Annotated in this window: 50 protein-coding genes (2 of these 50 cut by a window edge); 33 read left to right on the top strand and 17 right to left on the bottom strand. The window is 64.5% G+C overall.

The genetic code is table 11. The features are described from left to right. The 7 genes from ACWGS9_RS17510 to ACWGS9_RS17480 form a co-directional block, all read left to right on the top strand. Positions 1-130, top strand: the 3' portion of a protein-coding gene (locus ACWGS9_RS17510) for an ABC transporter permease (RefSeq protein WP_320212959.1). The gene continues 692 nt to the left of window position 1, outside the view; 130 of the gene's 822 nt are visible here — the last part of the coding sequence; the start codon falls outside the window, past its left edge; its stop codon occupies positions 128-130. Further along, entirely contained in the window at positions 130-1,815 is a 1,686-nt protein-coding gene (locus ACWGS9_RS17505; RefSeq protein WP_454506429.1) for an ABC transporter ATP-binding protein, read from the top strand. The genes ACWGS9_RS17510 and ACWGS9_RS17505 overlap by 1 nt, the downstream gene beginning before the upstream one ends. Before the next feature lie 207 nt (positions 1,816-2,022). Further along, entirely contained in the window at positions 2,023-3,612 is a 1,590-nt protein-coding gene (locus tag ACWGS9_RS17500) for an ABC transporter substrate-binding protein (protein ID WP_454506428.1), read from the top strand. Positions 3,613-3,820: 208 nt separating this feature from the next. Continuing rightward, positions 3,821-4,660 (top strand): alkaline phosphatase family protein, encoded by an 840-nt coding sequence (locus ACWGS9_RS17495; RefSeq protein WP_454506427.1) that lies wholly within the window; start codon positions 3,821-3,823, stop codon positions 4,658-4,660. A gap of 270 nt (positions 4,661-4,930) precedes the next feature. Then, a complete protein-coding gene (locus tag ACWGS9_RS17490) occupies positions 4,931-5,497 on the top strand; it encodes a sigma-70 family RNA polymerase sigma factor (protein WP_454506426.1) in 567 nt (188 codons plus the stop codon). Then, positions 5,494-6,162 carry an anti-sigma factor gene (locus ACWGS9_RS17485; protein WP_454506425.1) on the top strand — a complete coding sequence of 223 codons (669 nt, stop codon included), beginning with the start codon at positions 5,494-5,496 and terminating at the stop codon, positions 6,160-6,162. Before ACWGS9_RS17490 ends, ACWGS9_RS17485 begins: the two co-directional genes overlap by 4 nt. Then, entirely contained in the window at positions 6,152-7,651 is a 1,500-nt protein-coding gene (locus ACWGS9_RS17480; RefSeq protein WP_454506424.1) for a S8 family serine peptidase, read from the top strand. Before ACWGS9_RS17485 ends, ACWGS9_RS17480 begins: the two co-directional genes overlap by 11 nt. A gap of 333 nt (positions 7,652-7,984) precedes the next feature. On the opposite strand, the gene ACWGS9_RS17475 is transcribed toward ACWGS9_RS17480, so the two are convergent. Continuing rightward, a complete protein-coding gene (locus ACWGS9_RS17475; protein ID WP_454506423.1) occupies positions 7,985-9,007 on the bottom strand; it encodes a substrate-binding domain-containing protein in 1,023 nt (340 codons plus the stop codon). A 359-nt stretch (positions 9,008-9,366) separates the two neighbouring features. Here ACWGS9_RS17475 and ACWGS9_RS17470 point away from each other — a divergent pair, with 359 nt between their 5' ends. The 5 genes from ACWGS9_RS17470 (at position 9,367) to ACWGS9_RS17450 (ending at position 15,956) form a co-directional block, all read left to right on the top strand. Next, complete coding sequence (locus tag ACWGS9_RS17470; protein WP_454506422.1) at positions 9,367-10,722, top strand: ABC transporter substrate-binding protein; 1,356 nt, start codon at positions 9,367-9,369, stop codon at positions 10,720-10,722. Between the two features lie 248 nt (positions 10,723-10,970). After that, positions 10,971-11,984, top strand: a complete 1,014-nt coding sequence (locus ACWGS9_RS17465) for a carbohydrate ABC transporter permease (protein ID WP_320212949.1) — start codon at positions 10,971-10,973, stop codon at positions 11,982-11,984. A gap of 1 nt (position 11,985) precedes the next feature. Beyond that, positions 11,986-13,140, top strand: coding sequence for a carbohydrate ABC transporter permease (locus ACWGS9_RS17460; protein WP_454506421.1), 1,155 nt, complete (start codon positions 11,986-11,988; stop codon positions 13,138-13,140). A gap of 4 nt (positions 13,141-13,144) precedes the next feature. Then, entirely contained in the window at positions 13,145-14,809 is a 1,665-nt protein-coding gene (bglA, locus tag ACWGS9_RS17455; protein WP_454506420.1) for a beta-galactosidase BglA, read from the top strand. Between the two features lie 34 nt (positions 14,810-14,843). Continuing rightward, complete coding sequence (locus ACWGS9_RS17450; protein ID WP_454506419.1) at positions 14,844-15,956, top strand: ABC transporter ATP-binding protein; 1,113 nt, start codon at positions 14,844-14,846, stop codon at positions 15,954-15,956. Positions 15,957-16,152: 196 nt separating this feature from the next. On the opposite strand, the gene ACWGS9_RS17445 is transcribed toward ACWGS9_RS17450, so the two are convergent. The 10 genes from ACWGS9_RS17445 to ACWGS9_RS17400 all read right to left on the bottom strand — a co-directional run bounded on the left by ACWGS9_RS17445 (position 16,153) and on the right by ACWGS9_RS17400 (position 24,057). Further along, positions 16,153-16,383: a DUF680 domain-containing protein gene (locus ACWGS9_RS17445; RefSeq protein WP_454506418.1), complete on the bottom strand. Its 231-nt coding sequence runs from the start codon at positions 16,381-16,383 to the stop codon at positions 16,153-16,155. A gap of 69 nt (positions 16,384-16,452) precedes the next feature. After that, positions 16,453-16,659: a DUF680 domain-containing protein gene (locus ACWGS9_RS17440; RefSeq protein ID WP_454506417.1), complete on the bottom strand. Its 207-nt coding sequence runs from the start codon at positions 16,657-16,659 to the stop codon at positions 16,453-16,455. Between the two features lie 721 nt (positions 16,660-17,380). Beyond that, on the bottom strand, positions 17,381-17,785 hold the full coding sequence (locus ACWGS9_RS17435; RefSeq protein ID WP_454506416.1) for a type II toxin-antitoxin system VapC family toxin: 405 nt from the start codon (positions 17,783-17,785) through the stop codon (positions 17,381-17,383). Continuing rightward, on the bottom strand, positions 17,782-18,015 hold the full coding sequence (locus ACWGS9_RS17430; RefSeq protein ID WP_320212942.1) for an AbrB/MazE/SpoVT family DNA-binding domain-containing protein: 234 nt from the start codon (positions 18,013-18,015) through the stop codon (positions 17,782-17,784). The genes ACWGS9_RS17435 and ACWGS9_RS17430 overlap by 4 nt, the downstream gene beginning before the upstream one ends. A gap of 81 nt (positions 18,016-18,096) precedes the next feature. Further along, the gene (locus ACWGS9_RS17425) at positions 18,097-18,843 is read right to left on the bottom strand and encodes a ferredoxin reductase (RefSeq protein ID WP_454506415.1); all 747 of its coding nucleotides are present in this window, start codon (positions 18,841-18,843) and stop codon (positions 18,097-18,099) included. A 10-nt stretch (positions 18,844-18,853) separates the two neighbouring features. Further along, entirely contained in the window at positions 18,854-19,465 is a 612-nt protein-coding gene (locus tag ACWGS9_RS17420; RefSeq protein ID WP_454506414.1) for a sulfite oxidase-like oxidoreductase, read from the bottom strand. A gap of 125 nt (positions 19,466-19,590) precedes the next feature. Beyond that, positions 19,591-21,135, bottom strand: coding sequence for a DegQ family serine endoprotease (locus ACWGS9_RS17415; protein WP_454506413.1), 1,545 nt, complete (start codon positions 21,133-21,135; stop codon positions 19,591-19,593). A gap of 187 nt (positions 21,136-21,322) precedes the next feature. After that, a complete protein-coding gene (locus tag ACWGS9_RS17410; protein WP_454506412.1) occupies positions 21,323-22,069 on the bottom strand; it encodes an MBL fold metallo-hydrolase in 747 nt (248 codons plus the stop codon). Continuing rightward, complete coding sequence (locus ACWGS9_RS17405) at positions 22,069-23,235, bottom strand: diphosphate--fructose-6-phosphate 1-phosphotransferase (protein ID WP_454506411.1); 1,167 nt, start codon at positions 23,233-23,235, stop codon at positions 22,069-22,071. The genes ACWGS9_RS17410 and ACWGS9_RS17405 overlap by 1 nt, the downstream gene beginning before the upstream one ends. Positions 23,236-23,388: 153 nt before the next feature. Next, positions 23,389-24,057 (bottom strand): L,D-transpeptidase, encoded by a 669-nt coding sequence (locus ACWGS9_RS17400; protein ID WP_454506445.1) that lies wholly within the window; start codon positions 24,055-24,057, stop codon positions 23,389-23,391. A gap of 333 nt (positions 24,058-24,390) precedes the next feature. Here ACWGS9_RS17400 and ACWGS9_RS17395 point away from each other — a divergent pair, with 333 nt between their 5' ends. The 3 genes from ACWGS9_RS17395 (at position 24,391) to xylB (ending at position 27,993) form a co-directional block, all read left to right on the top strand. Next, complete coding sequence (locus tag ACWGS9_RS17395) at positions 24,391-25,014, top strand: LysE family translocator (RefSeq protein WP_127878573.1); 624 nt, start codon at positions 24,391-24,393, stop codon at positions 25,012-25,014. A gap of 116 nt (positions 25,015-25,130) precedes the next feature. After that, positions 25,131-26,456, top strand: a complete 1,326-nt coding sequence (locus tag ACWGS9_RS17390) for a tetratricopeptide repeat protein (protein WP_454506410.1) — start codon at positions 25,131-25,133, stop codon at positions 26,454-26,456. Positions 26,457-26,538: 82 nt separating this feature from the next. After that, on the top strand, positions 26,539-27,993 hold the full coding sequence (gene xylB / locus ACWGS9_RS17385; protein ID WP_454506409.1) for a xylulokinase: 1,455 nt from the start codon (positions 26,539-26,541) through the stop codon (positions 27,991-27,993). A 260-nt stretch (positions 27,994-28,253) separates the two neighbouring features. Here xylB and ACWGS9_RS17380 read toward each other — a convergent pair whose 3' ends face one another. After that, on the bottom strand, positions 28,254-28,616 hold the full coding sequence (locus ACWGS9_RS17380) for a nuclear transport factor 2 family protein (protein ID WP_454506408.1): 363 nt from the start codon (positions 28,614-28,616) through the stop codon (positions 28,254-28,256). Between the two features lie 113 nt (positions 28,617-28,729). Between ACWGS9_RS17380 and xylA the strand changes: the two genes are divergently transcribed. The 3 genes from xylA to ACWGS9_RS17365 all read left to right on the top strand — a co-directional run bounded on the left by xylA (position 28,730) and on the right by ACWGS9_RS17365 (position 31,296). Further along, positions 28,730-30,055 (top strand): xylose isomerase, encoded by a 1,326-nt coding sequence (xylA, locus tag ACWGS9_RS17375; RefSeq protein WP_454506407.1) that lies wholly within the window; start codon positions 28,730-28,732, stop codon positions 30,053-30,055. Positions 30,056-30,207: 152 nt separating this feature from the next. Next, the gene (locus ACWGS9_RS17370) at positions 30,208-30,450 is read left to right on the top strand and encodes a hypothetical protein (RefSeq protein ID WP_454506406.1); all 243 of its coding nucleotides are present in this window, start codon (positions 30,208-30,210) and stop codon (positions 30,448-30,450) included. Positions 30,451-30,510: 60 nt separating this feature from the next. Next, on the top strand, positions 30,511-31,296 hold the full coding sequence (locus ACWGS9_RS17365; RefSeq protein WP_454506405.1) for a TIGR01458 family HAD-type hydrolase: 786 nt from the start codon (positions 30,511-30,513) through the stop codon (positions 31,294-31,296). Positions 31,297-31,355: 59 nt separating this feature from the next. Here the strand turns inward: ACWGS9_RS17365 and ACWGS9_RS17360 are convergent, their stop codons facing one another. Then, a complete protein-coding gene (locus ACWGS9_RS17360; RefSeq protein ID WP_454506404.1) occupies positions 31,356-32,336 on the bottom strand; it encodes a GlxA family transcriptional regulator in 981 nt (326 codons plus the stop codon). Positions 32,337-32,472: 136 nt separating this feature from the next. On the opposite strand from ACWGS9_RS17360, the gene ACWGS9_RS17355 reads away from it, so the two are divergent. The 12 genes from ACWGS9_RS17355 to ACWGS9_RS17300 all read left to right on the top strand — a co-directional run bounded on the left by ACWGS9_RS17355 (position 32,473) and on the right by ACWGS9_RS17300 (position 50,223). Continuing rightward, entirely contained in the window at positions 32,473-33,390 is a 918-nt protein-coding gene (locus ACWGS9_RS17355; RefSeq protein WP_454506403.1) for a beta-keto acid cleavage family enzyme, read from the top strand. Between the two features lie 15 nt (positions 33,391-33,405). Further along, a complete protein-coding gene (locus tag ACWGS9_RS17350; RefSeq protein ID WP_454506402.1) occupies positions 33,406-34,029 on the top strand; it encodes an HD domain-containing protein in 624 nt (207 codons plus the stop codon). 2 nt (positions 34,030-34,031) lie between these two features. Then, the gene (locus tag ACWGS9_RS17345) at positions 34,032-35,159 is read left to right on the top strand and encodes a carnitine 3-dehydrogenase (protein ID WP_454506401.1); all 1,128 of its coding nucleotides are present in this window, start codon (positions 34,032-34,034) and stop codon (positions 35,157-35,159) included. A 4-nt stretch (positions 35,160-35,163) separates the two neighbouring features. Beyond that, positions 35,164-36,327, top strand: coding sequence for an acyl-CoA dehydrogenase family protein (locus ACWGS9_RS17340; RefSeq protein ID WP_454506400.1), 1,164 nt, complete (start codon positions 35,164-35,166; stop codon positions 36,325-36,327). 64 nt (positions 36,328-36,391) lie between these two features. Beyond that, positions 36,392-38,470 carry an acetate--CoA ligase family protein gene (locus ACWGS9_RS17335; RefSeq protein ID WP_454506399.1) on the top strand — a complete coding sequence of 693 codons (2,079 nt, stop codon included), beginning with the start codon at positions 36,392-36,394 and terminating at the stop codon, positions 38,468-38,470. After that, positions 38,463-39,245 carry a carnitinyl-CoA dehydratase gene (locus tag ACWGS9_RS17330; protein ID WP_454506398.1) on the top strand — a complete coding sequence of 261 codons (783 nt, stop codon included), beginning with the start codon at positions 38,463-38,465 and terminating at the stop codon, positions 39,243-39,245. Before ACWGS9_RS17335 ends, ACWGS9_RS17330 begins: the two co-directional genes overlap by 8 nt. 216 nt (positions 39,246-39,461) lie before the next feature. Beyond that, positions 39,462-40,397: an alpha/beta hydrolase gene (locus ACWGS9_RS17325; RefSeq protein ID WP_454506397.1), complete on the top strand. Its 936-nt coding sequence runs from the start codon at positions 39,462-39,464 to the stop codon at positions 40,395-40,397. Between the two features lie 365 nt (positions 40,398-40,762). Continuing rightward, a complete protein-coding gene (locus tag ACWGS9_RS17320; protein WP_454506396.1) occupies positions 40,763-42,724 on the top strand; it encodes an NHL repeat-containing protein in 1,962 nt (653 codons plus the stop codon). An 11-nt stretch (positions 42,725-42,735) separates the two neighbouring features. Next, complete coding sequence (locus ACWGS9_RS17315; protein ID WP_454506395.1) at positions 42,736-46,611, top strand: DUF7929 domain-containing protein; 3,876 nt, start codon at positions 42,736-42,738, stop codon at positions 46,609-46,611. 189 nt (positions 46,612-46,800) lie between these two features. Next, positions 46,801-47,478, top strand: a complete 678-nt coding sequence (gene rpe / locus ACWGS9_RS17310; RefSeq protein ID WP_320216762.1) for a ribulose-phosphate 3-epimerase — start codon at positions 46,801-46,803, stop codon at positions 47,476-47,478. A 261-nt stretch (positions 47,479-47,739) separates the two neighbouring features. Then, positions 47,740-48,477, top strand: a complete 738-nt coding sequence (locus ACWGS9_RS17305; protein WP_454506394.1) for a GntR family transcriptional regulator — start codon at positions 47,740-47,742, stop codon at positions 48,475-48,477. 228 nt (positions 48,478-48,705) lie between these two features. Further along, positions 48,706-50,223 (top strand): malonate--CoA ligase, encoded by a 1,518-nt coding sequence (locus ACWGS9_RS17300; RefSeq protein ID WP_454506393.1) that lies wholly within the window; start codon positions 48,706-48,708, stop codon positions 50,221-50,223. Positions 50,224-50,509: 286 nt separating this feature from the next. Here the strand turns inward: ACWGS9_RS17300 and nagA are convergent, their stop codons facing one another. The 4 genes from nagA to ACWGS9_RS17280 are packed head-to-tail and all read right to left on the bottom strand — an operon-like array spanning position 50,510 to position 54,352. Beyond that, positions 50,510-51,670 (bottom strand): N-acetylglucosamine-6-phosphate deacetylase, encoded by a 1,161-nt coding sequence (nagA, locus tag ACWGS9_RS17295; protein ID WP_454506392.1) that lies wholly within the window; start codon positions 51,668-51,670, stop codon positions 50,510-50,512. After that, positions 51,667-52,698, bottom strand: a complete 1,032-nt coding sequence (locus ACWGS9_RS17290; RefSeq protein WP_454506391.1) for an SIS domain-containing protein — start codon at positions 52,696-52,698, stop codon at positions 51,667-51,669. Before ACWGS9_RS17290 ends, nagA begins: the two co-directional genes overlap by 4 nt. After that, on the bottom strand, positions 52,695-53,474 hold the full coding sequence (locus tag ACWGS9_RS17285; RefSeq protein WP_454506390.1) for a GntR family transcriptional regulator: 780 nt from the start codon (positions 53,472-53,474) through the stop codon (positions 52,695-52,697). The genes ACWGS9_RS17290 and ACWGS9_RS17285 overlap by 4 nt, the downstream gene beginning before the upstream one ends. Further along, positions 53,471-54,352 (bottom strand): glucosamine kinase nucleotide-binding domain-containing protein, encoded by an 882-nt coding sequence (locus tag ACWGS9_RS17280; RefSeq protein WP_454506389.1) that lies wholly within the window; start codon positions 54,350-54,352, stop codon positions 53,471-53,473. The genes ACWGS9_RS17285 and ACWGS9_RS17280 overlap by 4 nt, the downstream gene beginning before the upstream one ends. Before the next feature lie 201 nt (positions 54,353-54,553). Between ACWGS9_RS17280 and ACWGS9_RS17275 the strand changes: the two genes are divergently transcribed. The 3 genes from ACWGS9_RS17275 to ACWGS9_RS17265 all read left to right on the top strand — a co-directional run. Further along, positions 54,554-55,462, top strand: coding sequence for an N-acetylmuramic acid 6-phosphate etherase (locus ACWGS9_RS17275; RefSeq protein WP_454506388.1), 909 nt, complete (start codon positions 54,554-54,556; stop codon positions 55,460-55,462). 53 nt (positions 55,463-55,515) lie between these two features. Continuing rightward, on the top strand, positions 55,516-56,775 hold the full coding sequence (locus tag ACWGS9_RS17270; RefSeq protein WP_454506387.1) for an ABC transporter substrate-binding protein: 1,260 nt from the start codon (positions 55,516-55,518) through the stop codon (positions 56,773-56,775). Between the two features lie 240 nt (positions 56,776-57,015). Continuing rightward, positions 57,016-57,507, top strand: partial view of a carbohydrate ABC transporter permease gene (locus ACWGS9_RS17265; protein ID WP_454506444.1) — the 5' portion only. The gene runs 438 nt beyond the window's last position; only the first 492 of its 930 coding nucleotides appear in the window; its start codon is at positions 57,016-57,018; its stop codon lies off the right edge, out of view.

The raw sequence follows: 57,507 nt of genomic DNA, 5'->3' as shown, positions 1-57,507 counted from the left end.
CGGCATCGTGTTCGGCATTCCGGCGGCGCTGATCCCGGCCGCGGCGATCGCGGTGCTGGCGATCTCGGTCAACCTCGTCGCCGACTGGGTGCTCAACCGCACGACGAGCCTGAAGGGAGGACGCGGCTGATGGCTGGCAATCAGGCAAGGTCGGGGCAGGCAAAGTCCGGGCAGACGAAATCGGGCCGGCTCCTCGACATCCGCAATCTGCGCATCGAGGCGACCGTCTATCCTCCGGGCGAGGCGCCGAAGACCATCACGCTCGTCCACGATGTCTCGCTGACGCTCGAAAAGGGCAAGGTGCTCGGCCTGATCGGCGAATCCGGCGCCGGCAAGTCGACCATCGGACTCTCGTCAATGGCCTATGGCCGCGGCGGCGTGCGCATCACCGGCGGCGAGGTGATCCTCAACGGCCGCGACATCATGAAGGTCGGCCCGAAAGGCGTGCGGGCGCTGCGCGGACGCGAGGTCTGCTATGTGGCGCAGTCGGCGGCTGCCGCCTTCAATCCGGCGCACAAGCTCATCGACCAGGTGGTCGAGGCGACCCTGCTGCACGGCACCGGAACGCGCGCCGAGGCGGAGAAGCGGGCCATTGCGCTGTTCAAGAAGCTCAGCCTTCCCAATCCGGAAGCGATCGGCGAGCGCTACCCGCACCAGGTCTCCGGCGGCCAGCTGCAGCGCGTGATGACGGCGATGGCGCTCTGCTCGGAGCCCGACCTCATCGTCTTCGACGAGCCGACCACGGCGCTCGACGTGACGACGCAGATCGACGTGCTTGCGGCGATCAAGGACGCCATCCGCGACACCCATGTGGCGGCTTTGTACATCACCCACGACCTTGCCGTCGTCGCCCAGGTCTCGGACGAGATCATGGTGCTGCGCCACGGCCGGCTGGTGGAGTGGGGCGGCACGCGGCAGATCATCAAGGAGCCGCGCCAGGAATACACCAACGCGCTGGTCTCGGTGCATGAGATCGAACACCATGAACAGCAGCCCGGCGCAACGCCATTCCTGTCGGTGAAGAATGTCACCGCCGCCTATGGCGGCGGCCATGTCAAAGTGCTGAAGAACGTCTCGGTCGACATCTATCCGGGCCAGACGCTTGCCGTCGTCGGCGAGAGCGGCTCAGGCAAGTCGACGCTGGCGCGCGCCATCACCGGGCTTTTGCCGCCGGAGGAAGGCACCGTCACCTTCGACGGCAGGCCGCTCGCCAACAGGCTTGCCGACCGGCCGAAAGAGGATCTGCGCCAGTTGCAGATGATCTACCAGATGGCCGACGTGGCGATGAACCCGCGCCAGACGGTCGGCACCATCATCGGCCGGCCGCTGGAGTTCTATTTCGGCATCAAGGGACGCGAGCGCGACAAGCGCGTCGCCGAACTGCTCGACGAGATCGAGATGGGCAAGGGTTTCGTCGACCGCTATCCGGCCGAGCTTTCCGGCGGCCAGAAGCAGCGCGTCTGCATCGCCCGCTCGCTCGCCGCCAAGCCGAAGCTGATCATCTGCGACGAGGTGACATCGGCGCTCGACCCGCTGGTTGCCAACGGCATCCTGAAGCTGCTGCTCAACCTGCAGCAGCACGAAAAGGTCGCCTACCTGTTCATTACCCATGATCTGGCGACGGTTAAGTCGATCGCCGATTCGATCGCGGTGATGTATCGCGGCGAGGTGGTGCGTTACGGTGCCAAGAGCAAGGTGCTGACGCCTCCGTTCGACGCCTACACGGACCTGCTCCTGTCCTCCGTGCCGGAGATGGAAATCGGCTGGCTGGAAAAGGCGATCAAGGGCCGGCGCATGGCGAGCGCCGGAAATTAGAGCAATTCCAGGAAGAGTGTGAAACGGTTGGGCTCGGCGCCTTCGCCGTAACCTTCCGTCTGGAATAGCGTCAAAACAAAGAGATAGCCCACGAAAAGTCTGCCGCCGAGGCGGCCGCTGTCATGCGGCTGCAATAGGGAACGGGAAAGATTGGTGGCGGGCGGGTAGGGCTCGCACCGAAATCAATTTCCGAAAAGGGGGCAGCACATGCAGACGGAACTCGAGCATCTCGCCGAACTCGCCGGCAAGGACAGGATCTCGCGCCGCGATTTCCTCTGCCGCGCGGCAGCGCTCGGCGCCTCGGCGGCGCTGGCGACGACGCTGGCCGGCAAGGCTTTTGCCGCGACCCCGGTAAAGGGCGGCATCATCAAGGCCGGCCTGCAGGGCGGTGAATCCACCAACAGCCTCGACCCGGCGCTGAACCTCAGCCAGGTGACCTACAGCTTCTGCAAGCAGTGGGGTGAATTCCTCGTGCGGCTGACGCCCGACGGCGGCGTCGAGAACCTGATCGCCGAAGAGATCGGCCCCTCGGCCGACGCCAAGACCTGGACCATGAAGATCCGCGACGGCATCGAATTTCATAACGGCAAGACGGTGACCGCGCAGGACGTCGTCGCCACGCTGGAGCGCCATGCCGACGAGAAGTCGAAATCCGGCGCGCTCGGCGTTCTGAAGAACATCAAGACCATCAAGGCCAGCGGCAAGGAAGTGGTGGTCACGCTCGGCGACGCCGATGCCGACTTCCCCTATCTGATGGCCGACTACCATTTGGTCATCCAGCCGAATGGCGGCAAGGACAACCCGAATGCCGGTATCAGCGCCGGCCCGTACAAGGTCACCGTCAACCAGCCCGGCGTGAAGCATGGCGGCGAGCGCTTCGCCAACTACTGGCGCGGCGACAAGGCCGGCCATGCCGACCAGATCGAGATCGTCGTCATCAACGATCCGACGGCACGCCTTGCCGCGTTGCAGGGCGGCCAGGTGCACCTCATCAACCGCGTCGAGCCCAAGGTGGTCGATCTGGTGAAGCGCATGCCGGGCGTCAGCATCGAGAACGTCGCCGGACGCGGCTACTACCCGTTCAACATGTTCTGCGACACCGCGCCTTTCGACAACAACGACCTCAGGATGGCGCTGAAGCTCGCGATGGACCGCGAGGAGATGCTGGACAAGATCCTGCGCGGCTATGGCTCGGTGGGCAACGACTTCCCGATCAACGAGGCCTATCCGCTGTTTTCCTCCGACATCGAGCAGCGCAAGTTCGATCCCGAAAAGGCGGCCGCGGCCTACAAGAAGTCCGGCCATAGCGGCTCGATCCTGCTGCGCACCTCGGACGTCGCCTTCCCCGGCGCGGTCGACGCCGCCCAGCTCTACCAGCAGAGCTGCGCCAAGGCCGGCATCAAGATAGATATCAAGCGCGAGCCCGGCGACGGTTACTGGTCGGAAGTGTGGAACAAGCAGCCCTTCTCGCTCTCCTATTGGGGCGGCCGGCCGACGCAGGGCCAGATGTATTCCACCGGCTATCTGTCGACCGCCGACTGGAACGACACGCGCTTCAAGCGGCCCGAATTCGACAAGTTGCTCTACACGGCGCGCGCTGAGCTGGACCAGGCCAAGCGCAAGGCGATCTATCGCGACATGGCAATGCTGATGCGCGACGAAGGCGGCCTCATCGTGCCGTTCTTCAACCAGTTCGTCGACGCCGCGAACACCAAGAAGCTCAGCGGCTGGGTGAAGAACCCGAATGGCGAGATGATGGACGGCTATGCGCTCAACGAGTGCTGGCTGAACGCCTGATATCAGGCTGGAGCGGTTCACCGTTTCTGTGAAACGGCGAACCGCTCCATCTCTTTGTTTTGACGCAATTCCGCACGGAAGGCTACGGCGAAGTCGCCGAACCTAACCGCTTACGCTTTACCTGGAATTGCTCTAGTTCTAGGCAAGCGCCGCGTGTCGCCTGGCACGCGGCACTTCTGTTTTCGACGCACGATCATGGGAACCGCCGTTGGCGCTCAAATCCAAACTGCTGCTCATCGTCCTCGACGGCGTGCCCTACCGGAACTGGCGCCGGCTGATGGGCAATCTCGAGGGCTGGGCGCAGTCCGGCGAGGCTCAGGTTTGGAAGATGCGCTCCGTGCTGCCGTCGACCTCGGCCTGCTGCTATGCCTCGATCCACACCGGTGTCACGCCGCAGGTGCATGGCATCCTGTCCAACGAGAACCGCTTTCGCGTCTCGCAGCCGGATATCTTCTCTGAAGTGAGCAGAGCTGGCGGCAAGACGGGTGCCGTGACCCATTCCTACTGGTCGGAATTCTTCCGCAGCTTTCCGTTCGACCTTGTCGAGGACATGGAGTTCGACGAGCCCGATGGGCCGATCACGCATGGCCGCTTCCACACCATGACCGGCTACAATCTCAAGAACCAGATGACGCCGAGCGACGTCGACCTGTTCGCGACGCTGACCATGCTGGCGAAGCGCCACGGCATCGACTACGGCATACTGCACACCTGCACGCTGGATTCGATGGGCCATCGCTTCGGCCATGACTGCCACGAGATGGACCATGCCTGCTACGCGATGGACGCCATGCTCGCCGCCTTCCTGCCTTTGTGGCGCCAGGCGGGTTACGAAGTGATCGTGACGGCCGACCATGGCCAGACCGACCGCGGCCACCATGGCGGCCATGACGACGAGATGCAGGATTTCGCGCTCTATTATTTCGGACCTGCCAAGGGCCCCGAGGCCGACACGCTGCTCGACCAGCTTCAGCTCGCGCCGACGGTGCTGAGCCGACTTGGGGTGGAGATACCCGAGACGATGAAGGCGAAGGTGTTTTTGGGGTAGCTCCCCCTTCCCCCTTGTGGGGAAGGTGTCGCCGAAGGCGACGGATGAGGGGTGCTCCAGGGAACGCCAGCGTCTCACTCCGCTGGAACACCCCTCATCCGTCTCGGCGCTTCGCGCCGATCCACCTTCTCCCACAAGGGGAGAAGGCAAGACCCTCCTCTTTCAACCTCCCCGCTCTTCGGCTAGCCTCCAAGAAATCCTTGGCGGAGGGTGAACCTTTTTGGACCGATCAGCGACAGAGCTACGAGGAGCCAGGCGGCTCGACCGGCCATGAATGCGGCGACGGAAACCGATCGCGCGCTTGTAGACCGGGTCGCGAAGGGCGACCGGGCCGCCGTTCGGCTCCTGTTCATGCGTCACCACGCGCGGATTTACCGCTTCGTGGTGCGCCAGACGGGATCGGAAATGATGGCCGACGATATCGCAAACGAGGTTTTTCTGGAGCTGTGGAAACAGGCGCCCAGTTTCGAGGGGCGCTCTGAAGTTTCCACGTGGCTGCTCGGCATCGCCCGCTTCAAGGCGCTGTCGTCGCTCCGCAAGAAGAAGGAAGACTGGATCGACGACGACGACGCGGCGCAAATTCCCGACGGCGCCGACACGCCGGAAGTCGTCACAATGAAAGAGGACAAGGCCGCCGCCTTGCGCCGCTTCGTCGACGCGTTGCCGGAAGAACACCGCACGGTGATCGACCTTGCCTATTATCACGGACAGTCGGTGACCGAGATCGGCGAGGTGCTCGAGATTCCGGTCGCGACGGTCAAGACCAGGATGTTCTACGCCCGCAAGAAACTCGGCGAAGCCCTCAAGGCCGCCGGTTACGACAGGGGGTGGCCATGAGCGCCGCTGAAAAAATGTCGCGTCGCGACGAGATGGAGACGCTGCTGCCATTCTACCTGAACGGTTCGCTGGAAGGCGCCGAGCTGGAGGCCGTCGAGGAATGGCTGGCCACCGATCCGGCGGCGATGACAGCGCTTGGCGAAGCGGAGGCCGAGTTCTCCGGCACCGCCGCGGCCAACGAGGCGATCCGGCCGCCCGCCGATGCGCTGTCGCGCTTCGCCAAGGCGCTCGACGCCGAAGCGGGTCCGGCGCGCGCGCCTGCCGGCCAATCCTGGCTTGCCAGCCTGTTCGGCCGGCTGACAGCGATGCCGGCCGGCGTCGCCTGGGCGGCCGCCGCGGCGCTGCTTGCGCTGGTGGTGGTGCAGTCCTTCGAAAAGCCGGGCGGCAAGGGCAACGACTTCGAGGTGGCCGGCGCCCAGGACGATCTGGCGAAGCTGCCTTTCGCGGTGGTCAAGTTCAAGCCGGATGCCAAGATGGCCGATATCGCCGCCTTCCTCGGCCAGAACGGGCTGAAGATCGCCGGCGGTCCGACCGCGGACGGCGTGTTCCACCTGACGATCCCTGCCAACACGGCGGCCGATTACGACAGGCTTGTCGGCCTTATTGCCGCCCAGCCTTTCGCGGATGCTGTGATGCAAGGAAGGAAACCGGCCGATGGCGGCTAAAGCAATTCCAGGAAAAGTGTGCCGCGGTTTTCCGTCCGGAATTGCGACGAGGCCGAGAGTCATTCTTCACGCGGCAATCCTCGCGGCGGCATTTGTCGCCGCGCCTGCGTTTGCGCAGACCAACGACCCGAGCCTGACGCAAAAGCAGGTCGATTGCCTGGACCGCACGACAGCGGCGGGCGCCGGCTGCGACAAGGACGGCGGCGCCAAGAGCAACGGCGGGACGCAGGGCACCGCCACAGGCGGCGCGGTGTTCCTGCCGGCGCTGATCGTCGACCTGTTCCCGAACCCGCCGGCCGGCGCGACACCGCAAGCGCCGGCGAACGGAACATCATCAGCGAACGGTCCCGCCAACACGCCGCCGCCCCCTCCGGCGCCGAGCGGGCCGGTGACGGTGCCTCAAGGTCTCAACCTGGCCGAGCCGCCGCGCGCGATCACCGGCGAGTTCGTGCCCGACGAGGCGCTGGTGACGGTCGACGGCGATGCCGGCGTCGTGCAGCAGATCGCCAATTCATTCGGCCTGCAGGTGCGCTCGCAGCGCCAGTCGCGGCTGCTCGGCACCACGCTTGTGCGCTTCGGCATCACCGACGGGCGGCCTGTCGGCGTGGTGCTGGCGCAGCTTGCCGCCGACGGCCGCACGCAACGGCGCGAGCCGAACCACATCTACACGCTGCAGCAGGCGGCCGGCATCGTGAACTACGCCTTCGACCGCATCACGCTCGATGCGAAGCAGGCGAGCGGCGAGAATGTGCGTGTCGCCGTCATCGACACCGGCATCGACGACACCAACCCGGCGCTCGCCGGCGTGATCGCCGAGCAATATGACGCGATGCCCAACGTGCCGATCGAGAAGCGCGACCATGGCACCTCGGTCGATGGGCTGATCGCCGGTGTCGGTCCGCTGGAAGGCATGGCGCCGGGCGCCAGGATCTACCACGCCCGCGCCTTCGAAGGCGGCAAGTCGACGATGGACGTCATCCTGTCGGCGCTCGACTGGGCGGCAAGCCAAGATGTGCGCATCATCAATATGAGCTTCGTCGGGCCGAAGAACGACCTGCTCGGCACCGCCTGCCGCAATGCCCGCGCGCTTGGCATGGTGTTGGTGGCGGCCGCCGGCAACAACGGTCCCAAGGCGCCTTATGGCTACCCGGCAGCGTTCGATGGCGTCATTGCCGTCACCGCCACCGACGCCAAGGACAGACTGATGCCGCAGGCCAATCGCGGCGCCTATGTCTTCATCTCCGCGCCCGGCGTGGAGATGGTGGCGCCGAGCGGCGCCGGCTCCGACGTGGTGACCGGCACTTCGTTCGCCGCCGCCATCGTCAGCGGCGCCATCGCCAATTTGATCCATGCCGCACCCGACCGCTCGGCCGACGACATCGAGAAGGCGCTCGCGGCAACGGCGAAGGATCTCGGCCCCAAGGGACGGGACAATGATTTCGGCTATGGGTTGTTGGATACGAAGGCGGCGGAAGCGGCGAAGGAATAGCGGAATCTCCAGTGGGTGGATAGTGAATTGAAACTCGTACGAGGTCGATAGATGAGCAGCTCTCAAATGGAGAGGTACGTCTGGTCCTCGATTTTATATTACATCGTGATCGGAGGTCTCGGACTTATTATTTACGCCTTGATGGGAACACTACTTGACGGCCTATGGAGTGCTATCGCGCTTATTGGATATATTACATTGGGTATATTCCTCAACGCGTGGCGACGGAGAAGGCATCCGAGAAGCATCTATCAAATTAAGCTGGCGCAACGGCGATCGGACGACTAGTCGCAGCCGTCCGCAGTAGAATCAGACGCAATTGCTCTGGGCCTTCTACCCCGGCGCCCCAGCCACCGACCCCCGCACCACCAGGTCGACCGGCCAGACCTCGCCGCGGGCCCCCTCTTCCAGTCCCGATATCCGCGCCGCCAGCCGCTCGGCGACGCGTGCGCCGGCAAGGCGGATGGAGGAGCGCGTGGTCGACAGCGGCACCGGGAAGTTCTCCGGCCGCAGCCAGGGGAAGACGTCGTCATGGGCGATTAGCGACAAGTCACCCGGGATGGTGAGGCCGAGATCGCGCACGGCGCGCACGACGCCCAGCGCCATGATCAGGCTGGAGCAGACGATCGCCGTCGGCGGCTCGCTTTCCTCGAGCAGGCGGCGGGCGGCGCGATAGCCGTTTTCCTCGGTCATGGTCACCGAGCGGATGTGGCGCTCGCCGAGCGCCAACCCGGTCGCGGCGAGCGCCCGGCGCATGCCGCGCTCGCGGTGGATGGCGAAAGTCTCGCGATCGTTGCCGTTGATCAGCGCCAGGCGCTTGTGGCCGAGTTGGATCAGCAGCCGCGCCGCTTCGTGGAAGGCGCCCTCATTATCGATGTCGAGATAGGGATAGTCGAAGTCAAAGCCCTCGCTGCGGCCATGGACGATGAACGGAATGCCCAGCGTGTTGACCAGCGCCAGCCGCCTGTCGACCGGACGCGGCGAGGAAAGGTAGACGGCGTCGACCTGCCGGTTGGCAACGATGCGCCGGTAGGTCGTCTCTTCGTCGTCGGCATCGGCGGGCGAAAGCACAAGGTCGAGCTCATGCCCACGGGCATAGTCGCCAAGGCCCGAGAGGAATTCGACGAAATGCGGATCGATATCGACGGCAGCACCCGTCGGCAGCACATAGCCGATCATTCCCGACTTGCCGGTGGCGAGCCGGCGTGCGCTGGGGTTCGGCCGGTAGCCATGGCGCTTGGCGGCATCCATCACCCGGCGCCGGGTTTCCTCGCTGACCTCGGGGTAACCGTTCAGCGCCCGGCTGACCGTAGTCTGCGATAGCGACAGCATATGCGACAGTTGCTTGAGGTTCATCGGAGGCCCTCCAGCCTCAAAGCGCTTTCAATTCGAATCGATCCGATGACAACTGTCGCAATCGCCAGACAAAGCGACTTTAGAGCCGCATCCGCCTGGCTTGAAGCGGAAATTGCTGCTGCAGCGCCAAAAAAGTATGCTGCACTGCACTTCCTCAGATGCTTCCGCAGTTTTAAATCGATTAACTAAGTGAGCCTCTTGACTTCGTGACAATTCAATGGCGAGATCAAACCAGCCAAAGCGCTTTGGAATACTCTTCGAAAGGTTGCAGTTACCTTCTCGCTGAGTCACAGTTCCGTGGGCGCTGGCGGACGGGATGGAGGTCTCGTCCGAACTGTTTCACCACTGGGAGGATTGCGATGAAGAAAATGCTTCTCTTGGGTGCCGCGTTCGCTGCGCTCACCCTTGGCCTGCCGGCACATGCCGAACTGAAGTTCAAGCCGGGCGAGGATTCGAAGTTTCACTGGGCGAATTACGACGACCTCAAGAAGGTCGACCTCAAGGGCGAGACGCTGACGATCTTCGGGCCGTGGCGAGGCGAGGACGAGGCGCTTGTCCATTCGGTGCTCGACTATTTCGCCGAGGCCACCGGCGCGGAGGTGAAATATTCCTCGTCCGAGAACTACGAGCAGCAGATCGTCATCGACACCCAGGCCGGCAGCCCGCCCAACATCGCCGTCCTGCCGCAGCCCGGCCTCATCCAGGATCTTGCTTCCAAGGGCGTGCTCACCCCGCTGGGCGACGACGTTGCCGCCTGGATCAAGGAAAACTACGCCGCCGGCGACTCCTGGGCCAAGCTCGGCACCTATAATGGCAAGGACGGCAAGCCCGGCTTCTACGCATTCCCCTACAAGATCGACGTGAAGGGACTGGTCTGGTACTCGCCCGACAATTTCAACGAGGCCGGCTACAAGGTGCCGAAGACCCAGGAAGAACTCGCCGATCTCGAAAAGAAGATCATGGCCGACGGCGGCAAGCCCTGGTGCATCGGGCTCGGTTCCGGCGGCGCCACCGGCTGGCCGGCGACCGACTGGGTCGAGGACATCATGCTGCGCACGCAGCCGCCGGAAGTCTACGACAAGTGGGTGAAGAACGAGATCCCGTTCACCGACCCGGCCGTGGTCAATGCCATCGACATCTTCGGCAAGATCGCCACCGACGACAAGATGGTGGACGGCGGCGCCAAGGCGGTCGCGGCGACCGACTTCCGCGACAGCCCGAAGGGCCTCTTCACCGTGCCGCCCAAGTGCTACATGCACCATCAGGCGTCGTTCATCCCCTCCTTCTTCCCCGAGAACGTGAAGCTCGGCCAGGATGCGGACTTCTTCCCCTACCCGCCTTACGCCTCCAAGCCGGAACTGGGAACGCCGCTGGAAGTGGCCGGCACGCTGGTGATGATCACCAAGGATTCCAAGGCCTCGCGTGAGTTCATCAAGTTCCTCCAGATGCCGCTCGCGCATGAACTGTGGATGGCGCAGAAGAGCTTCGTCACCCCGTTCAAGGCGGCCAACAAGGATGCCTATGGCTCCGATGCGCTGAAGAAACAGGGCGAGATCCTCGTCGGAGCCACCACGGTGCGGTTCGACGGCTCCGACCTGATGCCCGGCAAGGTTGGCGCGGGCTCGTTCTGGACCGGCATGATCGACCTGGTCGGCGGCAAGTCCGCGCAGGACGTCGCCGCCGGCATCCAGAAAAGCTGGGATGCGATCAAGTAAGCATCCGGCAGACAGGCCGCCGCGCGCGACCTGGGTTTGTACGCAATTCCGGGCGGAAAACCGTTGCACACTTTTCCTGGAACTGCTCTGAAATCTTCCTGATCCTCCTACTGGATCCGGGCTCCGGCCCGGGTCCGACCGGCGGTCCACGCCGGAAGCCTTCGCGTTTCGATTGTTCCGAATAACTTGAAGTCGGTGCATCCGACCGCCAGCCCTGGCTGGCCGGTCATGCGCAGGGAGAGGGACCCATGGCGACTCAGATTTTCTCGGCCATATTCGTCATCATCATCGGCGTCGGCGGCTGTGTCGCCTATTTCTGGGGCGCCAACAAACTGCTCGATCTTGTCTTCCCGTCGCGCGGCGTCTCCGGCACGGCCGCCGTAGACAACCTGCGCCGGCAGGGACTGGTGCGGCCCTGGCTGTTCGTCGGCCCGGCGATGATCATCCTCACCATCTATCTGATCTACCCGGTCATCGAGACGCTGAGGCTCTCCTTCCTCGATCGCGGCGGCGAAAACTTCGTCGGCCTCGCCAATTATGAATGGGCGCTCGGCGATCACGATTTCCGCAATTCGATCCTGAACAACATACTGTGGCTGGCGGTGGTGCCGGCGGCCTGCACCTTCCTTGGGCTGATCATCGCCGTGCTCACCGACAAGATCTGGTGGGGCACGATCGCCAAGAGCCTGATCTTCCTGCCCCTGGCCATCTCCTTCGTCGGCGCCAGCGTGATCTGGAAGTTCATCTACGAGTATCGCGGCGAGGGCCAGGTGCAGATCGGCCTGCTCAACGCAGTCATCCAGTATTTCGGCGGCCAGCCGCAGGTGTGGATATCGCTGCCGTTCTGGAACAATTTCTTCCTGATGATCATCCTGATCTGGATCCAGACCGGCTTCGCGATGGTCATCCTGTCGTCGGCGCTGCGCGGCATTCCGGAAGAGACGCTGGAGGCCGCGGTCATCGACGGCGCCAACCCGTTCCAGATCTTCTGGAAGATCATGGTGCCGCAAATCTGGGGTACGATCGCCGTTGTCTGGACCACCATCACCATCCTGGTGCTGAAAGTGTTCGACATCGTGCTGACCATGACCAACGGCCAATGGAACAGCCAGGTGCTCGCCAATCTGATGTTCGACTGGATGTTCCGCGGCGGCGGCGATTTCGGCCGCGGCGCGACCATCGCGATCATCATCATGATCGCGGTCATCCCTATCATGGTCTGGAACATCCGCCAGGCCAACAAAGAGACGGGAGGGCACTGAGATGGCCGCCAAGACCGGAAAATCCTTCGCCGGCCGCTTCGGCGTCCACATCGCCGTGCTCGTCTTTGTGGTGATCTGGACCATCCCCACGCTCGGCATTCTCGTCTCGTCGCTACGCGACAAGGACCAGATCGTCGCGGCGGGCTGGTGGAATTCCTTCGCCAGTTCCAGCCAGAGCGAGGCCGGGCGGCTTCCCGCGGCGTCGGTGCAAACCCAGAAGGACGGCAAATACGTCATCGAGGGCAACATTTTCGGGGACGGGCCCAAGCGCGACATCAGCGCATTCGGCGTGAAGTCCTCCGCGCCGACGCAGTACAAGGCGGGGACGGTTGCCGAACTCAATGATGGCGCCACCCTGCAGATGAATGCCGACGGCACGTTTATCGTGTCGTCTGCGAAAGCCTTCGAGGGCGACCGCGGCCAACGCGTCTATTTCGCCTCCTCCGCGCCGCCGAAATTCACCACGGACAACTACGACGCCGTGCTGTTTTCCGAAGGCATCGGCCGCTCGTTCATGAACTCGCTGACGGTGACCATCCCGGCAACGATCATCCCGATCCTGATCGCAGCCTTCGCGGCCTATGCATTGGCCTGGATGCGCTTCCCGGGTCGGGCGCTGTTGATTGCCGTCATCATCGGCCTGCTGGTCGTGCCGCTGCAGATGTCGCTGATCCCGCTGCTCAAGCTCTATAACGGCGTCGGCACCTTCTTCGGCGTTCCGTCCAAGACCTATCTCGGCATCTGGCTGGCGCATACCGGCTTCGGCCTGCCTTTCGCCATCTATCTGCTCAGGAGCTATATTGCCGGCCTGCCGCGCGAGATCATGGAATCGGCGCGCATCGACGGCGCCAGCGATTTCGAGATCTTCGTCAAGATCGTGCTGCCGCTGTCGTTCCCCGTGCTTGCCTCCTTCGCCATCTTCCAGTTCCTGTGGGTGTGGAACGATCTCCTGGTGGCGATGGTTTTCCTCGGTACGGCGCCCGACCAGATCGTGCTGACGGCCAAGCTCAACGCGCTGCTCGGCTCGCGCGGCGGCAATTGGGAGATCCTGACGACATCGGCATTCATCACAATCATCGTGCCGCTGATCGTGTTCTTCTCGCTGCAGCGCTATTTCGTCCGCGGGCTGCTTGCCGGCTCGGTGAAAGGAGGTTGAAGACATGCAATCGGCTTTGAAGGCGACTTCGAGACCAGACCCCGCCGTCGACCGCGACTGGTGGCGGGGCGCGGTGATCTACCAGATCTATCCGCGCTCCTACCAGGACTCGAATGACGACGGCATCGGCGACCTGAAAGGCATTGTGCGGCGCCTGCCCTATATCGCCTCGCTCGGCGTCGATGCCATCTGGATCTCGCCCTTCTTCAAATCGCCGATGAAGGATTTCGGCTACGACGTGTCGGACTATTGCGACGTCGACCCGATGTTCGGCACGCTTGCCGATTTCGACGCACTGGTGGCGGAAGCCCATCGGCTGGGCCTGAAGGTGATGATCGACGAGGTGCTGTCGCACACCGCCGACATCCACCCGTGGTTCAAGGAAAGCCGCTCGAGCCGCGGCAATGCGAAAGCCGACTGGTATGTGTGGGCCGACGCCAAGCCCGACGGCACGCCGCCCAACAACTGGCTGTCGATCTTCGGCGGCTCGGCCTGGCAATGGGACACCAGCCGCCAGCAGTATTACATGCACAACTTCCTGGCCGAGCAGCCGGACCTCAATTTCCACAACAAGGAAGTCCAGGACGCGCTGCTCGACATCACCCGCTTCTGGCTGGAGCGCGGCGTCGACGGTTTCCGCCTCGACACCATCAATTTCTACTTCCACAGCCAGGGGCTGGAAGACAATCCGCCGCTGCCGCCGGAACAGCGCAATGACCAGACGGCGCCGGCGGTCAATCCCTACAACTACCAGGACCATATCTACGACAAGAGCCGGCCGGAAAACCTCGGCTTCCTCGAGCGTTTCCGCGCCCTGCTCGACGAATATCCGGCGCAGGCCGCGGTCGGCGAGGTCGGCGATTCACAGCGCGGCTTGGAAGTGGTCGCCGCCTACACCGCCGACGGCAAGCGCGTTCACATGTGCTACTCCTTCGATTTCCTGGCGCCGGAAAAGATCAGCGCGGCGAAGGTGCGCGCGGTGCTGGAGGCCTTCGGCACCGTCGCCAGCGACGGCTGGTCGTGCTGGGCCTTCTCCAACCATGATGTGATGCGGGTCGCCTCGCGCTGGGCCGCCAACGAGGCTGATCCGACAGCCTATCTCAAGGTGATTTCGGCGCTGTTGATGTCGCTGCGCGGCTCGGTCTGCATCTATCAAGGCGAAGAACTCGGCCTTGGCGAGGCGGAGCTCGAGTTCGAGGACCTGCAAGACCCCTACGGCATCCGATTCTGGCCGGAATTCAAGGGCCGCGACGGCTGCCGCACGCCGATGGTGTGGGATGCCGCCGCCAGGAATGGCGGTTTCTCGACCGCCAAGCCCTGGCTGCCGGTGCCGGGCAAGCACCTGTCGCAAGCCGTCAATGTGCAACAGGGCGATGCAAGCTCGCTGCTCGAACATTACCGCCGTTTCCTCGCGTTCCGGCGCCAGCATCCGGCGCTGGCCAAGGGCGACATCGACTTTGTCGAAAGCGATGGCGACACCGTCGCCTTCACGCGCCGCGAGGGCAATGAGCGGATCGTCTGCGCCTTCAACCTCAGCATGAAGCCCGCCGTGGTCGATCTCGGCCAAGGCACGCTGCAACCCTTGCCCGGGCATGGTCTTTCGGGACAGACTGGCCCCGGGCCGGTCCGCCTCGGCGGATACGGCGCCTGGTTCGGGCGCATCGACTGAACTTGCAAACAGAGATTAACGGGAGGAGAAAGTCATGGCCGATGTCAGACTCAACCAGGTGAAGAAATCATACGGCAACCTCAACATTCTCCACGGCATCGACCTCGACATCAAATCGGGCGAGTTCATCGTCTTTGTCGGGCCGTCGGGTTGCGGCAAGTCGACCTTGCTCAGGTCGATCGCCGGTCTTGAGGAGATTACCTCGGGCGAGCTGAAGATCGACGGCGAGGTGGTGAACGACGTGCCTCCGTCGAAGCGGGGCATCGCCATGGTGTTCCAGTCCTATGCGCTCTATCCGCATATGACGGTCTACGACAACATGGCCTTCTCGATGAAGATCGGCAAGGAAAGCAAGGCCGAGATCGACAAGCGGGTGCGGCAGGCGGCGGAGATCCTGCAACTGACCAAATATCTCGACCGGCTGCCCAAGGCGATGTCGGGCGGCCAGCGCCAGCGCGTCGCGATCGGCCGCGCCATCGTGCGCAACCCGAAGGTATTCCTGTTCGACGAGCCGCTGTCGAACCTCGACGCCGCACTTCGCGTCGCCACCCGCATCGAGATCGCCAAGCTGAAGGAATCGATGCCGAACACGACGATGATCTACGTCACCCACGACCAGGTCGAGGCGATGACGCTGGCGGACCGCATCGTGGTGTTGAAGGACGGCGTTGTCGAGCAGGTCGGCACGCCGATGGAACTCTACAAGCGTCCCGGTAACCTGTTCGTGGCCCAGTTCATCGGCTCGCCGGCGATGAACATTTTGCCGGCAAAGATCGAGAAGGCCGGCAATCCGACCGTGGTCAGCCATGTCGGTGGCCGCAAGGCGACGGTGCCGATCGCGACGCCCGGATCGGCGAATGGCGCGGCGGTCAGCTTCGGAGTGCGGCCGGAGGATCTCGCGATCGCCACCGGCACGGACTATCTGTTCGAAGGCAAGGTCGACTATATCGAGCAGCTCGGCGAGGTTCAGCTCGTCTATGTCGATATCGGCCGCACCGACCTGCCGCTGGTCGCCAAGCTGCCAGGCAATGTCGAGGTCAAGCGCGGCGAGACCCTGCAGCTCAACGCCGGCGGTGGCGATCTGCACATATTCGACGCGGACGGCCACTCCTTCACGCTGCATCGCGAGGAAGCAAAGGCGGCCTGACGCCTAAAGCGCGTCGCGCTGAGGCGGATTCAGGCGACGCGCTTTAAGTCTTTGTTTTGATGCATGTCGTTGTCCCAGAACCGCTGCCACACTTCTGGGGCGACCTAAACTAAGCCGGCCAAGGCCGAAGCCGTTGCGGAAAAGAAAAGCGGCGGGCCAAGGCCCGCCGCTTTCTTGTTCATGTCGTCTAAGGCTATTAGCGGCCGAACAGGTTACGGTCGCTGCCCTGAGGCGCCGACTTGTGAACGTCGTTCGACGAGTTCAACAGCTTGTAGGCCGTCGAGTCGGTGTTGGTCGACGACGTAGGCGTGGCGTCTACGGCGGGAGCCGGCTGGTTGACGCCGCTGTTGCGGTAATTGTCGCTGCCCGCGAACGCGGCGCCGGAAACGGCCACGAGGGCCACGGCGGCAAGAATGATCTTCTTCATTTTGGTACTCCTGAATTTTCGCCCGACCAAGGCGGCCGGCAGAACCCGCCGCCGGTTCAAAGTCGGCTGTTAGTTGTTGCCGAAAAGGTTGTGGTCAGCGCCTGCGGCGGCAGGCTTCTGAGCGGCCGGTTCGGACTTATGGACCGAGGCCGTGTAGGAAGAGTCGACCGTGACGGCCGTCGAATTGGTTGCCTGCGAACCATAATTGTCGCTGCCAGCGAAGGCGCTGCCGGAAATCGCCAGAAGGGCTGCGGCGGTGAGAATAATCTTTTTCATTTTTGCTACTCCAGTATCTTTATTCAGTCCGTCTAGCGGCGTGTCTTGGGAATGAAATCGCGTCGTTCGGACAGCGCTGATTTGGGTGAGCCGAGTGCCGGATTCCAATCACGAAGTTTTTCCGGCTGGACCATGATCCCACACCTTGAAATTGTACCCGGCTCACCTACATCTTTATTTTTCTTCAATCGAATCAATATCTTATAGGAATATCCAGGTTGGCTCACCAAATGTGTCTGACCACCAACGTTCACACCATCCTGCACGCACCGTCAACAGAAACGAACCGTTCGGTTCGATTTTAGAATCTTCTAATAGTCACTTTTCGATACTGTTAAGTATTCTACCCCCATTCCAACGGTCGATTCGGCTCACTCCAGAATTGGTCAGACTGACGGCTTCCTGCGACTGCGCTCTATGGTCTTGCGCCGCGCCGGCGGCGAGAGGACGCTGCGCTTTCGCGGCAAGGTAAGACTAGGCAAAGCGGAGCAGGCCCTGGTGCTGGAGGCGCGGCCGTCTCGGCAATTCCGGGTCTGGGACAATGGGCGGACCGTCGCTACCTATGGCGCGCTGCCCTTCCAGCTCGTTTCGGCCACTTTTTCTCCGGCCGACCAAAATAGCACTCGATCAAACCCCGTAGCGTTCGGTGCGGATGATTTCCGGCGGGATATCGGCGTCGATCACGGATTCGGCGGTCGAACGAGGACAACCCGGCAGCCGTTCAGGTGTCCGGAGTGATCAGCTTCAAGGTGGGGAAATAGGTTCGGTATCGGCCGACATCGCGTGTCAGAAGTGAAAGGCGGCCGACCGCAGCATGGGCGCCAATGAAGAAGTCCGGCAAAACGCCGGTCTTGTGTCCTCCCGACCGGCGGTACAGCGTAAATGCCTTTCCGGCAAGGAAAAGAGCTGTCCTTGGCATTGGCGCCATTTCAAGACCGGCCGCATCGAGAAACGCATCAAGATCCTCGATGCGAGCGTAGCGAACGGCGAGCTCGGCGTAGACCACGTCATTGATCAACAATGGTCCATTGAGACTTGCTGCCTCAAGCTGGGCGACCGACCAATCTGCCCAGTTTGGGTCGTCCGTAACAAGGTCGAGCAGAACGTTGGTGTCAACGAGCGTCACGCTTCGCCACGCGTCATCGCCATGATCTGGTCGGTCGTGAGGCCCTCGCCGGCATGGCCGCGCAACTTGGCGAAGCGGCTCACCGGCTGCTTTCTGTCAACACGAGCCAGCACCACACTTCCATCGGCGGCACGCCGGAAGTCGACCCTGCTTCCCGGGACGATCCCCAGTAGATCGCGGACCGGTTTCGGAATGGTCACTTGTCCCTTTGCCGTAACGGTGGTGGCCATCTTCGCTCCTTAGTAATACCAGATATAAGTAAGGTATTACCTTCCGGATCGAATTTCAACGGCCCGAGGGGCAGCGTCTATTCAAACCCCGTAGCGCTCGGTGCGGATAATCCCCGCTGGGACATCGGCGTCGATCAGAGCCTGTGCAGCCGCCGACACGAACGCGTTCGAGCCGCAGACATAGGCCAGCCTGGGCGCCTTCGGCAGGCGCTCGATGGCCTGCACCATCATGCGGGCATCGACGCGCCGGGAATAGTCGGAAGGTCGCCGGGCCGGTTCGCGTGTCAGAGTCAGCACGAGGTTGAACCCGTCAAGCCGGTCGTGGAGGCCGATCAGCTCGTCGCGGAAGATCACCTCGTCCCAGACCCGGGCCGAGAACACCAGCGCGACGGGCACCGCCGCATTGCGCAGCGTGCGATGGCGTAGCATCGCCATCAGCGGCACGACGCCGGAGCCGCCGCCGACCAGAAGGATCGGCCCGCCGCCGCTGTCCTCCCAGATGAAGTGGCCGCCCAGCGGCCCGCGCAGCTCGATCTCGTCACCGACCGCCGCCACGTCGTGGAAAAAGGGCGAGACCTCGCCGTCGTCCAGCCGCTCGATCGCCAGCTCGACGGCAGCGCCGGCTTCCGGCGCCGAGGCGATGGAATAGGAGCGGCGCGCCTGATAACCGTCCGGCGCCGTCAGCCTGATGTCGACATGCTGCCCCGCCAGATGGGTGAACGGCCGCGACGGCTTGAACCAGAAGCTGGTGACGCGCGGCGTGCGTTTTTCGATACGGGTGATCGTGGCTGCCTGCCACGGCGATTGCGGCGACGGCTCGGCGCTCATGGATCGCCCTTCAAGGATCGCTCGAATAGCGCTGCTCGCGCCAGGGGTCGCCATACATGTGATAGCCGCGCAGCTCCCAGAAGCCCGGCTCGTCGCGCTCGGTGAACTGCAGCCCGTTCACCCATTTGGCCGATTTCCAGAAATAGAGATGCGGCACCAGGAGCCGCGCCGGCCCGCCATGATCGGGCGTGATCGGCTTGCCCTCATAGAGAAGCGCCACCATTGCCTTGCCGGTGACGAGGTCCTTGGTCGGCACATTGGTGGAATAGCCGTCAAAGGACAGCGCCAGCGTATAGGCAGTCGGCGGCTCGATGCCTGCGTCGGCGAGGATGTCGTCGATCATCACGCCTTGCCAGGGCGTGTTGAATTTGGTCCAGGCGGTCACGCAATGGATGTCGCGCGTCATCTTGCTTTGCGGCAAGGCGTTGAATTCGGCCCAGTTCCATTTCTTGAGCGGCTTTGGTCCCTGCTTGAGCGTGAAGGACCAATCCTCTGTGCGCAACCGCGGCGTCGGCCCGGCTGAAAGCACAGGAAAACCCTGCTCCAGATATTGGCCGGGCGGGATGCGCGCGTCGGTGTCGGAAGGAGGACGCCGTCCGGAAAAGAAGCCACGCGTCACCATCGATTACATCCCTTGCGCCGGGTTCGGTCGAGCGCAGGGAGTGTTCTCGAAGACGCCTCGCGGGGCAACAGAAATCTCGCCGGCAGAGCCCGCCGGCGACGCCGGCTGTCTCTGTCGAAGCCTTCTCAACCGGCGGCGAAGGGTACGGCGACGAAGATCTGCGCGTCGCCGCGATCGATCAGCAACAGCACCGACTTCTTGCCGGACTTGCCGGCCTGGGCGATCGCCTGGTTGGCCTGCCTGGCCGTCTTTACCGGCGTCTGGTCGACCCCGACAATGACATCGCCGGGCTGGATGCCGGCGGTCGAAGCCGCCTTGTCCGGATTGACACGCTCGACCACCGCGCCGTGCTGGTTGCCGGCAAGGTCGAGCTGATCGCGGATGTCGGGCGTGAGGTCGGTCAGGCCGAGGCCGAGCGAGGGAACGCGCTGGCCCTGTTCGGCCGACGGGCTGCCGCCTTCATTGCCGCTCGAGGCGGTCTTTTGATCGTCGCTGTTGCGGCCGACATCGGCGGAAATCTGCATCACCTTGCCCTTGCGCCAGACATCGAGCGTTTCCTTGACGCCCGGCGAAACATCGGCGACGGCGCGCGACAAATCCTTCGGATCCTTGACCTCCTGGCCGGCAAAGCCGGTGATGACGTCGCCGGTCTCGATGCCGGCCTTGGCGGCCGGTGAGCCCTGCGAGACCGCCGAGACCAGCGCGCCGCCCGGGTGATCGAGACCGATGGCGCCGGCGACATCCTGCGTGACCGGCTGGATCTGAACGCCGAGATAGCCATATTCGATGTCGCCGCCCTTCATCAGCTTGGCGACGACCTTCTGCGCCTGATCCGACGGGATGGCGAAGCCGACACCGACGCTGCCGCCATTGGGCGAATAGATCGCCGTGTTGATGCCGATGACATCGCCGTTGACGTCGACCAGCGGACCGCCGGAATTGCCGTGGTTGATCGGCGCGTCGATCTGGATGAAGTCGTCGAACGGCCCGCTGTGCAGGTCGCGGCCGCGTGCCGAGACGATGCCGGCGGTGACCGTGGTGCCGATGCCGAACGGGTTGCCGATAGCCAGCACCTGGTCGCCGGTCATCAGCTTGTCGGAATCACCCCATTTGACGGTCGGCAGCGGCTTGTCGGCCTTGATCTTGAGCACCGCCAGGTCGTTCTTGGCGTCGTGGCCGACGAGCTTGGCGGGAAGCTCGGTGCCGTCGTCGAGCGTCACCTTGATCGAGCTTGCGCCGTCGACGACGTGGTTGTTGGTGACGATGGTGCCGTCCGCGCCGACGATGAAGCCGGAGCCGAGCGCCTCGGCGCGCTGACCCTGCTGCTGCGGCGGCGTCTTCGGCATCGGCATGCCCTGGTCGCCGAAGAACTGCTGGAAAAACTGGTCGAAAGGCGCATTGCCGCCGAGTCCCGAGCCGTCGTCACCCGCTTCGGGCTGCGCCTTCATCACCGAGGTGATGGTGACGACGGCCGGCTTGGTGACGGCGATGACCGGCGCGAAGGAGCCGTTCGGGGCGGTGATGCCGGCGACGGGGGTCTGGGTCGTCGCTGCCACGGTGCTGAGGCCCGCATTGCTTTGGGCAAAGGAGACGATGACGGGCGAAATGATCAGCGCGGCGCCCAGCAGGGCGGCGACGCGATGTCTGCGAAGAATGCTTGAAGGTGACATGGTCGTTCTGTCCGGGCGAGCGTTGATCCGGCGTCGCGGGCGCTCCCACGGGATCGTCCGTCAAACGTGCCGATGACCGGATTTGCCTGTCTCGCCGTGCATGGCAGCCGGCCGTCTCGACGGACAGTCATCTAGGACGTGGAATTGCCGGAATTAGGGTTTTGGCGCGACCTTACGAAGATTTAATTCAGCCGGCGCTTACGAACCGCTCCCGCCGACGCAGATAAGAGGAGGCAATGTCGCGCATCCTGGCGCGGTCGAAACTCGGGCCGTGGCCGCCACGGCCGATGCGGACCGGCAAATCGAGCAGGCGCTGCATGGTGCGGCAATAGGCCGTGCGGTCCGAATCCGGCAGGTCATCGATCAGCATGCCGTCGTAGATGGCGTCGCCGGCGAAGAAGAGTCCGTCGGCCTCATCGAAAAGCGCGATCGAATCCGGCGAATGGCCGGGCAGGTGCAGCACGCGGAATTTCCTGTCGCCGAGATCGACGACATCGCCTTCGTCGAGCGCGCGGGTCAGCGGCGCGGAAGGAATGCGGTAGTCAGCCGCCTTCCAGTCCGACGCCGGCAGTTTCGAGACGGCGCCCTCGAGATTGTGGAACATGTAGGCGTAGGTGACGGCATCATCCATGCCGTCGAATTGCGCCGCGCTCATCTTCGGCCCCATGCGCAGCGGGAATTCATGCAGCGAGCCGACATGGTCGAGATGGATGTGGGTGGCAACGACAATAAGCGGCTTGCCGGCCGGCGTGTCGATCTCGGGCGCCAGCGGGCGGATGCCCATGCCGGTATCGACGAGGAGGTCGGCATCGCGGCCCTTGAGATGCCAGATGTTGGCGCGCACGAAATCATGCACGAACGGCTCGGTCAGCATCGTTGTCCTGGCATCGACAACAGCCTTGCCGAACCAGTCGCCCACTGCGAGCCCGCCCATCAGACGAACGGCTTTCCGACCTTGTATTTTTCGGGCACCAGCCGCTTCAGATAAGCCATGCCGGCGTCTGAAAGCTGGTTGACGTCCGGCTTCATGAAATCGTCGGGCATGTGGCGCGTCTTGCCGGCCACCGCCTTCAGCGGCACTTTCTTCAGCACGGTCTTCGACCCGTCATACTGGATCGCGACCGAGCCGCCGCCTTCCCCGGCGACGGCAACCGCGAAGGCGCCGGCATCGAAAGCTTCCTTGGCGTCGACGGCGTTGATCGCGCCGACATAGCCGCGCGGCATGTAACCCAATGCGTCGACCCGCGCGCGCTTGCCAGGCAGGCCTTCGGCCAAGGCCCGTTCCAGCGCCGCCGGCAGGTCGCTGCCCGACAATTTGACGTTGCCGTGCTGGTCGCGCTCGAGCTTTTCCGGCGGCACCAGGCTTTCGACCAGCGCCTTGCCGTCGGCGGTGCTGACGCCTTCGGAGACGGCGACGATGCAGCGCTTGTGGCGGTCGAGCTTTTCGCGCACTTCATCGATGAAGCGCTTCGCCGAGAAGGCACGCTCCGGCACGTAGATCAGATGCGGGCCGCTGTCGGGATCGAGCTGCCAGGCGGCCGCGGCGGCGGTGAGAAAGCCAGCATGGCGGCCCATGACGATGCCGACATAGATGCCGGGCAGCGCGCGGAAATCGAGATCGACCGAAAGGAAGGCGCCGGCGACGAATTCGGCGGCCGAGATGAAGCCCGGCGTATGGTCGTTCTCCTCGAGGTCGTTGTCGATGGTCTTTGGCGCATGGACGAAGGCGATCGAGCCGCCGGCGGCGTCGGTCAGGATCTGCTGGGTGCCCGACGTGTCGTTGCCGCCGATATAGATGAAGGCGTCGGCGCCCGCCTTCTTCAGGCCGTTGAGGATGACCTCGCAATAGGCGGCGTCCGGCTTGTCGCGGGTCGAGCCAAGGGCGGCGCTCGGCGTGCCGGCGATCAGCCGCAGCCGGTCTTCGGGGATGGCGGAGAGATCGACATAGTTGCCGTCGCGGATGCCGCGCACGCCATGGATCGAACCCAGCACCTTGGCGCCGGGATGACGCTTGCGGATTTCCAGCGTGGCGCCGACGACCGTCTGGTTGATGACGGCGGTGGGGCCGCCGCCCTGCGCGATGACGAAGGTTCCTGCCATGCTTTTTCTCTCCCTCTATTTCTTTGATTTGGAGACGGATTCAGATTTCAGGTCGAACAGACCCGAAATCATCCGGCTCTAGACGAAGGTTTTCAGGGCACCTTCGCCTGTCTTGCGGCATCGCGCAACGGGGGAGTGAGATGGAGGAAAAGATCAGACCACGACGACCGGGTTCTTCTTGGAGACGCGGCTGTAGAGGTCGATGATGTCCTGGTTGATCAGGCGCACGCAGCCCGACGACATCGCCTGGCCGATGCTCCACCACTCGGGCGAGCCGTGGATGCGGTAGCCGGTGTCCTTGCCGTCCTGGTAGATGTAGAGCGCGCGGGCGCCAAGCGGATTGGTGAGGCCGCCGGGCTGACCCCCCCGCCATTTCACCAGTTCCGGCTTGCGCTGGATCATTTCCGGCGGTGGCGTCCAGACCGGCCATTCGCGGCCATACTGGATGTTGGCGCGGCCCGACCAGCGGAAGCCGTCCTTGCCGATGCCGACGCCGTAGCGGATGGCGTCGCCACCCGGCTGGACCAGATAGAGCATGCGCTCCTGCAGATGGACGACGATCGTGCCGGGCGCCTCGCCGGTCTTGTCGACGACGATCTGGCGGCGGAACTGCGGCTTGACCTTCTGCCACGGCACCTCCGGCACCTGGAAGCCGCCATCGGTGACCGAGGCGTACATGACGTCGGGGCCGGTGATATTCTTGTCGACGCTGATCGCCGGGCGCATGGGAGGAACGGAGCCGGTGACGGTGTTGTCGAGCTGCATTTGCGGCAGGTCGAGCGTATCGGTGGTGCTGCAGCCGGCTAAGCCGAGCAGCGCCATGGCGCCGGCGCCGGAAAGCACGGCCCGGCGGGAAAGCTGAATTTCGGTATCGATTGCGGCGCCGTTGGAAGGCGGCGTCAGACTTTGCGGCAACTCGCGCATACACCAAACCCTACGCTGTCGGCGGGAAGCACGGTCCGGCCGGATCGCAGGCATTTTCGCCAGTCATGGTTGAAAAAGCGTGAAGGACCGCAGGCCCGGCTTAACCCTAACCGATCGTCATGCCGGCCGATGAGCCTGCCGGCCAAGGTGTTGAAGATTTTTCCAACGGCCTCTTTACATTCGCGGCGACCCCGGGATTTATCCTGTTCTTTGCGCTCAAGGAGCAGGGAAATGTCCTTCGAAAACTGGGCTGCCTTTGCCGCCGCCTCTTCCATCCTTCTCGTCATTCCGGGCCCGACGATCCTATTGGTCGTCTCCTATGCGCTGGGACAAGGCTGGCGCACCGCGCTGCCGATGGCGGTGGGCGTCGCGCTGGGCGACTTCACCGCGATGACGCTGTCGATGCTCGGCATCGGCGCGCTGCTGGCGGCTTCGGCCACGGTGTTCACCGTGCTCAAGGTGATCGGCGCCGGCTACCTGATCTATCTCGGCATAAAACTGTTCCGTGCCGGCGGTGCGCTGAAAGCCGAACCGCGCACCGACGCGGTGTCGGCGGCAAGGATGATGGCGCATGCCTGGCTGGTGACGGCGCTGAACCCGAAGAGCATCACCTTCTTCGTCGCCTTCCTGCCGCAGTTCCTCGACCGGCACGCCGACTTCTGGACGCAGATGCTGATCTTCGAGACAACCTTCCTGACTTTGGCCTTCGCCAACGCCTTCGGCTACGCGCTGGTCGCATCCAGGGCCCGCGCGATCGTGCGCAACCCGAAGGCGATCCGCATCTTCAACCGCACGGGCGGCACGCTGCTGGTCGGCGCGGGCATCGCCACGGTGGCAATGCGGTCGGGCAATTGAGACGAACACCGGCCGCGGCAATACCGGAACTCCGACCACGTCGATTGGCTGGCATGCGTTCGATGGTCTAGGATCGCTTCCCTCAGGGTGGAAGCGACAGGCTCGAAGGACATCCAATGGCGCTGAAGGACGCGTTCGGCCTCACCTATTCCGGCGCGACCGAGCCGGGATACTCGTCCTACGCCCGCGCCGTGCATGAGCTGCAATGCTTCATCGGCGATCCGGCCGGATCGATCGGTCGTGCCATTGCCGACGACCCGGCCTTTGTCATGGCGCATGTCTTCAAAGGCTATCTGTTCGGCCTCGCCACCGAGCGCGAGGCAATGGCGGTCGCAAGGTCGAGCTACCAGGCGGCGCTGCCCCTTGCCGCCACCCCGCGCGAGGCGGCGCATGTGGCGGGGCTCGGCCATCTCGCCGAGGGGCGATGGCATGAAGCCGCCCGCATCCTCGAGGATATCGCGATCGACAATCCGCTCGATGCGCTGGCGCTGCTGGTCGGGCATCAGGTCGATTTCTTCACCGGCAACGCGCGCATGCTGCGCGACCGCATCGGTCGGGCGCTGCCGGCCTGGCACAAGGACATGCCGGGCTACCACGCCATTCTTGGCATGCAGGCTTTCGGGCTGGAGGAAATGGGGGACTATGCCCGCGCCGAATCCTTCGGCCGGCAAGCCATAGAAATCGAGCCGCGTGACGGCTGGGCGCAGCATGCCGTCGCGCATGTCATGGAAATGCAAAGCCGGCAAAGAGACGGCATTGCCTGGATGCGCGCCAACCCGGGTGCATGGACGAAGGAAAGTTTCCTCCAGATCCACAATTGGTGGCACCTGGCGCTGTTCCATTACGATCTCGGCGAGATCGGCGAGGTGCTCAAGCTCTATGACGGGCCGATCTACGGAACGCGCTCGACACTGGCCCTCAACATGGTCGATGCCTCGGCGATCCTGTGGCGTCTCACCCTCGGCGGTGTCGATGTCGGCGACCGCTGGGCGGCGCTCGCCGCCAACTGGATCCCGAAAGCCTCCGCCGGCAATTATGCCTTCAATGACGCCCATGCGATGATGGCCTTTGTCGGCGCCGGACTGGAGGCGCCGGCGCGGATCTTGCTCGAGGCGCAGCGCGAGGCGATGCGTGGGCATGACGACAATGCCACGTTCACGCGCGATGTCGGCTACCCGCTGACGCTTGCGATCAAAGCCTTTGGCGAAGGCGATTACGATGCGACCGTGCGCCTGATCCGGCCGATCCGCTCGATCGCGCATCGCTTCGGCGGCAGTCATGCGCAGCGCGACGTGATCGACCTGACGCTGATCGAGGCCGCGTTGCGCGCCGGCGATACGGCGCTCGCGCGGGCATTGACCGCGCAACGACAGCTGGCCCGGCCCGACAGTCCGCTGTCGGCGCTGTTTTCGCGGCGTGCATCCGATTTGTCTGAGAATTGACCCGAAGCGGATCTTGCCCTAAAAACTGGTCGAGCCATATTTTTTCGAGATCCGAAAAAATTACTGGCAATGGGAGGAAATCATGTATCTCGGCCTCGACCTGGGCACTTCGGGCGTCAAGGCGCTGCTGATCGACGATGGCCAGAAGGTCATTGGCTCCGGCCACGGTTCGCTCGACGTCTCGCGGCCGCATTCCGGCTGGTCGGAGCAGGATCCGGCGCATTGGGTCGAGGCCTGCGAGACGGCGATTTCCGAACTCAAGGCTTCCCACCCGAGGGAGCTTGCCGCGGTCAAGGGCATCGGCCTTTCCGGCCAGATGCATGGTGCCACCCTGCTCGATGCCTCGGACAAGGTGCTGCGCCCCTGCATCTTGTGGAACGACACACGCAGCCATGTCGAGGCGGCGGCGCTCGATGCCGATCCCCGCTTCCGCAAGCTCACAGGCAACATCGTCTTTCCGGGCTTCACCGCGCCGAAGCTCGCCTGGGTGAAGGAACACGAAGCCAAGATCTTTGCCGCTGTCGCCAAGGTGCTCCTGCCCAAGGATTATCTGCGGCTCTGGCTGACCGGCGAGCATATTTCGGAAATGTCGGATTCGGCCGGCACCTCCTGGCTCGATGTCGGCAAGCGTCGCTGGGCGCCCGAATTGCTGGCGGCGACATCGCTCGACGAGAAGCACATGCCGTCGCTGGTCGAAGGTACTGCGAAAGCCGGCGCGTTGCGAGGCGAGCTGACAACGAAATGGGGTATTGCGGCGGGCATTCCGGTCGCTGGCGGTGCCGGCGACAATGCGGCCTCCGCCTGCGGCATGGGCACCGTCGGCGCCGGCCACGCTTTCGTGTCGCTCGGCACGTCCGGCGTGCTCTTCGCCGCCAACGCATCCTATCTGCCCAACCCGGAAAGCGCGGTGCATACGTTCTGCCATTCGCTGCCCAACACCTGGCACCAGATGGGCGTCATCCTGTCGGCCACCGATTCGCTCAACTGGCTGTCGGAAATCACCGGAAAAAGCGCCGGCGACCTGACCGGCGAGCTCGGCGATACGCTCAAGGCGCCAACGGGGGTCACCTTCCTGCCCTATCTTTCGGGCGAGCGGACACCGCACAATGATTCCGCCATCCGTGGCTCCTTCACCGGGCTGGCGCATGAATCGAGCCGTGCCGTGCTGACGCAGGCCGTCATCGAGGGCGTTGCCTTCGCCTTCCGCGACAGTCTGGAAGCGCTGAAGAAGGCCGGCACGACATTGACCCGGGTGACCGCGATCGGCGGCGGCTCGCGCTCTCGCTACTGGCTGAAGGCGATCGCCACGGCACTGCAGGTGCCGGTCGATATTCCCGCCGACGGCGATTTCGGCGCTGCCTTCGGCGCTGCGCGGCTCGGCCTGATTGCCGCGACCGGCGCCGATCCGCTTGGCGTCTGCACCGCGCCGGCCACCGATGCCACGATCGAGCCGGATGCGGACCTCGGTGGGGCTTATGCTGATGCTTACCAGCGCTATCGGGCGCTTTACCCGGCGATCCGGGCTGTAACCGCGTGAGCCCGGGGTTACCCCATCCGAGCACCGGCGCTGCCCCTCACCTGCCTGCCGGCATCCTCTCCCCGTATAGGGACGGGGAGAGGGGCACTGTCATCGCCGATTTCGCCAATCATCAACGTTGCCGAAAGAGTGCCGGCGCTGCGACCAGGCCCCTTCTCCCCGTCACTATACGGGGAGAAGTGCCCGGCAGGGCGATGAGGGGCGGCGGCGACTTCGACAATTGGTGGTCTCCACAAGTTGGAGAAGAGACCGTCGAAGCCTCATTGCGCCGGCACCTTGTCGAGGAAGCCGGTGACGCTCTTGAGACGGCCGTTCTCGATGACGCCGATATCGGTGCCCTCGATGACGGATTCCGCGCCTTCGGGTCCGAGATTCCACGAGAAGCGGATGCGGTCGGCGAAACCGTCAGGCTCGCCCCTCAACGAGAAGCGGAAGCCGGCAAAGCGCTGCTGCACGCCGTCGATCAGTTTGGCGATGCCGTCATGGCCGTCGCCCTGCATGACCGGGTCGCGATAGCTGACGTCGCTGGTGAAGGCCACTTCGAGCAAGGCCTTGCGGCGCGTCGCATCGCTCTCGTTCCAGGCGGTGATGTAGTTGCGGGCGATCGTGTTGAGGTCGGTCATGGTCTTCATCCTTCGTTGGATCGTTTCGACATGACCCTTTTCGCCCCGCAAACGAGTGAAACCAATTACGCCTGAGGTAATCGGGCGAAACCATCTCGGAGAGGAAGGAAACCATGAACAGCGGATTTTTCGGCGACATCAAGACAATCAAATATGAAGGGCCGGATTCGACCAATCCGCTGGCCTACCGGTTTTACAATCCGGACGAGGTCGTCGCCGGCAAGCGGATGGAAGACCACCTGCGCTTCGCCGTCGCCTATTGGCATTCTTTCGCCTGGCCCGGCGGCGACCCGTTCGGCGGACAGACCTTCGACCGCCCCTGGTTTGCCAAGCCCGGCGGCATCGACACGATGGAACTGGCCAAGCTCAAGGCCGACGTCGCCTTCGAGATGTTCTCGCTGCTCGGCGCACCCTATTTCTGCTTCCACGACGCCGACGTTCGCCCGGAAGGCAAGGATTTCTCGGAAAGCGCCGCGCGGCTCGACGAGATCGCCGACTATTTTGCCGGCAAGATGAAGCAGACCGGCGTCAAGCTGCTCTGGGGCACGGCGAACCTTTTCTCGCACCGCCGCTTCATGTCCGGTGCGGCCACCAATCCCGATCCGGATGTGTTCGCCTATGCGGCGGCCACGGTAAAGAGCTGCATCGACGTCACCAAGCGGCTGAAGGGCGAAAACTATGTGCTGTGGGGCGGGCGCGAGGGCTATGAGACGCTGCTCAATACCGACCTTGGGCGCGAGCAGGAACAGGCCGGCCGCTTCCTCAACCTCGTCGTCGACTACAAGCACAAGATCGGTTTCAAGGGCACGATCCTGATCGAGCCGAAGCCGCAGGAACCGACCAAGCACCAGTACGACTATGACGTCGCCACGGTGTATGGCTTCCTCAAGCGCTTCGGACTGGAGAAGGAAGTCAAGCTCAACATCGAGCAGGGCCACGCGATCCTGGCCGGCCATTCCTTCGAGCATGAGCTGGCTTTGGCCAACGCGCTGGGCGTCTTCGGCTCGATCGACATGAACCGCAACGACTACCAGTCGGGCTGGGACACCGACCAATTCCCCAACAACGTGCCGGAAATGGCGCTCGCCTACTACCAGGTCCTGCAGGCCGGCGGCTTCAAGACCGGCGGCACCAATTTCGACGCTAAGCTGCGGCGCCAGTCGCTCGACCCGCAAGACCTTTTGATCGGTCATATCGGCGGCATGGATGCCTGCGCGCGCGGCCTCAAAGCGGCGGCGAAGATGGTCGAGGACAAGGCGCTGTCCGGCCCGCTCGCCGAACGCTATGCCGGCTGGAACACGGCCGAAGGCAAGGCCATGCTTTCCGGCAAGCGCACGCTGGAGGAGATCGCCGAGCGCGTGGTGAAGAAGAAGATCGAGCCGCAGCCGCGCTCCGGCCGGCAGGAATTGCTGGAGAACATCGTCAACCGTTATGTCTGAGGAGCGGCCATCCTGCGGCGCCCATCGGGGGCGCCGCCACGGCTGAAATCGCTTTCCGCGCGGGGCAAGTCTACACGACAAGGTTTTGCCTCGCACTGCCCTTCAATCGCCCCGCTCTTGCCTTCAAACAGCCGTCACGGATCTCCTATATTGTGAACACGTGGCGGGAAGGAAAGAAGGAGGCGAAACGTATGCAGCACGAACGCGAAATCGACGCCCTGCTTTCTCCCGGCGAGGCTGGATCGATCATCGATCGGCTGATGGCGCTGCCGCATTCCAAAGACGGCGCCGGCAAGACGAATGAATGGGATCGCGCGGTGGCCGCGCGGCTCGAAACAGCGCTGGCCAAGAGCATGCGCTCGCGCATTGTGGGCGAAAACCGCGACGCCGCCTGACAATTCCGCTGATTTGACGAACAGAGGCAGTTTCTCCATCCTTCAGGGATGATACGCGCGGTGCTGCTCGATCTTGTAGGTGTCGTCTATGATGGCGACATCCCGATCGCAGGCGCTGTGGCGGCGGTCGATCGTCTGCGCAAGGCTGGCCTGCCGCTCCGCTTCGTCAGCAATACGACACGCTCGCCGCGCCACAGAATCATCGCGCAGCTTGCCGCGCTGGACGTCGAGGTGGCGGATGAAGAATTGCTGACGCCGGCGCGCGCTGCGATCGAATGGCTGCGCAGGCATGGCCGCCAGCCGCATCTGCTCGTTCATCCCGACCTCGAAACCGAGTTTACCGGCCTGGGAGGCGGCAAAGGCCGCGCTGTCGTCGTCGGCGATGCCGGCGAGGCCTTCGACCATGCCAGCCTCAACCGCGCTTTCCGCGAGCTGGTTGCCGGCGCCGATTTTCTGGCTTTGGCCACCAACCGCACCTTCCGGGATGCCGATGGTCAGCTCAGCCTCGACGCCGGCGCCTTCGTCGCGGCGCTGGAATTCGCCAGCGGCCGAAGCCCTGTCGTGCTCGGCAAACCGTCGCCGGATTTCTTTCATTCGGCGCTCGCCGATCTGAACTGTCCGGCAGCCGACGCGGTCATGGTCGGCGACGATGCCGAAAGCGACGTCGCCGGCTCCTTGCGCGCCGGGCTTGGCGCGGCGCTGCTCGTACGGACGGGCAAGTACCGCCCTGGTGATGAAACACGCTTCGATCCGGCTCCGACGGCGGTGGTCGACGATCTTGCCGCGGCGACCGACTGGATACTTAGAGCGCGCCGCGCTGAAACGGATTCAGGCAACGCGCATTAAGTCTTTGTTTGATGCATGTCGTGGTCCCAAAACCGCTGCACACTTTTGGGCGATATGCATCAGCCGCGCCGCAGCCTGACCGGCGCTTCGCCGAAAGCTCTTGAAAATGCCCTGGAAAATGCCGCGGCGGACGAAAAGCCTGTACGCCCGGCAATATCCGCCATGGCAATGCGCGTGTCGACCACCAGGCGCCGGGCGGCGCTGAGGCGCAGCCTCAGATAATAGGCCCCGGGCGTCTCGCCGATCGATTTGCGAAAAATGCTTTCCAGCGTTCTTGCCGTCACGCCGGCGCGCTTTGCCACGGCGTCGATGGTGAGCGGCTGGTCGACATGCGCCTCCATCAGCCGGATCGCCTGGGCGAGTCGCGGGTCGTAGCCGTCGAGACGGCCGAGCGAAACCAGCGGCTGCGCATCGGTCGCGGCGCGCGCCTGGTCGTAGATGAAGACGCTCGCCACATCGAGCGCGGCGGCCATGCCGAGCCGGCTGCGGACCAGATGCAGCATCAGGTCGAAGGTCGGCGAGGCGCCGCCGGAGGTGAAGACCGGCCCGTCGATGACATAGCGGTCCGGCCGCACGTCGACGCCCGGGAAGGCGGTCGAGAAATCCTCCATGTCTTCCCAATGCGTGGTGGCGCTGCGGCCTTCGAGCAGGCCGGCGCGCGCCACCAGCCAGGTGCCGGCCTCGACGCCGCCGCAGGCGCGGGCGGCACGCGCCGCCCTCCGCAAGCCTGCTAGCAGCGCCGACGTGGCGTAATTCTGGGTACCGAAGCCGGCGACGACCACCAGCATGTCGGTCGGCTCGGCGGCGTCGAAGCGGCCGCTGACCGCCACCGGCAGGCCGCAAGTGGTGACCGGCGCCTCGCCGGTGACCGAGACCAGCTTGAAATCGAACAAGGTCTCGCCGGAGATGCGGTTGGCGGCACGCAAAGGGTCGACAGCCGAGGCGACACACATGATCGACGAGCCCGAAAACACAAGGAACGTCACCTTGAGCGTCTCGCGCTCGGACCGAAAGATGGTCGGCTTTTCGCTTTTGATCATGAGACCTTCGTAAAACGCAAAACAGTTTCCGGCAAGTCGGGCATTGTTGGTGAATTCCTGTGCATGCCGTGCCGCTGTCGGCTCCCGCTCGCTCTTGGGCGGCATGCATGGCCGATCGAATCTGGGAGGATCAAAGATGCCGCTCGCGATGAACCGTGAGGTCTTCATTACCTGTGCAGTGACCGGCTCCGGCGGCACGCAGGACCGCAGCCCGCATGTGCCGCGTTCGCCCAAGCAGATCGCCGATTCGGCGATCGACGCCGCCAAGGCGGGCGCCGCCATCGTGCACTGCCATGTGCGAGATCCCGAGACCGGCAAGCCCAGGCGCGACGTGCATCTCTATCGCGAGGTGACCGAGCGCATCCGCGAGGCGAATGTCGACGTGGTTCTGAACCTCACCGCCGGAATGGGCGGCGACATGGTGTTCGGCTCGCCGGAGGCGCCGCTGCCGCTGAACGAGAAAGGCACCGACATGGGCGGCGCCACCAACCGAATGGAACATGTGCGCCAGTGCCTGCCGGAGATCTGCACGCTGGATTGCGGCACGATGAACTTCGCCGAGGCCGACTATGTGATGACCAACACGCCCGGCATGCTGCGCGCCATGGGCGGCATGATGACGGCGCTGGGTGTCAAGCCCGAGATCGAGGCCTTCGACACCGGGCATCTGTGGTTCGCCAAGCAGCTGGTCGAGGAAAAGGTGCTCAACGCGGACGCGCTGGTGCAGCTCTGCATGGGCGTGCCATGGGGCGCGCCTGACGACCTCAACACCTTCATGGCGATGGTCAACAACGTGCCGTCTACCTGGAACTGGTCGGCCTTCGCCATCGGCCGCAACCAGATGGCCTATGCCGCGGCGGCGGTGATCGCCGGCGGCAATGTCCGCGTCGGGCTGGAAGACAATCTGTGGCTCGACAAGGGTGTTTTAGCCACCAATGCGCAACTGGTCGAACGCGCGGCGAGCATCGTGACCAATCTCGGAGCCAGGATCCTGGGGCCGGAGGAAGTGCGCAAGAAGCTCAACCTCACCAAGCGGGCGCCGATAGCCGCGTAGTTTGGAGGGGTCAATATGGCTACCGTCAAATTCACCGCGATGAAGGACGGCGACAGGCAAGACTACGAGTTCCTGACTGCCCATGAGATCGACTACGCCGCCAAGACCGGCGAGCGCCTGCTCGATGCGCTGGTGCAACTCGACGAGGGTCTTTCGGGCTACAAGATCACCCGGCTCGGCCATTCGCTGCAGGCGGCGACGCGTGCCTGGCGCGACGGCGCCGACACGGACTGGATTGCTTGCGCGCTGCTGCACGACATCGGCGACATCTACGCGCCCTACAATCATGACGAATATGCTGCGACGATCCTGAAGCCGTTCGTGCGCGAGCAATGCACCTGGGTGGTGGAAAAGCACGGCGACTTCCAGCGCCTCTATTACGCGCACCATCTTGGCGGCAACCGGCATGCGCGCGAGCGCTTTGCCGGCCACGCCTATTTCGACGATTGCGACCAGTTCTGCGAGCGCTGGGACCAGTCGAGCTTCGACCCCGACTACGAGACGCTGCCGATCGACTTCTTCCGGCCCTACGTGCTCGAAGTCTTCGCCCGCAAGGCATACGACCCGGCGGTGATCCGCGCCGGCGAGCGCGTGGCCCTCACCGATCCAGAAACAGCCAAGACAAGAACCGGAGCCTGACCATGAGCATCATCAACAAGGCGGCCGCCATCGGCGGCGGTGTCATCGGCGCCGGCTGGGTGGCGCGGCTGCTCTTGAACGGCATCGACGTCTCGATCTTCGATCCCGATCCGGAGGCTTCGCGCAAGGTCAGCGAAGTGATGAAGGGCGCGCGCCGCGCCTATAAGCAGATGCTGCCCGGCGGCCTGCCCAAGGAAGGCAAGCTCACCTTCGCCAAGACCATCGCCGAAGCGGTGGCCGATGTCGATTTCATCCAGGAGAGCGTGCCGGAGCGGCTCGAACTCAAGCACAAGGTGCTGGCCGAGATCGACGCGCATGCGCCGGCCAACGCCATCGTCGGCTCGTCGACCTCCGGTATCAAGCCGACCGACATGCAGGTGGCCATGAAGAAGCACCCGGAGCGGCTGGTCGTCGGCCATCCGTTCAACCCGGTCTATCTGTTGCCGCTGGTCGAGATCGTCGGCGGCCAGCAGACCTTCCCGGAAGCGATCGAGGTCGCCAAGGAGCTCTACGCCTCGATCGGCATGAAGCCTGTGGTGGTGCGCAAGGAGATCGAGGCCTTTGTCGGCGATCGCCTGCTTGAAGCCGCCTGGCGCGAAGCGCTGTGGCTGGTCAAGGACGGCATCTGCACCGTCGAGGAACTCGACGACATCATGCGCTATTCCTTCGGCCTGCGCTGGGCGCAGATGGGCATGTTCCAGGTCTATCGCGTCGCCGGCGGCGAGGCCGGCATGCGCCACTTCATGGCGCAGTTCGGGCCCTGCCTGAAATGGCCGTGGACCAAGCTGATGGACGTGCCGGAGTTCAACGACGAGCTGGTCGAGCTGATCGCCACACAGTCGGACGAGCAGGCACACGGCCTGTCGATCCGCGAGCTGGAGAAGATCCGCGACGACAATCTGGTGGCGATCATGGAAGCGCTGTCGAAGCAGAACAAGGGCAAGGGCTGGGGCGCCGGCGCGCTGCACAAGGACTATACCAGGCAACTCGCCAAGCTGGCGGCGAAGCCGGCCGCCAAGGCCGCCGACAAGGCCAAGGCAGCCAAGCCGGAGAAGAAGGCAGCGAAGCCGGCAAAGGCTGAAAAACCCGCCAAGGCCGAGAAGGCAAAAAAGAGCAAGAAGAAAGGCTGAAGCGATGGATTTCGGGCTTTCGGAAGAGCAAAAACTCATCGTCGAGACGACGCGCGCTTTCGTCGAGAACGAGCTTTACCCGCATGAGCGCGAGGTGGAGCGCACTGGCGAGCTGCGCCGCGAGCTGATCGACGAGCTGAAGGCCAAGGCGATCGAGGCCGGGCTCTATGCCGCCAACATGCCGGCCGATGTCGGCGGCGCAGGCCTCGATACGGTGAGCTGGCTGCTCTACGAGAAGGAGCTTGGCCGCGCCAACTACGCGCTGCACTGGACCTGCGTGGCGCGTCCGTCCAACATCCTGCTTGCCGGCACGCCGGAGCAGCGCGAAAAATACCTCTTCCCCTGCATCCGCGGCGAGAAATGGGACTGCCTGGCGATGACGGAGCCGGGTGCTGGCTCCGACCTGCGCGGCATGAAGGCGACCGCCGTGCAGGACGGTTCGGACTGGGTGCTCAACGGCACCAAGCATTTCATCAGCCATGCCGATCTTGCCGATTTCGCGATTTGTTTCATGGCCTCGGGCGAAGAAGAGACCTCGCGCGGCAAACGCAAGGAGATCACCGCCTTTTTCGTCGACAAGGGCACCAGGGGTTTTTCGGTGCGCGACGGCTATCGCAACGTCTCGCATCGCGGCTACACCAACTCGATCCTGGAATTCGATGACTGCCGACTCCCGGCAAGCCAGGTGCTTGGCGAAGTCCATAAGGGCTTCGACGTCGCGAACTCGTGGCTCGGCGCCACCCGTCTTCAGGTCGGAGCCACCTGCCTCGGTCGCGCCGAGCGCGCGCTGTCGCATGCCATCGAATATGCAGCGCAACGCCAGCAGTTCGGCCAGCAGATCGGCAAGTTCCAGGGCGTCTCGTTCAAGCTCGCCGACATGGCGACGGAGCTGAAGGCCGCCGATTTGATGGTGTTCGAAGCCGGCTGGAAGTACGATCAGGGCACCGTCACCGATCAGGACATGGCGATGGCCAAGCTGAAGGCCACCGAGATGCTGGCATTCGTTGCCGACGAAGCCATCCAGATCCATGGCGGCATGGGGCTGATGGACGACCTGCCGCTGGAGCGCATCTGGCGCGACGCGCGCGTCGAGCGCATCTGGGAAGGCACGTCGGAGATTCAGCGACATATTATTTCGCGGGCGCTGCTGCGTCCGTTCGGAGCTTAGAGCATGATGAGCCAAAGCCGGGATCCGGCTTTGGACAAGATCGTGCTCAAACGAAAAGATGGCCATGCATAAACTCGAACGTCTCCTGCGCCCGAAAACGATCGCCGTGTTCGGCGGGGCGCAGGCCGCCACCGTCGTGGCGCAATCGATCAAGATGGGCTTTGCCGGCGAAATCTGGCCGGTGCATCCGACCAAGGACGAGGTTGCCGGCCGCAAGGCCTACCGCTCCGTCGCCGATCTTCCGGGCGCGCCGGACGCCGCCTTTGTCGGCGTCAACCGGCATCTCACCATCGAGGTGGTCAAGGCGCTGGCCGAGCGCGGCGCCGGCGGCGCCGTCTGCTTTGCCGCCGGCTTCCTGGAGACCGAGGCCTATGACGAGGACGGCGAGCGGCTGCAGGCCGAACTCGTCACTGCCGCAGGCCAGATGCCGATCATCGGCCCGAACTGCTACGGCCTGATCAACTACGCCGACGGCGCCTTGTTATGGCCCGACCAGCATGGCGGCATCCGGTTGGCCGAAGGCGGCACGGGAGTCGCCATCATCACCCAGTCGTCCAACATCGCCATCAACATGACGATGCAGAAGCGCGGCCTGCCGATCGCCTTCCTGATGACGGCCGGCAACCAGGCGCAAACCGGCCTGTCCGAAATGGCGCTCGGCCTGATCGAGGATGAGCGCGTCACCTCGCTTGGAATGCATATCGAGGCTTTCGACTCGGTAGCCGGCTTCGAGAGGCTCGCGGCCCGGGCGCGCGAGCTGAAAAAGCCGATCATCGCCATGAAGGTCGGGCGGTCCGAACAGGCCCGACAGGCAACTGTGTCGCACACCGCCTCGCTGGCCGGATCGGACGCCGCGTCCGGCGCGTTCCTGAAGCGGCTTGGTATCGCGCGCGTCGATTCCATTCCGGCCTTCATCGAGGCGCTGAAGCTGCTGCATATCACCGGACCGTTGCCCGGCTACAAGTTGTCGTCGATGAGCTGCTCGGGCGGCGAAGCTTCCGTGATGGCAGACAGCGCCGAAGGGCGCTGGGTGCATTTCCCGACGCTTACCGATCGGCATCGCGCGCATGTCAAATCGACGCTCGGACCGCTGGTCGCGGTCGCCAATCCGCTCGACTACCATACCTTCATCTGGAACAACGAGCCGGCGATGACCGCCACCTTCACCGCCATGGTGTCGGGCGGCTTCGACCTCAACATGCTGGTGCTCGACTTTCCGCGCCCCGACCGCTGCTCAGACGTCGACTGGTGGGCGACGCTGCGCGCCTTCGAGGCGGCGCTGAAGACCAACAAGGCGCAAGGCGCGATCGTGTCCTCTCTGCCGGAAAACCTGCCGGAGGAATACACCGCCGGGCTGATGGCGCGCGGCATGGTGCCGTTGTTCGGCATCTCGGAGGCCATGGACGCCGCCCAGGCCGCCGCCTTCATCGGCTGGGCCTGGCGCGAGCCGCAGGCGCAGCCAGTCGACACCACGGCGGCGGGAGCGTCCGAGGCCAAACGCGTCACCCCGGACGAGGCCGAAGCCAAGGAAAGGCTGATCAAGGCCGGCCTGCCGGTGCCGAAGGGCGAGCGCGGCTCCACCGCTGTCGAGGCGGTGATCTCGTCCATGACGCTCGGCTTCCCAGTGGCGCTCAAGGCTCTCGGCGTCACGCACAAGTCGGAAGTCGGTGCTGTCAGGCTGAACCTCAAGGATGCCGAATCCGTAAGCGCCGCCGCGCATGACCTTTTGCCGCTCGGCACCGGGCTTTATGCCGAGCGCATGGTGCGCGACGGCGTCGCCGAGCTGATCGTCGGCTTCACCCGCGATCCGATGTTCGGCGTGGTGATGACGCTCGGCACCGGCGGCGTGCTGGTCGAGCTGTTGCGCGACAGCGTCACCCTGATGCTGCCGGCAACGCGCGACGACATCGAGGCGGCTTTGCGTGGATTGAAGCTCTACCCCCTGCTCGAAGGCTATCGCGGCCGGCCGAAGGCCGATGTCGCGGCCGCCATCGACGCCATCGCCGGCATTGCCGACTTCGTGCAGAAGAACGAAGTCGAGATCGAGGAACTCGACATCAACCCGCTGATCGTCTGCGCCCAGGGCAAGGGCGCCTGGATCGCGGATGCCCTGCTGGTGCTTGGAGAAAAGAAGAATGGCTGACGTGATCACCACCCGGCGCGAAGGCGCCATCCTCGAAGTCACGCTCGACCGGCCGAAGGCCAATGCCATCGACCTGAAGACGTCGCGGCTGATGGGTGAGACCTTCAAGGCGTTCCGTGACGATCCGGACTTACGTGTCGCCATCGTCAAGACGGCAGGCGACAAGTTCTTCAGCGCCGGCTGGGACCTGAAGGCGGCGGCGGCCGGCGACGCGGTCGACGGCGATTATGGCGTCGGCGGCTTTGCCGGGCTGCAGGAACTGCGCGACCTGAACAAGCCGGTGATCGCCTGCATCAACGGCATGGCGGTGGGCGGCGGCTTCGAGCTGGCGCTGTCCTGCGACCTGATCTACGCGTCGGACCATTCCTCCTTCGCGCTGCCCGAAATCCGCGCCGGCACGCTGGCCGACGCCGCGACCATCAAGCTGCCGAAGCGCATCCCCTACCATATCGCCATGGACCTTCTGTTCACCGGCCGCTGGATGGATGTCGCCGAGGCGCATCGCTGGGGCCTGGTCAACGAGGTGCTGCCCAAGGACAAGCTCGAAGAGCGCGTCTGGGAAATCGCCAGGCTTCTGGCCAGCGGCCCGCCGCTGGTCTTCGCCTCGATCAAGGAGACGGCGCGGGTGGCCGAAGCGCTGACTTTCCAGGACGCGATGAACAAGGTGACGCGCCGGCAGCTGCCGACCGTCGATAGCCTCTATGGTTCCGAGGACAACATGGAAGGGTTCCGGGCGTTTGCGGAGAAGCGCGACCCGGTGTGGAAGGGCAGATAGTTTAACAGCGATGGCGTTCCTTCACACCCCCCTCTGCCCTGCCGGGCATCTCCCCCGCAAGGGGGGAGATCGGATGTCGCGAAGGGTTTCGCCAATCGCCAACGTTGCAGGACTGGCGCCGTCGGCAAAACTGCCAATCTCCCCCCTTGCGGGGGAGATGCCCGGCAGGGCAGAGGGGGGTGCCTGGGCGCCATCCTCAAAAGTTGGCCGTCCTTCATGACCGACTACAAAACCCTGATCGACGCCGAGACCTGGGCCTTCATCGAGAAGACCAACTCCTACTATCCGCCGGACACGATCGACTACACGATCGCCCGGCAGCGCGCGATCTACGACCGGATGTGCCGGGAGTTCTTTGCCGGCTATCCGCAAGGTGTGACCGCCGAAACGACAACCATCACGTCCCCCAGCATCCCGCTCCGCATCTACCGCAATGCGGCCCCGGACAGCGCCGCGATGGTGCTCTACATCCATGGCGGCGGCTTCATCCTTGGCGGCTTGGACAGCCATGACGATGTCTGCGCCGAACTTTGCGTCCGCACCGGCTACGAGGTGGTCTCAGTCGACTATCGGCTGGCGCCCGAACATCTGCATCCGGCTGCTTTCGACGACGCCATGGACGCTTTCGAATGGGCGGCGAAGACCTACGATTGCCCCGTCGTGCTTTGCGGCGACAGCGCCGGCGGCAATCTCTGCGCGGCCGTCGCCCATGCGACGCGCGGCCATCGGAAGAAGCCGGCAGGCCAGACGCTGATCTATCCCGGCCTTGGCGGGGACCACTCGCGCGGCTCCTATCTGACACATGCCGAGGCGCCGATGCTGACCGTGCGCGACCTCGACTTCTACAAGCATATCCGCACCGGCGGCGTGGACCGGACCGGCGACATCACGCTCTACCCGCTCGCCGATGCCGACTTCGCCAATTTGCCGCCGACGGTGCTGATCACCGCCGAGTGCGATCCTCTGTCGTCCGACGGCGAAGCCTATCGTGACCGTATCGTCGCGGCCGGCGGACACGCCACCTGGTTCGAGGAGCCGGGGCTGGTGCACGGCTATCTCAGAGCCCGGCATATGGTCGGCCGGGCACGAACGAGCTTCACCCGCATCGTCGAGGCGGTTTCGGCGCTCGGCCGAGGCGACTGGATCTGGTAGCGCTCCTGGCAGCCGGGAGCGCTTTCCGCTCCGCTATCGCCACATGAACCTTTCCCTGCCTGACAGCGACTGATGGCCAGGCGCCGCAATGATGCGGCCCGGAAAGGGAAAGCCCCATGACCAGAAACCCAGAGACTCCGCGGTCTCCGGGAACAACGGGAGTCCAGCGCGATCACCGCCTTCGGGAAGGGGTCGACACGCTGGGCTTTCGGCTGATTCCGTTGACCCTGCCCAGGAGCAGGCGTATCGTCACGCAGAGGAAAGCAGACAATTCGATCAGGGAAGAACGTGCCGCAAAGCCGCGCCTTGCCCTGGTTGGCGCGGTAAGACCGGACGTTCCTTCCGGCGGCTTCGGGGGGAGTTCAATGTCTGGCGGTCGCGACTCGTTCGTGCCTTCCCATGGCGGCCGTTTGCGCCGCGCAATCGCCACAAGCAGCGGAATTCTTGCCCTGGCGCTGTACGCCGGCCTCTGGCTCGGCGGCGTGGCGAAGGCGCAGGAAACCCAGATCGTCTATCCCGGCTCGATGGCGGTGACGGGCTTCCCCGGGACCGTGATCCCCGGCTTTGACGAGGGCCTGCCGCCCGGCGTCGATCCGGTCGACGAGACCTTCATCGACACCAAGCGCGCCTCGTTGCGCATTTTCGACGTCTCGCATCTCGGCGGCCCGGCCTCGGGCCAGCTCGTCTTCACGCCACCGCCCTTCGAGGTGCCGGCCGGCCAGATCGGCGAGGTGTTCGGCCTCACCTATGACGACGGCGTGCGCGATGGCGTGCCATCGGGCATCCCCAACCTCTATGCCGCCGCGACTTCGCTGCATGGCCTCGAGATCGTCACGCCGGACGCCGACAGTGACGGGCGTCCGGAGCGGCAGCGCCGCGGCACCGCCGGTGCCGTCTTCATGGACGGCCAGTTCGGCACCGAAAATGGCGGCGGGCCGGGCACGATCTGGAAGATCGACGGCATCACCGGCGCCGTCTCGAAATTCGCCGACATCGACACCAACAGCGGGCCGGGCATCGGCAACCTTGCCTTCGACCCCATCCACCGTGAATTCTTCGCCTCCGACCTCGACACGGGCCTGATCCATCGCATCGACGCCAATGGGCATCTGATCGATACGTTCGACCATGGTGTCGCCGGGCGCCCGGCGCATGGGCTTGCCCCGGTCGCCGACGATGGCGCCGTCATGGACATCCAGGGCGCGGCCTTCGATACGGAAGATTCCGAGACCTGGGGCTACACCCAGGACGAACGCCGGGTCTGGGCGGTCTCCTATCACGGCGGCCGGCTCTATTATTCGGTCGGCGAAAAGTCCGAGATCTGGTCGGTCGGCATTGCGCGCGACGGCACATTCGCCGGCGATCCGCGCTGGGAACTGACGGTCAGGGCCGACAAGGATTATGCCGTCACCGACATTGCCTTCGACAACAAGGGCTTCATGTATCTCGCCCAGCGCGGCCCGGTCGAAAACCGCTACGATTACAGTCGCTTCGCCGATTCCGGCAAAGGCGAGCTGATCCGCTACTGGCGCGAGGATCCGGATGATCCGGCTACCGAATCCGTTTGGGTCGAAGTGCCGCAGGAATATGCTGTCGGCTTCCCGCAAGGCAACCGCCAGTCGGCCGGCGGCGTCGACCTGCAATATGGCTATGACGCCGAGGGCAATCTCGACACCAGCGTGTGCACAGACACCGTCGTGAACACCGGCGACAAGATGCGCGACAACCCGGAGATTGCCGAGCGGCTTGCCGCCGGCGGGCCGCTTGCCGTGCATGGCGTGCAGCTGACACCGAGCGCACTGGTCAAGCCGGCCAACGTGCCGCCTTTCGGCTCCTGGTTCGTCGATTTCGACGGCTATTTCGAAGACCCCGAGGTCGAAGGCCATGTCGGCGACATAAGGGTCTGGCGTCCGTGCGAGGGGCGCGCCGGCTATTATGAGGAAATCCCCGGCGGCTATCTGCCTCCGTTCTATCCGCCGGACTTCCCACCGCCCGGCAATTTGCCGCCCTGCGTGGACGTCGAGGACGTGCACTATTACTGCACGCCGCGCGGACTCCAGGCCGATCTCTATCTCCATGACCATGCCGGCTTCGGCGGCGATTCGATCAAGGCGCAGTCCAGGACGCCCGGCGTCGGGGTGACAACCCCCATGTCGCATGTTCCGGGCAAGCCCTACACGATCGACATCACCGGCCACTATCCTGGCGACACCGTCAATGTCGGGCTCTGCTTCTACCGCAAGTCCGACCAGGACAAGGGCGGCTACTACCCTTGCTGCAAGATGACGCTGCCGCTCAGAACGCCGGCCGTCAGTTGCGAACGTTGAGGGAGGGACAGATGAGCAATCTCGCCCTTTGCCGCCTCGCTTCGCGCGACACGAAAACCCTCATGGAGACGATCATGAAACCCCTGTCATTTGCCAGGCGCGGCGCGCGCTGGCTGATGGCGGCCGGTATCGCGGTCGCCATGATGCCGGCACTGCCGGCGCTTGCGGAAGACACCGCGCCGGCCAAGCTTACGGAAGTTGCCGGACCGGAGCCCAGGCTCGACCTGGACAACCCCCGCGTCGTCAACCCCGAACCCGGCCGCATCGTGCCCTTCTTCACCAAGACGGGTGGCCAGCGCGGCTGCGACTATGTCTATTACACGCTGACCTTCGGCCTGCGTGGCAACGAGCAGTCCTTCGGCAATCCTGCCTTCGCCAAGGCGCTGAAGAACGCCAGGATCGAGTTCAAGGACCAGCTTCCGCATGGCCTCAAGATCGTCAGCGTGCATGTCACCGGTGACGGCACGGATGGCTCCGGCGGCCCGCTGCCGGCGGCCACGATCAGCAGCTCGGCCAATCCCGACGATACGGCGACGGTCTCCGATTTCCGGATCTCGGCTTCCGATCTCGACGGATCGGGTGCGCCGAACGAGCGCACCATCACCTTCCAGATCCTGGCCAAGATCGACCAGGCGGCGTTTCCCGCGCCGGCCAATGTCGACAACCAGGGTCTGATCAAGGTGACGGCCGGGACCGGCACGGGTACCATCATTCCCTCGCAGGACCCGAGCAAGCCGGATGACGGCAACATCCTCACCGGCGAAAAGACGACGGTGCGCATCGACGTCACCAAATGCAACCCGCCGCCTCCACCTCCCGGCAAGGAATGCTTCAAGGTCGAGCGCGGCACCGTCGACTGCGTGCCCGGCGGCGGCGCGTTCATCTACCACATGCCGGTCGGTCCCGAGATGGGCGGCAAGTGGGTGCAGGTGTCGACGACGACCCCCGGCATCACCATCGTCCCCGACATGCAGAAGGTGCCGGTCGGCGGCGGCGTGCTGAACTGGAAGATCGTCGGCGCCTCGCCCGGCGAGGCCATCCACCTCATCGTCACCGGCATCGAAACCTATGCCGGACCGAAGGAAGGCTGGGGGCTTTGCTGCACGCAGGTGATCGATATCGTCATTCCGCGCGACCTCAAATGCCCGCCGAGGGACAAGGAACCGGATCTCAAGGTCGAGAAGCATGCCGACGTGCCGCGTTGTACGATGGCCGGCGGCTGCGACTTCACCATCACCGTGACCAATGTCGGCGACGCGCCGTATAACGGCAAGATCGTGCTCGACGAGGTGACGTTGCCTGCCGGCTCGGTGCTGACCTCCGGACCGAATGCGCCATGGGTCTGCGTGCCCGGCACAACGCCGATGACCTGCACCTATCCGGTGACGACGCTCAACCCTGGCGCCTCCGTCGACCTCAAGCTCGGCTTCAAGCCGGCCGGCGGCTGGCAGGGCGGCGTGCTGCGCAACTGCGCCGCCTATGACTACCAGGCCAGCGGCAAGCCGCTGTTCGGCAGCCAGCAGAACGACCGTGGCTGCGCCTCGATCCCGATCTGCCGCCGCGGCGATCGCGATCCGCAGTGCAACCCACCGGTCGAGAAGAAGGTCGACCTGATCCTGAAGAAGCGCGCGCGCATCCCGGTCTGCACGCCGGACGGCGTCTGCACCTTCGTGATCGATATCATCAACAACGGCACCAACACCTATAACGGGCCGCTGACGGTGATCGACAACTACCCCGGTGGCGCGCCGACTTCCTCGACCTTCGGGCCGAGCCCGCCATGGACCTGCGGACCGAACGGCCCCGGCCAGTTCCGCTGCGACAATGCCGGCATCTCGCTGCCTCCGGGCGCCTCGACGCCGATCGTCGTCAAGGCGGTTATGCCGGCGAATTACCGGCCGGATACGGTCGAGAACTGCGCCGAGGTGAAAGGCATTCCGGGCGAGGTCGACCTTGCCAACAACAAGGCCTGCGCGACCGAACGCATCCGCCATCCGAATGGCGGCCAGCCCGGCCTGCGCATCACCAAGACGTGCGACGGCTCGCTCGCCGGTGCCGCATCGGTATCCTGCCGCATCACCGTCACCAGTGCCGGCACAGCCGCCCCCACCGGTCCGGTGCGGGTGAGCGATGCCGCCGCGCTGGTGTCGGGCGGAGCGCCGGTCCAGATCCAGAGCGTCACTCCTGACGGTGCGGACTGGAATTGCGGTCCGGTGCCCGCCAACTCGCTGTCCTGCCAGATCCCGGGCGCCGTGATGACGCCTGGAGCCAGCCGGCACTTCGACGTGACGGTGAGCGGCAATGGCGCGTTCGAGAACTGCGCGCGCGGCTCCTACGGGCCGGCTCCGGGCGACGACATCGTCTACCCGATCGGCCAGGCCTGCGCGAAGGGCGGCGGCGGCTCGACCATCCGTGTCGAGAAGACCGGCGATGCCCAGTGCCAGCCCGGCCAACCCTGCTCGTTCGAGATCACCATCACGAACGATGGCGAGAGCCCCTTCTCCGGTCCGGTCCGCATCGGCGATGCGATCGGCGTGGAAGGGCTGGGCCGGCTGGAAGGCGTTGAGATCACCTCGATCGACCCGCCCTTCGGCTGCTCGCCCGAACCGACGACACTGCCCGCATCCTGCATCGCCAACCTGACGCTGGGCGCCGGCGAAAGCCACACCCACCACGTTACCGTGATCCTTCCCGAGGATGGGCGCCTTGCCAATCTGCAGGGTACGGTCAACGGGCAGAACTGCGTTGGCGTGCTTTCTCCGAATACGCCGGTTCAGGGCGGCGGCGAGCTGCTGTCGCGCGACGCGACCAACATCCAGGGCAATCGCGGCAAGGCCTATGCGTGCCATCCCTTCACCATCAGGCATGAGGTGAAGAACCAGTGCTCGGATGGGCTGGTGCTCAACTCGGCTGGCCGCTGCGCCTGCCCGGACGGCACCACCTTCCGCAATGGCCAGTGCTCGGGCGGCGGCACCAAGCTCTTGCCGCTGCCGGTGCCGCCGCGCTGCGTCCTGTTGCAAGGCCAGATCCGGACAGCGGACGGACGCTGCGTCTGCCCGCGTGGGTCGGAGCTGGAAAACGGCAAATGCGTGCAGGGCGGACAGCCGCAGGAGCCGCAGTGCACGCTGCGTCCCGGCCAGTACCGGGACCAGGACGGCAACTGCGTGTGCCGCCGTGGCGAGCTGGTGGACGGCGTGTGCCAGGTCATCCCGGCGAAATGCACGGTGCGCGGCGCCGTGCCGACCTCGGACGGAAACGGCTGCACCTGCCCGGACAACACGCATCTCGACCGGGTAGCCAGGGCCTGCGTGCCCGACAGGCAGCCGCCCGCTCAGTGCCGCATCCCGGGCCAGTTCCGCAATGGCGACGGCGATTGCGTCTGCCCGCGCGGCATGGAGGTGCGAGACGGCGCCTGCCGGCCGGTCGTGTCGAGGCAATGCCCGATCCGCGGCCAGGTGCGCGACGCCAACGGCAACTGCGCCTGCCCGGACGGGCTGGAAGTGCGGGGCAAGGCCTGCCAGCGGCCGAAACCAAGCCAAGCGCAGTGCACCATCCGCGGCCAGGTCCACAACAAGCGAGGCGACTGCGTCTGCCCGCGTGGAACCGAAATCCGCGATGGCGCCTGCCGCAAGCCGCAACAGGAGTGCGCGCCGGGCTCGCGCTTCATCGACGGACAGTGCCAGCCGATCTTGATCAAGCGGCGCTGCCCGGCAGGCACGACCGGACTGTTCCCCGACTGCACGCCGATCCGCAGGCGGCCGGGCATCGAGATCAACCCCGGCATGCTGCTCAACCCGAACGTGCTGCAGCAACTGGTGCCGCAGCGCCAGCCGCGGCGCGTGCTGCAGGATCCGGCAGGCGCCAACATCCAGAACTTCAAGCCGTAATCTTCATGCGGATGGAGACGAGAACCCGCCGGAGCAATCCGGCGGGCTTTTCTTGTCCCCCGCTTCCCCTTTCCAGCATCTTCCTCTTGCTTGGCCGCATTTCTGCGGCGCCGGGTGATTCCACTTGGCCGCAAAATGCTCTAGGCAGTCCTGACATTTGCGTTCGGACAAACGAGACGAGGCCGCAGCATGAGCAAGAAGACCCTGATTGCGCCGTCGGTGCTGGCGTCGGATTTTTCGAAGCTGGGCGATGAGGTCGAGGCTGTCGCGGCGGCCGGCGCGGACTGGATCCATCTCGACGTGATGGACGGCCATTTCGTGCCCAACATCACCTTCGGCCCGCCGGTGATCAAGGCGATCCGCAACCGCACCAAGGCCTTCTTCGACTGCCATCTGATGATTGCGCCGGCCGATCCTTACCTGGCAGCCTTCGCCGAGGCCGGCTGCGACGGCATGACGGTGCACGCCGAGGCCGGGCCGCATCTCGACCGCTCGCTGCAGACCATCAAGAGCCTCGGCAAGAAGGCCGGCGTCTCTCTCAATCCGGCGACGCCGGAAACGGCGATCGAATACGTGCTCGACCGGCTCGACCTGATCCTGATCATGACCGTCAATCCGGGTTTCGGCGGGCAGGCATTCATCCCGGCGATCGTCGACAAGGTGAAACGGGTGAAGGCGCTGATCGGCAGCCGGCCGATCCATATCGAGATCGATGGCGGCGTCTCGGCCGAAACGGCGCCGCTGGTGACCGCGGCCGGCGCCAATGTGCTGGTGGCAGGCGCCGCCGTCTTCAAGGGCGGCAGCGTCGAGGCCTATAGGGCAAATATCGAAGCAATTCGCAAGGCTGCCGACGAGGCCGCCAGTTAAACGTATAAACGCCCCGCCTCTCGCGGGAGTTGCAGAACCGCGGCAGCCGTTGAACGACTGTTCAATATATAAGCGGTGCACGAGTATCAGCTTTTTTATCGAGATTCTACTTCATCCAAGCAATAGACCGCCGGCCTTGTCTTAAAGTCGAATATCGTCACCTTCCGCTTTGAGACGCCATCGCCCGGCTGTATGATACATGTACGAAAATTGCTTCGCCGAGGGGCCCTGACAAAGCAGGGGCAAGCAACAGGAGTTCGTTTGACATACGGAACTGTCGATCCGGGCGAAGGCAAGGGCGCCAAGAGCACGCTGGCCAGCTCGGTCTACCAACAGCTCCGCGATGATCTTTTGCGCGGGGCGCTGGCGGCCGAGAGCAAGCTACGCGTCGAATGGGTCGTCTCGCGCTACGGCGCGGGCGCGTCGCCGGTGCGCGAGGCGCTCAACCGTTTGGCCGCCGAGGGCCTGCTCGGGCGGCATGATCAGCGCGGCTTCTTCCTTATGCCCGTCAGCGCCACGGAACTGGAGGAGCTGACGCGGACGCGCTGCTGGCTGGAGGAACGGGCGCTGCGTGAATCCATTGCTCACCGCACGGCCGAATGGGAAGAGCAGCTGGTGCTGGCACTGCACCGCCTGGCGCGCGCCGAGCGCCGACAGCCGGAAGATCCCTCAACCAACAATCCAGAGTGGGAGAAGCTGCACCGGGCCTTCCACCGGGCGCTGATCGCGGCGTGCCGGTCGCATTGGCTGGTCGGCTTCTGCGATCAGCTTTCCGATCAGGCCTCGCGCTACCGCCTGATCTCGCAAAACACGCCGGGCACGGGACGCGACGATCTTGGCGAGCACCGCATAATTGCCGAGCGCACGCTGGATGGCGACGCCGACGGCGCGGTCGAAGCGCTTCTCAATCACTATCGCCTCACCGCGGCGATGTGCATGGAGCGCTTCGCCCAAGGCTACGACCCGAGGGCCGGCGTCAGCAAGGCGCGCCGCAGATAGCGGCGGAAAACCGTCACGGTTTTTGCTCCGGCCGCCAAATCTGGTATTCGCTCAGCCGAGCGCAACCCATGTGCCATTCGGTTTCGGCGTGCGCCAAGAGCGTTTCACCGTTTCGCGGAAACGGCGAACCGCTCTATCTCCTTGTTTTTACGCAATTCCGGATGGAAGGTTACGGCGAAGGCGCCGAACCGCACACACTTTTCCTGGAATTGCTCTAGAGGACGTTTCATGACCAACCATCTCTTCGGCGCTTTCCGTTCCCGCATGCCGGCGCCCGGCCGATTGCTGATGGAGACGGATGACGGCCGTTCGATCACCTATGGCGAGATGCTGGCGAAGTCGGCGCAACTGGCGCATGCGCTGGCGCAGGCCGGCGTCGAGCCCGGCGACCGCGTCGCGGTCCAGGTCGAGAAGAGCCCGGAGGCGGCGCTGCTCTATCTCGCCTCGTTACGCGCCGGCGCCGTCTTCCTGCCGCTCAACACCGCCTATACACTGCCGGAACTCGACTATTTCTTCCGTGACGCCGAGCCGAAACTGATCGTGGGCGATCCGGACCGTCTTTCGGGCGTCGAACCGCTTGCCGCGTCGATCGGCGCGACGACGCTGACGCTCGGCCGAGACGGGCAGGGAACGCTGGCCGGCCAGGCTTCGCGGCAGGCCACGGATTTCAGCGATGTCGCGCGCGGACCGGACGATCTTGCCGCCATCCTCTACACCTCCGGCACGACCGGCCGTTCCAAGGGCGCGATGCTCAGCCATGAGAACCTCGCCTCGAATGCCCGCGTGCTGGTCGAGCAGTGGCGCTTCAGTGCCGATGACGTGCTGATCCACGCGCTGCCGATCTTCCACACGCACGGCCTGTTCGTCGCCACCAACGTCGTCCTGATGGCCGGCGCGACAATGCTGTTCGAGCAGAAATTCGATCCCGGGCGCATCCTGTCGCTGATGCCGCGCGCGACGGCCTTGATGGGCGTGCCGACCTTCTATGTGCGGCTGTTGCAGCAGGATGGCCTGACACGCGAGGCAACGAAGACGATTCGGGTCTTCATCGCCGGCTCGGCGCCGCTCCTGGCCGAGACGCACAAGGCCTGGCGCGACCGGACCGGCCACGCCATTCTCGAGCGCTACGGCATGACCGAGACCAACATGAACACGTCCAACCCCTATGACGGCGAGCGGCGCGCCGGCACGGTCGGCTACCCCTTGCCCGGCGTCTCGCTGCGCATCACAGATCCCGAGAACGGTAAGCCGCTCCCGCAGGGCGAGATCGGCATGATCGAGGTCAACGGCCCCAACGTCTTTGCCGGTTACTGGCGCATGCCCGAGAAGACCAGGGCCGAGTTCCGCGACGACGGCTTCTTCATCACCGGCGACCTCGGCCTGGTCGACGCCGACGGCTATGTCCACATCGTCGGGCGCGGCAAGGACCTGATCATTTCGGGCGGCTACAACGTCTATCCGAAGGAGATCGAGAGCGAGATCGACGCGCTCGACGGCGTCAGCGAATGCGCGGTGATCGGCATCGCCCATCCGGATTTCGGCGAAGGCGTCACCGCGGTCGTGGTGCGCAAGCCGGGGTCCGCGATCAACGCTGCCGACATTGCCGCCGCCATTGCCGGGCGGCTGGCGAAGTACAAGCATCCGAAGCAGGTGATCTTCGTCGACGAACTGCCGCGCAACACGATGGGCAAGGTGCAGAAGAACGTGCTGCGCGAGACGTATAAGGATATCTATGCCGCGAAATAGGGCCGGCTAACAATTACCGAGTGGCGAGCCTCGGACATTGGCCGAGACACCCGTTGCTTCGTCATCCTATGGCGGAGCAAGGAGCGAAGCGACGCGCGCAGACCATAGGATCCATGCCGTGACGCTAAAGCGCTGCTAACGTTGCAGAATTCTGCACCGTTGCACTTTACGTCACAGGTCACGGAATGGATCCTCGGGTCAAGCCCGAGGATGACGACGCGGGGGATGCTCCGGTCAATCGCGAACGTTTACGTCGCTTTCCTAATTGACGGTGGGATCGAGCGGCCTACGCGCCAAAAACCTTCTCACCGCCGATCCAGACGTTCCTGACATCCAGGTCCTCCGACAGGCCGACAATGTCGGCGGCGGTGCCGTTGGCGAAACGGCCGAGCCGGTGCGCCTGACCGATCGCCTCGGCGGGATAGAGCGAGGCCATGCGCAAGGCCTCGTCGAGATCGAGCCCGACGACGCGATGGACGAAGCGAATGGCGGAAATCATGTCGAGGTCGGCTCCGGCCAGCGTGCCGTCGGCAAGCCTGAGACTGCCGTCCTTGCGGTAGATGGTGCGGCCGTTCAGCGTGAAGGACGTCATGTCGGTCCCGATCGTCGCCATGGCGTCGGTCACGAGCACGATCTTGCCCGGTCCCTGCTTGCCGCGCAGCGCAAGGATCATCGTTGCCGGATGGACATGGATGCCGTCGGCGATGATGCCGGCGTACAAGCCACCGGTGTCGATCGCAGCACCCGCCAGACCCGGCTCGCGGTTGCCGATCTGGCTCATGGCGTTGAACAGATGCGTAACCACGGTGGCGCCGGCGTCGGCGAAGGCGCTGGCGGTCGAATAACCGGTGTCGCTATGGCCGAGGCTCACGATAACGCCGGCCCTGGCCAGCGCCGTGACACGAGCCGGTTCGACCGATTCCGGGGCGATCGTGGTGAGCAGCACCGGCAGGTCCTGATGCGCGGCGATGAGCGCGGCCTCATCGGCGTCGGTCATCGGCCGGATCAGCGCAGGGTCATGCGCGCCCTTGCGGGCCATGGAAAGATGCGGTCCTTCCAGGTGCAGGCCAAGGAAGCCCGGCACCTTTTCCCGGGCCGCCCCGGCGCCGGCGGCGATGGCGGCGGCGGTGATCGCCGGCGTATCGGTGATCAGCGTCACCAGCAGCGCCGTGGTGCCGAAGGGCGCATGCGCCCGGCAGATGGTTTCGATCGAACCGACATCGGGATGGTCGTTGAGCATGACGCCGCCGCCGCCATTGACCTGGATGTCGACGAAGCCGGGCACCAGCAGGCCACCGCCGGTCTCGATCGCCCAAACGCCGGACGGAATGGCGCCGGCGGGCAAGATAGCCTCGACCACGTCGCCGTTGACGACAAGGGCGGCATTGTCATGCCAGTCGGCGCCGTCGAAGATGCGGGCGCCGACGAGTGCGAAACGGTCGCTCATACGGTTTCCGTCACCTTGCGCAGGTTGCGCGGCGTATCGGGGTCGAGCCCGCGATGGCGCGCGAAGGCCTCGACAAAGCCGTAGAAGGACACGATCAGCGGCAGCGGATCGGTCAGCGGGTGGCCGGTGGCGACATGCGGCAGAAGCCTCGCGGCCTTCGCCTTGTCGGACGTGATGAAGGCGGCGGCACCCTTGGCCGTCAAGCCGTCAGCCGCTTCGGCGACCGAGGGTTCGGACGCATCGCGCGCGGCGAGCGCCAGAACCGGGAAACCCGGCCCGACCAACGCCAGCGGTCCATGCATGACCTCGGCGGCGCTATAAGCCTCGGCATGCATGGCGCAGGTTTCCTTGAATTTCAGCGCCGCCTCGCTGGCGATCGCGAAGGATGGGCCGCGGCCGAGGATGAACAGCGATTGCGGGTTCTCCAAAGCGCCGGCGAGCGCCATCCAGTCGCAGGCGATCGCTTTCTCGAAATGGCCGGGCAGGCCGGCGAGCGCCCGAAGCAATGGCTGGTCGTCGGTCGCGTGCGCCATCAGCGCCAGGCCGGCGACGGCCGAATTGACGAAGGTCTTGGTAGCCGCGACGCTGCGTTCGGGCCCTGCCAGAATGTCGATGGCGTAGTCGGAGGCGCGCGCCAGCGGCGAGTCGGCCGTGTTGGTGATGGCAACGGTAAGCGCCCCTCCGGCCCTTGCCGTTTCGGCCATGGCGACGATGTCGGGACTTTTGCCCGACTGCGAGACCGCCAGGCAGGCGGAGCCGCGCAGCCTGAGCTTCGCACCATAAATGGAAGCGATCGACGGCCCTACCGAAGCGACGGCGAGACCTGCCGTCAGCTCGACGGCATACTTCATGAAAGTCGCGGCATGGTCGGACGAGCCGCGCGCCACGGTGACGACGAAATGCGGGTCGCGCTCGCGCAGGCCGCGGCCCGCCTCGGTCAGCGCCGAAGCCGAGCCGTCGAGCATGCGGGCGGTGGCTTCAGGGATCTCATTGATCTCGCGCCGCATATGGGTGGTGTTTGCCATCATGGCCGAATCTCCTCTCCCGGCACGGTCAGCCGGAGTTCCGCGACGAAATCATAGGCGTCGCCCCTGTAGACCGAGCGGGTGAACTCGATCACCTTGCCGCTCGCCAGATAGGAAATGCGCTCGATCTGCAGACCGGCAACCCCCGAGGGCACTTCCAGGAGGCGCGCATCGGCATCGCCAAGATTGGTGGCGGAGATGCGCTGCACGGCGCGTACCGGGCGATTGCCGGTCGTTCCCAGCGCCGCGTAAAGCGAGGAGCCGATCGCTTCGGGATCCGGCAGCACGCTCGCCGAAATCGCGGCGCGCTCGATCGCCAGCGGCGTGTCGTTGGCGATACGCAGGCGCGCGACGCGCGCCACCAGTTCGGCCGAGGACAGGCCCAGCACCATCATCTCGTCCGGCGACGGCGCGTAGAGCCCGCGGTCGAGCCAGACTGAGCGGACGGTCATGCCGCGGCGGGCCATGTCCTCGGTGAAGGAGGTGAGCCTCGACAGCGATTGCTCGACGCGCTCCATGCGCGGCGCGACGAAGGTGCCCGAGCCATGACGCTGGACGAGGATGCCGCCCTTGACCAGGTCCTGCACCGCCTTGCGCACGGTGACGCGCGAGATATCGGCCTTGCTGGCGATGTCGCGCTCGGAAGGCAGCGCATCGCCGGGGCCGATCAGGCCGCGATTGACCGCCTCCTCGATGCTGCGCCTGAGCTGCAGGTAGAGTGGCGCGCCGCTCTGCGAGGATTGTTTCAGCATGGCGAAGATCTGGTCGGCGGCGCTCATCGGGCGGCCTCCGGACCCCTGGCGAAGACGCGCACAGCCATCTGCACGGCGCCGCCAAGCGCATCGTCGAGCGGGGCTTTCAGCAGCGCCTGATAGCGTGCGGACAGGCGCGGCGCGTAGAGCGGCGCCAGCCCGCCGAGCAGGCAGAGCGGCGCATCGTCGGTAAGATCGAGCGCGCCGAGCGAAGCCTCGACATCGGCCACCGCCTTGCCGAGGATCCAGTTGGCGACGAGGTCGCCCTTTTCGGCATGCTCGAAGACTTTTGGCGCGAAGCCGCCGAAGTCGCCCGGCTTGGCGTTGGTGGTGAACTCGACCACGTCTTCCGGATTGTTGCGGAAGACGGCAAGCATCGCGTCCGTCAAGGGCGAGCCAGGACGGATGCCGTCATAGGCGAGCAGCATCTGCTCGAGCAGGTCGCGGCCGATGCGGGCGCCGCTGCCCTGGTCGCCGACCTGGAAACCCCAGCCTCCGATGGCGCGCGACTTAGCCTGCTTACGCGCCATATAGGCGGTGCCGGTGCCGAGAATGGCCATGGCGCCGTCACTAGGCCCGATCGCGCCCTCAAGCGCGATCTCGGCATCGGTTTCGACACGGCTCTTGCTGAAGGGCAGGATTGCCTCGAGCTGCTGGCGATAGGTGCCGACATTGGCGCCGGCGAGGCCGAGAATGGCCGGCGTCTGCGGAATCAGCTCCGGATCCGCGCCTGCGGCAAGGAAAGCCTGCCTGGCCGCCTCGACGATGTTGGCGCGGGCACCGGTGAGGTCGGTGCGGATGTTGGCGGCGCCGCTCTTGGCACGGCCGACGACAGCGCCGTCGACGGTCGCAAGGGCCGCCCTGCAGCTGGTGCCGCCGCCATCGATCCCAAGCACGAATTTCACACGATTTCTCCTCGGACCCGGATAATACCAATAAAATACCAATAGCCAAGAGTTAATTTCGGTTTCAAAAAAGATTAAGCCGTATTTTATTGAAAATCCACGGCAATTTGCCGGCAATCGAATTCCGCCGTCCGAAAAGTGTTAATGCGTGTGGACAAGTGGTATTTTTTTGGTATTGTTCCCTCAGTTGGAGGAAAATGGATGGCCGAGACGCGCACGGAAGCGCTCCACCAGAATGCCGAGGGGCTGGATGTCCGGGCCCCTGAAGTCGTACTGGCGTTCCTGGCCAATGCCCAGATCGAGGCCAGCAAGGCCGTGCACGGGGCCATTCCGGCGATCGCCGCCGCCGCCGAACTCATCGCCAAGCAACTGAGGAGCGGCGGCAAGCTCGCCTATGCGGCGGCAGGCAGCTCCGGCCTTATGGCACTGGCCGATGCGCTGGAATTGCCCGGCACTTTCGGTATTGCGCGCGACCGCATCGCCATCCTGATCGCCGGCGGCGACGATGCCTTCCGCACCCTGGCCGGCGGGCCGGAGGACGACACCGAGGAAGCGTCGGCGGCCGTTGCCGCGGCCGATATCGGCAAGGGCGACTGCCTGATCGCCATCTCCGCCAGCGGCTCGACCCCCTATGCGGTGCAGGCGCTCCAGGACGCGCGGCGCCGCGGCGCGGCTACCATCGCGATCGCCAACAACCGGGGCGCCGCGCTCTTCAGCCAAGCCGATGTCGCCATCCTGCTCGAAACGCCACCTGAGCTGATCGCCGGCTCGACGCGCATGGGCGCGGGCACCGCGCAAAAGATCGCGCTCAACATGCTTTCGACGCTTACCGCCATCCATCTCGGCCATGTCCATGACGGCTACATGGTCAACCTCACCGCCGACAACATCAAGCTGCGCGACCGCGCCGTGCGCATGGTCGCCGCCATCAGCGGCCGCAGCCGCGACGACGCCACCCGCCTGCTCGAGGAGAGCGGTGGCGTCGTCAAAACCGCCATTCTGCTCGCCGCAGGCGCCGCCAACGCCGACGCGGCCGAGAAGATACTGGAAGGAACCGGCCAGAAGCTCAGGCCGGCGCTTTCCGCGATCGAGGGGAGCAAGGGGCGCTGAGCCTCTGTTCTCATCAAAACCGAACCTGAAAAAGGTCAACAGGGAGACTGAAGATGAAGACCAAACTACTGACGGCCCTTCTGCTCGGCACAAGCATCCTCGGCACCACCGGGATGGCGCTGGCCGACGACGTAACGCTCAACATCGAAAGCTGGCGCGGCGACGACCTGACCATCTGGAAGGACAAGCTGATCCCGGCCTTCGAAGCCAAGAACCCCGGCATCAAGGTAGTGTTCGCGCCTTCGGCCCCGACCGAGTATGACGCAGCGCTTGGCGCCAAGCTCGCCGCCGGCTCGGCCGGCGACCTGATCACCTGCCGCCCCTTCGACAAGTCGCTCGAGCTGTTCAAGAAGGGCAACCTCGCCGACCTCTCCTCGCTGCCGGGCATGGAGAACTTCTCGCCGGTCGCCAAGTCCGCCTGGCAGACCGACGACGGCAAGTCGAGCTTCTGCGTGCCGATGGCCTCGGTCATCCACGGCTTCATCTACAACAAGGATGCCTTCGACAAGCTCGGCCTCAAGGTGCCGACAACCCGCGACGAGTTCTTCGCCGTGCTCGACAAGATCAAGGCCGACGGCACCTATATCCCGATGGCGATGGGCACCAAGGACCTGTGGGAAGCCGCGACCATGGGCTACCAGAACATCGGCCCGAACTACTGGAAGGGCGAGGAAGGCCGCGCAGCCCTGATCAAGGGCCAGCAGAAGCTGACCGACAAGGACTGGGTCGCGCCGTATGAGGAACTGGCCAAGTGGAAGCCGTATCTCGGCGACGGCTTCGAGGCGCAGACCTATCCGGACAGCCAGAACCTGTTCACGCTCGGCCGCGCCGCCATCTACCCGGCCGGCTCGTGGGAAATCGGCCTGTTCAACACCCAGGCGCAATTCAAGATGGGCGCCTTCCCGCCGCCGGTCGAGAAGGCCGGAGACACCTGCTACATCTCCGACCATACCGATATCGGCATGGGCCTGAACGCGGCATCCAAGCACGCGGATGCGGCCAAGAAGTTCCTGTCCTGGGTCGCCTCGCCGGATTTCGCCACCATCTACGCCAACGCGCTGCCGGGCTTCTTCAGCCTGAACTCCTCGCCGGTGAAGATGGCAGACCCGCTGGCGCAGGAATTCGTCTCCTGGCGCGGCAAGTGCAAGTCGACGATCCGCTCGACCTACCAGATCCTGTCGCGCGGCACGCCGAACCTCGAAAACGAGACCTGGGTTGAATCGGCCAATGTGATCAACGGCACCGACACCCCGGAAGCCGCGGCCAAGAAGCTGCAGACCGGCCTCGACAGCTGGTACAAGCCGGCGAAGTAAGAGCGATTGCGATGCCGGCCGGGCGCGAGCCCCGGCCGGCGTTCAAACAGTTCCAGATAGCGATTGTCGGCGCCGCCTCCCGGTCTTACCCTCGATCTCGCGGGGAAGACGGAGCCGATCTGTCGCTGGCCTTTCTTTCCCCTGAAGGGGACGATCAGGCCGTGCATCGAGGCATCAGCTAGCATCAACCGACCTGGAACCCAGAGACGGCGGGGAACCGAACTCATGGCTACCGAACTCATGGCTGCAGAAACGCGACCGAAAAGATCGATACGCTGGCATATCGGCGTATTCCTGGCACCGGCGGTGCTGGTCTACACCGCATTCATGATCCTGCCGCTGTTCGGCACGCTGCAGCTCTCGCTGTTCCGCAACATCGAGCAGTCCCAGGTGTTTGTGGGCTTCAGCAATTTCCGCACGCTGTTCGGCGATCCGAACTGGTCGGTGAATTTCTGGAATGCGCTGAGGAACAATGTCTGGTTCTTCATCATCCACATGCTGGTGCAGAACCCGATCGGCATCCTCCTGGCGGCGCTGCTTTCCAGCCCCCGGCTGCGCTTCACCGCGTTCTACCGCACGGCGATCTTCGTGCCGACGATCCTGTCCTTCGTCATCGTCGGCTTTGCCTGGAAGCTGATCCTGTCGCCGATCTGGGGCGTGGCGCCGCATCTGATGGATCTCGTCGGCTTGAAGAGCTTTTTCACGCCGTGGCTCGGCAAGGAGCAATATGCG

Source organism: Mesorhizobium sp. Arg314, assembly GCF_053714275.1.
The sequence above is the reverse complement of the archived record's forward strand: the minus strand, read 5'-3'. Positions and strand labels throughout refer to the sequence as shown.

Bases quoted from the DNA above. Each gene is read 5' to 3' on its own strand.
- ACWGS9_RS17345 (WP_454506401.1), top strand. From the start codon at position 34,032: ATGAGCATCATCAACAAGGCGGCCGCCATCGGCGGCGGTGTCATCGGC.
- ACWGS9_RS17320 (WP_454506396.1), top strand. From the start codon at position 40,763: ATGTCTGGCGGTCGCGACTCGTTCGTGCCTTCCCATGGCGGCCGTTTG.
- ACWGS9_RS17420 (WP_454506414.1), bottom strand. From the start codon at position 19,465: ATGGTGACGCGTGGCTTCTTTTCCGGACGGCGTCCTCCTTCCGACACC.
- rpe (WP_320216762.1), top strand. From the start codon at position 46,801: ATGAGCAAGAAGACCCTGATTGCGCCGTCGGTGCTGGCGTCGGATTTT.
- bglA (WP_454506420.1), top strand. From the start codon at position 13,145: ATGCAATCGGCTTTGAAGGCGACTTCGAGACCAGACCCCGCCGTCGAC.
- xylA (WP_454506407.1), top strand. From the start codon at position 28,730: ATGAACAGCGGATTTTTCGGCGACATCAAGACAATCAAATATGAAGGG.
- ACWGS9_RS17470 (WP_454506422.1), top strand. From the start codon at position 9,367: ATGAAGAAAATGCTTCTCTTGGGTGCCGCGTTCGCTGCGCTCACCCTT.
- ACWGS9_RS17300 (WP_454506393.1), top strand. From the start codon at position 48,706: ATGACCAACCATCTCTTCGGCGCTTTCCGTTCCCGCATGCCGGCGCCC.
- ACWGS9_RS17440 (WP_454506417.1), bottom strand. From the start codon at position 16,659: ATGAAAAAGATTATTCTCACCGCCGCAGCCCTTCTGGCGATTTCCGGC.
- ACWGS9_RS17430 (WP_320212942.1), bottom strand. From the start codon at position 18,015: ATGGCCACCACCGTTACGGCAAAGGGACAAGTGACCATTCCGAAACCG.
- ACWGS9_RS17415 (WP_454506413.1), bottom strand. From the start codon at position 21,135: ATGTCACCTTCAAGCATTCTTCGCAGACATCGCGTCGCCGCCCTGCTG.
- ACWGS9_RS17330 (WP_454506398.1), top strand. From the start codon at position 38,463: ATGGCTGACGTGATCACCACCCGGCGCGAAGGCGCCATCCTCGAAGTC.
- ACWGS9_RS17490 (WP_454506426.1), top strand. From the start codon at position 4,931: ATGAATGCGGCGACGGAAACCGATCGCGCGCTTGTAGACCGGGTCGCG.
- ACWGS9_RS17500 (WP_454506428.1), top strand. From the start codon at position 2,023: ATGCAGACGGAACTCGAGCATCTCGCCGAACTCGCCGGCAAGGACAGG.
- ACWGS9_RS17475 (WP_454506423.1), bottom strand. From the start codon at position 9,007: ATGAACCTCAAGCAACTGTCGCATATGCTGTCGCTATCGCAGACTACG.
- ACWGS9_RS17465 (WP_320212949.1), top strand. From the start codon at position 10,971: ATGGCGACTCAGATTTTCTCGGCCATATTCGTCATCATCATCGGCGTC.
- ACWGS9_RS17340 (WP_454506400.1), top strand. From the start codon at position 35,164: ATGGATTTCGGGCTTTCGGAAGAGCAAAAACTCATCGTCGAGACGACG.
- ACWGS9_RS17485 (WP_454506425.1), top strand. From the start codon at position 5,494: ATGAGCGCCGCTGAAAAAATGTCGCGTCGCGACGAGATGGAGACGCTG.
- ACWGS9_RS17285 (WP_454506390.1), bottom strand. From the start codon at position 53,474: ATGAGCGCCGCCGACCAGATCTTCGCCATGCTGAAACAATCCTCGCAG.
- ACWGS9_RS17290 (WP_454506391.1), bottom strand. From the start codon at position 52,698: ATGATGGCAAACACCACCCATATGCGGCGCGAGATCAATGAGATCCCT.
- ACWGS9_RS17325 (WP_454506397.1), top strand. From the start codon at position 39,462: ATGACCGACTACAAAACCCTGATCGACGCCGAGACCTGGGCCTTCATC.
- ACWGS9_RS17315 (WP_454506395.1), top strand. From the start codon at position 42,736: ATGAGCAATCTCGCCCTTTGCCGCCTCGCTTCGCGCGACACGAAAACC.
- ACWGS9_RS17460 (WP_454506421.1), top strand. From the start codon at position 11,986: ATGGCCGCCAAGACCGGAAAATCCTTCGCCGGCCGCTTCGGCGTCCAC.
- ACWGS9_RS17270 (WP_454506387.1), top strand. From the start codon at position 55,516: ATGAAGACCAAACTACTGACGGCCCTTCTGCTCGGCACAAGCATCCTC.
- ACWGS9_RS17350 (WP_454506402.1), top strand. From the start codon at position 33,406: ATGGCTACCGTCAAATTCACCGCGATGAAGGACGGCGACAGGCAAGAC.
- ACWGS9_RS17360 (WP_454506404.1), bottom strand. From the start codon at position 32,336: ATGATCAAAAGCGAAAAGCCGACCATCTTTCGGTCCGAGCGCGAGACG.
- ACWGS9_RS17400 (WP_454506445.1), bottom strand. From the start codon at position 24,057: ATGGCGCTGCTCGGCTTAGCCGGCTGCAGCACCACCGATACGCTCGAC.
- ACWGS9_RS17390 (WP_454506410.1), top strand. From the start codon at position 25,131: ATGGCGCTGAAGGACGCGTTCGGCCTCACCTATTCCGGCGCGACCGAG.
- ACWGS9_RS17405 (WP_454506411.1), bottom strand. From the start codon at position 23,235: ATGGCAGGAACCTTCGTCATCGCGCAGGGCGGCGGCCCCACCGCCGTC.
- ACWGS9_RS17275 (WP_454506388.1), top strand. From the start codon at position 54,554: ATGGCCGAGACGCGCACGGAAGCGCTCCACCAGAATGCCGAGGGGCTG.
- ACWGS9_RS17425 (WP_454506415.1), bottom strand. From the start codon at position 18,843: ATGAGCGCCGAGCCGTCGCCGCAATCGCCGTGGCAGGCAGCCACGATC.
- ACWGS9_RS17355 (WP_454506403.1), top strand. From the start codon at position 32,473: ATGCCGCTCGCGATGAACCGTGAGGTCTTCATTACCTGTGCAGTGACC.
- ACWGS9_RS17505 (WP_454506429.1), top strand. From the start codon at position 130: ATGGCTGGCAATCAGGCAAGGTCGGGGCAGGCAAAGTCCGGGCAGACG.
- ACWGS9_RS17480 (WP_454506424.1), top strand. From the start codon at position 6,152: ATGGCGGCTAAAGCAATTCCAGGAAAAGTGTGCCGCGGTTTTCCGTCC.
- xylB (WP_454506409.1), top strand. From the start codon at position 26,539: ATGTATCTCGGCCTCGACCTGGGCACTTCGGGCGTCAAGGCGCTGCTG.
- ACWGS9_RS17410 (WP_454506412.1), bottom strand. From the start codon at position 22,069: ATGGGCGGGCTCGCAGTGGGCGACTGGTTCGGCAAGGCTGTTGTCGAT.
- ACWGS9_RS17380 (WP_454506408.1), bottom strand. From the start codon at position 28,616: ATGACCGACCTCAACACGATCGCCCGCAACTACATCACCGCCTGGAAC.
- nagA (WP_454506392.1), bottom strand. From the start codon at position 51,670: ATGAGCGACCGTTTCGCACTCGTCGGCGCCCGCATCTTCGACGGCGCC.
- ACWGS9_RS17335 (WP_454506399.1), top strand. From the start codon at position 36,392: ATGCATAAACTCGAACGTCTCCTGCGCCCGAAAACGATCGCCGTGTTC.
- ACWGS9_RS17445 (WP_454506418.1), bottom strand. From the start codon at position 16,383: ATGAAGAAGATCATTCTTGCCGCCGTGGCCCTCGTGGCCGTTTCCGGC.
- ACWGS9_RS17395 (WP_127878573.1), top strand. From the start codon at position 24,391: ATGTCCTTCGAAAACTGGGCTGCCTTTGCCGCCGCCTCTTCCATCCTT.
- ACWGS9_RS17450 (WP_454506419.1), top strand. From the start codon at position 14,844: ATGGCCGATGTCAGACTCAACCAGGTGAAGAAATCATACGGCAACCTC.